The 57,671-nt window shown below is 64.3% G+C and carries 47 protein-coding genes and 2 pseudogenes (2 of these 49 running past the window's edge); 32 read left to right on the top strand and 17 right to left on the bottom strand.

Annotation, left to right across the window (positions count from 1 at the left end):
- Positions 1-1,004, bottom strand: partial view of a DNA topoisomerase IB gene (locus B0G69_RS26910; protein ID WP_241991479.1) — the 5' portion only. It extends 220 nt beyond the left edge of the window; only the first 1,004 of its 1,224 coding nucleotides appear in the window; its start codon is at positions 1,002-1,004; the stop codon falls past the left edge of the window.
- Positions 1,005-1,261: 257 nt separating this feature from the next.
- On the opposite strand from B0G69_RS26910, the gene B0G69_RS26905 reads away from it, so the two are divergent.
- The 5 genes from B0G69_RS26905 (at position 1,262) to B0G69_RS26885 (ending at position 3,948) form a co-directional block, all read left to right on the top strand.
- Positions 1,262-1,603, top strand: a complete 342-nt coding sequence (locus tag B0G69_RS26905) for a chemotaxis protein (RefSeq protein WP_121323908.1) — start codon at positions 1,262-1,264, stop codon at positions 1,601-1,603.
- A 162-nt stretch (positions 1,604-1,765) separates the two neighbouring features.
- Entirely contained in the window at positions 1,766-2,317 is a 552-nt protein-coding gene (locus B0G69_RS26900) for a type 1 glutamine amidotransferase domain-containing protein (protein ID WP_121322616.1), read from the top strand.
- A gap of 97 nt (positions 2,318-2,414) precedes the next feature.
- On the top strand, positions 2,415-2,978 hold the full coding sequence (locus B0G69_RS26895) for a DUF4142 domain-containing protein (protein ID WP_121322614.1): 564 nt from the start codon (positions 2,415-2,417) through the stop codon (positions 2,976-2,978).
- Complete coding sequence (locus B0G69_RS26890) at positions 2,975-3,319, top strand: DUF1488 domain-containing protein (RefSeq protein WP_121322612.1); 345 nt, start codon at positions 2,975-2,977, stop codon at positions 3,317-3,319. Before B0G69_RS26895 ends, B0G69_RS26890 begins: the two co-directional genes overlap by 4 nt.
- A gap of 47 nt (positions 3,320-3,366) precedes the next feature.
- Positions 3,367-3,948 carry a hypothetical protein gene (locus B0G69_RS26885; protein ID WP_121322610.1) on the top strand — a complete coding sequence of 194 codons (582 nt, stop codon included), beginning with the start codon at positions 3,367-3,369 and terminating at the stop codon, positions 3,946-3,948.
- A 162-nt stretch (positions 3,949-4,110) separates the two neighbouring features.
- On the opposite strand, the gene B0G69_RS26880 is transcribed toward B0G69_RS26885, so the two are convergent.
- Complete coding sequence (locus B0G69_RS26880) at positions 4,111-4,359, bottom strand: hypothetical protein (protein WP_121322607.1); 249 nt, start codon at positions 4,357-4,359, stop codon at positions 4,111-4,113.
- A gap of 394 nt (positions 4,360-4,753) precedes the next feature.
- Here B0G69_RS26880 and B0G69_RS26875 point away from each other — a divergent pair, with 394 nt between their 5' ends.
- Positions 4,754-5,203 (top strand): PA2169 family four-helix-bundle protein, encoded by a 450-nt coding sequence (locus tag B0G69_RS26875; RefSeq protein ID WP_121322605.1) that lies wholly within the window; start codon positions 4,754-4,756, stop codon positions 5,201-5,203.
- Between the two features lie 216 nt (positions 5,204-5,419).
- Here B0G69_RS26875 and B0G69_RS26870 read toward each other — a convergent pair whose 3' ends face one another.
- Entirely contained in the window at positions 5,420-5,758 is a 339-nt protein-coding gene (locus B0G69_RS26870; protein WP_121322603.1) for a BON domain-containing protein, read from the bottom strand.
- 498 nt (positions 5,759-6,256) lie between these two features.
- Here B0G69_RS26870 and B0G69_RS26865 point away from each other — a divergent pair, with 498 nt between their 5' ends.
- The 8 genes from B0G69_RS26865 to B0G69_RS26830 all read left to right on the top strand — a co-directional run bounded on the left by B0G69_RS26865 (position 6,257) and on the right by B0G69_RS26830 (position 17,209).
- Positions 6,257-7,738: an RNA polymerase factor sigma-54 gene (locus tag B0G69_RS26865; protein WP_121322601.1), complete on the top strand. Its 1,482-nt coding sequence runs from the start codon at positions 6,257-6,259 to the stop codon at positions 7,736-7,738.
- 141 nt (positions 7,739-7,879) lie between these two features.
- On the top strand, positions 7,880-9,058 hold the full coding sequence (locus B0G69_RS26860) for an aminotransferase class I/II-fold pyridoxal phosphate-dependent enzyme (protein ID WP_121322599.1): 1,179 nt from the start codon (positions 7,880-7,882) through the stop codon (positions 9,056-9,058).
- A 177-nt stretch (positions 9,059-9,235) separates the two neighbouring features.
- Positions 9,236-9,982, top strand: coding sequence for a FadR/GntR family transcriptional regulator (locus B0G69_RS26855; RefSeq protein ID WP_121322597.1), 747 nt, complete (start codon positions 9,236-9,238; stop codon positions 9,980-9,982).
- Between the two features lie 252 nt (positions 9,983-10,234).
- Positions 10,235-10,978 (top strand): (Fe-S)-binding protein, encoded by a 744-nt coding sequence (locus tag B0G69_RS26850; RefSeq protein WP_121322595.1) that lies wholly within the window; start codon positions 10,235-10,237, stop codon positions 10,976-10,978.
- Positions 10,975-12,366, top strand: a complete 1,392-nt coding sequence (locus tag B0G69_RS26845) for a lactate utilization protein B (protein WP_121322593.1) — start codon at positions 10,975-10,977, stop codon at positions 12,364-12,366. The genes B0G69_RS26850 and B0G69_RS26845 overlap by 4 nt, the downstream gene beginning before the upstream one ends.
- Positions 12,353-12,937: an LUD domain-containing protein gene (locus B0G69_RS26840; protein WP_121322591.1), complete on the top strand. Its 585-nt coding sequence runs from the start codon at positions 12,353-12,355 to the stop codon at positions 12,935-12,937. The genes B0G69_RS26845 and B0G69_RS26840 overlap by 14 nt, the downstream gene beginning before the upstream one ends.
- Positions 12,938-13,112: 175 nt before the next feature.
- Complete coding sequence (locus tag B0G69_RS26835; protein ID WP_121323907.1) at positions 13,113-14,900, top strand: VRR-NUC domain-containing protein; 1,788 nt, start codon at positions 13,113-13,115, stop codon at positions 14,898-14,900.
- Positions 14,897-17,209 (top strand): ATP-dependent DNA helicase, encoded by a 2,313-nt coding sequence (locus B0G69_RS26830; RefSeq protein WP_121322589.1) that lies wholly within the window; start codon positions 14,897-14,899, stop codon positions 17,207-17,209. Before B0G69_RS26835 ends, B0G69_RS26830 begins: the two co-directional genes overlap by 4 nt.
- A gap of 150 nt (positions 17,210-17,359) precedes the next feature.
- On the opposite strand, the gene B0G69_RS26825 is transcribed toward B0G69_RS26830, so the two are convergent.
- The 3 genes from B0G69_RS26825 to B0G69_RS26815 form a co-directional block, all read right to left on the bottom strand.
- The gene (locus B0G69_RS26825) at positions 17,360-20,035 is read right to left on the bottom strand and encodes a mechanosensitive ion channel domain-containing protein (RefSeq protein ID WP_121322587.1); all 2,676 of its coding nucleotides are present in this window, start codon (positions 20,033-20,035) and stop codon (positions 17,360-17,362) included.
- Between the two features lie 458 nt (positions 20,036-20,493).
- Positions 20,494-20,823, bottom strand: a complete 330-nt coding sequence (locus B0G69_RS26820; RefSeq protein ID WP_121322585.1) for an NIPSNAP family protein — start codon at positions 20,821-20,823, stop codon at positions 20,494-20,496.
- A 129-nt stretch (positions 20,824-20,952) separates the two neighbouring features.
- On the bottom strand, positions 20,953-22,389 hold the full coding sequence (locus B0G69_RS26815) for a sigma-54 dependent transcriptional regulator (RefSeq protein ID WP_121322583.1): 1,437 nt from the start codon (positions 22,387-22,389) through the stop codon (positions 20,953-20,955).
- A gap of 1,290 nt (positions 22,390-23,679) precedes the next feature.
- Here B0G69_RS26815 and B0G69_RS26810 point away from each other — a divergent pair.
- From B0G69_RS26810 to B0G69_RS26800, 3 genes are all read left to right on the top strand, one after another.
- Positions 23,680-24,009, top strand: coding sequence for a hypothetical protein (locus tag B0G69_RS26810; protein WP_241991478.1), 330 nt, complete (start codon positions 23,680-23,682; stop codon positions 24,007-24,009).
- A gap of 109 nt (positions 24,010-24,118) precedes the next feature.
- On the top strand, positions 24,119-25,321 hold the full coding sequence (locus tag B0G69_RS26805; protein WP_121322579.1) for an AAA family ATPase: 1,203 nt from the start codon (positions 24,119-24,121) through the stop codon (positions 25,319-25,321).
- Positions 25,322-25,409: 88 nt separating this feature from the next.
- Complete coding sequence (locus B0G69_RS26800) at positions 25,410-26,837, top strand: nicotinate phosphoribosyltransferase (RefSeq protein ID WP_121322577.1); 1,428 nt, start codon at positions 25,410-25,412, stop codon at positions 26,835-26,837.
- Here the strand turns inward: B0G69_RS26800 and B0G69_RS26795 are convergent.
- Together B0G69_RS26795 and B0G69_RS26790 are read right to left on the bottom strand one after the other, a co-directional pair.
- Positions 26,819-28,684 carry an ATP-binding cassette domain-containing protein gene (locus B0G69_RS26795; RefSeq protein WP_121322575.1) on the bottom strand — a complete coding sequence of 622 codons (1,866 nt, stop codon included), beginning with the start codon at positions 28,682-28,684 and terminating at the stop codon, positions 26,819-26,821. The genes B0G69_RS26800 and B0G69_RS26795 overlap by 19 nt on opposite strands.
- Before the next feature lie 4 nt (positions 28,685-28,688).
- Positions 28,689-29,576: an extracellular solute-binding protein gene (locus B0G69_RS26790; protein ID WP_121322573.1), complete on the bottom strand. Its 888-nt coding sequence runs from the start codon at positions 29,574-29,576 to the stop codon at positions 28,689-28,691.
- Positions 29,577-30,044: 468 nt separating this feature from the next.
- On the opposite strand from B0G69_RS26790, the gene B0G69_RS26780 reads away from it, so the two are divergent.
- Together B0G69_RS26780 and B0G69_RS26775 are read left to right on the top strand one after the other, a co-directional pair.
- On the top strand, positions 30,045-30,701 hold the full coding sequence (locus B0G69_RS26780) for a nitrogen fixation protein NifQ (protein WP_241991477.1): 657 nt from the start codon (positions 30,045-30,047) through the stop codon (positions 30,699-30,701).
- Positions 30,702-30,753: 52 nt separating this feature from the next.
- The gene (locus B0G69_RS26775) at positions 30,754-31,164 is read left to right on the top strand and encodes a LysR family transcriptional regulator (RefSeq protein WP_241991476.1); all 411 of its coding nucleotides are present in this window, start codon (positions 30,754-30,756) and stop codon (positions 31,162-31,164) included.
- Positions 31,165-31,275: 111 nt separating this feature from the next.
- On the opposite strand, the pseudogene B0G69_RS26770 reads toward B0G69_RS26775, so the two are convergent.
- Positions 31,276-31,464, bottom strand: a pseudogene (locus B0G69_RS26770) (LysR family transcriptional regulator); the annotation flags it as partial.
- A gap of 40 nt (positions 31,465-31,504) precedes the next feature.
- Between B0G69_RS26770 and B0G69_RS26765 the strand changes: the two are divergent.
- The 3 genes and pseudogenes from B0G69_RS26765 to B0G69_RS26755 form a co-directional block, all read left to right on the top strand.
- Positions 31,505-31,988: pseudogene (locus B0G69_RS26765) on the top strand (MFS transporter); the annotation flags it as partial.
- Between the two features lie 149 nt (positions 31,989-32,137).
- Positions 32,138-32,617 (top strand): nuclear transport factor 2 family protein, encoded by a 480-nt coding sequence (locus B0G69_RS26760; RefSeq protein ID WP_121322571.1) that lies wholly within the window; start codon positions 32,138-32,140, stop codon positions 32,615-32,617.
- Positions 32,618-32,715: 98 nt separating this feature from the next.
- Entirely contained in the window at positions 32,716-33,600 is an 885-nt protein-coding gene (locus B0G69_RS26755; RefSeq protein ID WP_121322569.1) for a 2OG-Fe(II) oxygenase, read from the top strand.
- A gap of 33 nt (positions 33,601-33,633) precedes the next feature.
- Here B0G69_RS26755 and B0G69_RS26750 read toward each other — a convergent pair whose 3' ends face one another.
- The 4 genes from B0G69_RS26750 to B0G69_RS26735 form a co-directional block, all read right to left on the bottom strand.
- The gene (locus B0G69_RS26750) at positions 33,634-34,302 is read right to left on the bottom strand and encodes a cation diffusion facilitator family transporter (protein WP_121322567.1); all 669 of its coding nucleotides are present in this window, start codon (positions 34,300-34,302) and stop codon (positions 33,634-33,636) included.
- Between the two features lie 259 nt (positions 34,303-34,561).
- On the bottom strand, positions 34,562-34,999 hold the full coding sequence (locus B0G69_RS26745) for a GNAT family N-acetyltransferase (RefSeq protein WP_121322565.1): 438 nt from the start codon (positions 34,997-34,999) through the stop codon (positions 34,562-34,564).
- Between the two features lie 69 nt (positions 35,000-35,068).
- On the bottom strand, positions 35,069-36,508 hold the full coding sequence (locus tag B0G69_RS26740; protein ID WP_121322563.1) for an MFS transporter: 1,440 nt from the start codon (positions 36,506-36,508) through the stop codon (positions 35,069-35,071).
- Between the two features lie 449 nt (positions 36,509-36,957).
- Positions 36,958-37,839 carry an oxaloacetate decarboxylase gene (locus tag B0G69_RS26735; protein ID WP_121322561.1) on the bottom strand — a complete coding sequence of 294 codons (882 nt, stop codon included), beginning with the start codon at positions 37,837-37,839 and terminating at the stop codon, positions 36,958-36,960.
- A 220-nt stretch (positions 37,840-38,059) separates the two neighbouring features.
- Between B0G69_RS26735 and prpR the strand changes: the two genes are divergently transcribed.
- From prpR to ahpF, 3 genes are all read left to right on the top strand, one after another.
- Complete coding sequence (prpR, locus tag B0G69_RS26730; protein ID WP_121323904.1) at positions 38,060-40,129, top strand: propionate catabolism operon regulatory protein PrpR; 2,070 nt, start codon at positions 38,060-38,062, stop codon at positions 40,127-40,129.
- A gap of 131 nt (positions 40,130-40,260) precedes the next feature.
- Complete coding sequence (ahpC, locus tag B0G69_RS26725; protein WP_121322559.1) at positions 40,261-40,824, top strand: alkyl hydroperoxide reductase subunit C; 564 nt, start codon at positions 40,261-40,263, stop codon at positions 40,822-40,824.
- Between the two features lie 172 nt (positions 40,825-40,996).
- Complete coding sequence (gene ahpF / locus B0G69_RS26720) at positions 40,997-42,589, top strand: alkyl hydroperoxide reductase subunit F (RefSeq protein ID WP_121322557.1); 1,593 nt, start codon at positions 40,997-40,999, stop codon at positions 42,587-42,589.
- Between the two features lie 167 nt (positions 42,590-42,756).
- Here ahpF and B0G69_RS26715 read toward each other — a convergent pair whose 3' ends face one another.
- Both B0G69_RS26715 and B0G69_RS26710 read right to left on the bottom strand, forming a co-directional pair.
- Positions 42,757-43,170: a DoxX family protein gene (locus B0G69_RS26715; protein ID WP_121322555.1), complete on the bottom strand. Its 414-nt coding sequence runs from the start codon at positions 43,168-43,170 to the stop codon at positions 42,757-42,759.
- A gap of 84 nt (positions 43,171-43,254) precedes the next feature.
- On the bottom strand, positions 43,255-43,980 hold the full coding sequence (locus B0G69_RS26710; protein WP_121322553.1) for a pirin family protein: 726 nt from the start codon (positions 43,978-43,980) through the stop codon (positions 43,255-43,257).
- A 132-nt stretch (positions 43,981-44,112) separates the two neighbouring features.
- Here B0G69_RS26710 and B0G69_RS26705 point away from each other — a divergent pair, with 132 nt between their 5' ends.
- Entirely contained in the window at positions 44,113-45,003 is an 891-nt protein-coding gene (locus B0G69_RS26705) for a LysR family transcriptional regulator (protein ID WP_121322551.1), read from the top strand.
- 77 nt (positions 45,004-45,080) lie between these two features.
- Here B0G69_RS26705 and B0G69_RS26700 read toward each other — a convergent pair whose 3' ends face one another.
- Positions 45,081-46,097, bottom strand: a complete 1,017-nt coding sequence (locus B0G69_RS26700) for a 1-aminocyclopropane-1-carboxylate deaminase (protein ID WP_121322549.1) — start codon at positions 46,095-46,097, stop codon at positions 45,081-45,083.
- Positions 46,098-46,260: 163 nt separating this feature from the next.
- Here B0G69_RS26700 and B0G69_RS26695 point away from each other — a divergent pair, with 163 nt between their 5' ends.
- The 3 genes from B0G69_RS26695 (at position 46,261) to katE (ending at position 50,347) form a co-directional block, all read left to right on the top strand.
- Positions 46,261-46,788, top strand: coding sequence for an Lrp/AsnC family transcriptional regulator (locus tag B0G69_RS26695; RefSeq protein ID WP_121322547.1), 528 nt, complete (start codon positions 46,261-46,263; stop codon positions 46,786-46,788).
- 376 nt (positions 46,789-47,164) lie between these two features.
- Entirely contained in the window at positions 47,165-48,061 is an 897-nt protein-coding gene (locus tag B0G69_RS26690) for a MipA/OmpV family protein (RefSeq protein ID WP_121322545.1), read from the top strand.
- A 174-nt stretch (positions 48,062-48,235) separates the two neighbouring features.
- Positions 48,236-50,347: a catalase HPII gene (katE, locus tag B0G69_RS26685; RefSeq protein ID WP_121322543.1), complete on the top strand. Its 2,112-nt coding sequence runs from the start codon at positions 48,236-48,238 to the stop codon at positions 50,345-50,347.
- A 148-nt stretch (positions 50,348-50,495) separates the two neighbouring features.
- On the opposite strand, the gene treF is transcribed toward katE, so the two are convergent.
- Positions 50,496-52,310 carry an alpha,alpha-trehalase TreF gene (gene treF, locus B0G69_RS26680; protein ID WP_121322541.1) on the bottom strand — a complete coding sequence of 605 codons (1,815 nt, stop codon included), beginning with the start codon at positions 52,308-52,310 and terminating at the stop codon, positions 50,496-50,498.
- A gap of 259 nt (positions 52,311-52,569) precedes the next feature.
- On the opposite strand from treF, the gene B0G69_RS26675 reads away from it, so the two are divergent.
- From B0G69_RS26675 to B0G69_RS26665, 3 genes are all read left to right on the top strand, one after another.
- On the top strand, positions 52,570-56,166 hold the full coding sequence (locus B0G69_RS26675; protein WP_121323903.1) for a response regulator: 3,597 nt from the start codon (positions 52,570-52,572) through the stop codon (positions 56,164-56,166).
- 67 nt (positions 56,167-56,233) lie between these two features.
- Complete coding sequence (locus tag B0G69_RS26670) at positions 56,234-57,046, top strand: CheR family methyltransferase (protein WP_121323902.1); 813 nt, start codon at positions 56,234-56,236, stop codon at positions 57,044-57,046.
- A 10-nt stretch (positions 57,047-57,056) separates the two neighbouring features.
- Positions 57,057-57,671: the 5' portion of a chemotaxis protein CheB gene (locus tag B0G69_RS26665; protein WP_121322539.1), read on the top strand. The gene runs 12 nt beyond the window's last position; the window shows 615 of its 627 coding nt (coding positions 1-615); it begins with the start codon at positions 57,057-57,059; its stop codon lies off the right edge, out of view.

Raw genomic sequence — 57,671 nt, 5'->3', positions numbered from 1 at the left:
CTGCCCGCACGTTTCTCGGCCTGAGCGAGCAACGCCGCGAACGCCGCTTCGTCTACTCTCAATCCGGGCCGCGAGCGTCCGGGCGGCAGGCTCTGCAATTCATCCGCCTCGAACGCGCTGATGACGCTCGGATGAATGTAGCAACGCCGGCACACGGCCGGCGTGTTGCGAAGCAACACCGCCACCTCCTTGACCGTCGCGACGAGATGATGGCGCGCTTCTGCCGCGCTACCGCAGATCAGCCGCCGCAACGTGGCGAGCGCATAGACGCTGCCAGCCCACGTCCGATAGTCCTTCGCGGTGAAGTCCGCATCGCTCGCGCGGCGCAGATAGTCGTTGATGTCCACCGAGCCGACGGTGCGGCGCGTGCCGTCCTCGTCGAGATACTGGAACAGGTCGTGGCCGGGCAGTTCGGCGCAGCGCCGGACGATGCGCTTGACGCGCGGGTTGTCGACCGTCACGTCGTGTTCGATGCCGCTCTTGCCACGAAATTTGAACCGCAACTGACCGGCTTCGATCTTCACGTGCTTCTTGCGCAGCGTCGTCAATCCGTACGACCGATTATCGCGCGCGTATTCGACGCTGCCGATGCGGATCAACGTCGTATCGAGCAGCTGCACGACCGCCGCGATGACTTTATCGCGCGGCATGCCCGGCAGTTTGAGATCGCGTGCGACGCGCGCGCGAATCTTCGGCAGCGCCCGGCCGAACTCCGCCATCCGCTCGTACTTGTCGGCGTCGCGCGTTTCGCGCCAGCGCGGGTGATAGCGGTACTGCTTGCGGCCGCGCGCGTCGCGTCCGGTCGCCTGAATGTGGCCGCGCGGATCGGGGCAGATCCACACGTCTTCATAGGCAGGCGGGATGGCCAGGGCGTTGATGCGCTTGATGTCGTCTTCGTCGTCGATGCGCTTGCCGTTTGCATCGAAGTAGACGAAGCCGTCTTTCTCGCGCTTGCGCGTGTAGCCGGGTTTGGCGTCGTCGGCATAGCGCAGCCCCGGCGGCATGCTCGCGGTTGCGGGCGGCTTCGCGCTCCCCTGCGCGGGTTTTATCGCTTCTGGACGGCGTGCGACTGGATTGTTTGGAGTGGCCATCGTTGCAGGTAGAAGTTTCAAGCGAGGGCGCGCGGGGCGCCGATGGTCTGCCACAAGCAAAGGCGATGCCCACGACAGAGCCGATATTCGTTGTTGTGCGCTGCGCGAAGGGCCCGCGGAACGGTCCTTGCGGAATGATCCTCGTGACGAATCTGACCAAGGAGAGCGCCATGAGCAGCACGCTGAACCCTGATGAAGAGCCGCAACATGTGGTGAAGGAAACCTCGGGCACGACCGGAGCGCTCGGTCCGAGCGATTCGTCCGATAGCGGCAGCGATGTCGCCGGTGCGAAGCGTCATGTATTCGACGTCGACTCGGAACTCGACAATCACGCGCTCGAAACGGGCGACGCCGAACTCGGCAGCGACACGGATCGCGCCGGCACTGGCGAGCGCGCCGCAGCCGATGGCGATTCGACGCTAAACGCGGATAGCGACATCGAACCCGATCGCATTATCGATCCGTTAGACGTGGACGACGACGGTCTCGACGAAGATCCCAATGGGCCGTGACGCGTTTCCAGCGGGCGAGCGGCGAGCGTTTGCGCGGTGGTCCGTCCGGCCCCCACGCATGGGCACGGCTTTTGCTGATGAATTAACGAAACAGAAATAGCGAGTGCCAGGACCACGTCGTACGACGCGCCTCGCTCGGCATTCGAACGAAGGAGAACACGCATGGCTAGCACGCTGAATGGTTGCAAGGTGGCAGTACTCGCAGTGGACGGCTTCGAACAGGCGGAACTGGCCGAGCCGAAACGCGCGCTCGCGCAAGCGGGCGCAACGGTGCATGTCATCTCGGTGAAACCCGGCAAGATTCAGGGTTTCAAGCACGTTGACAAGGGCGACGCAGTCGAGGTCGATACGACTTTCGATCAGGCGCGCGCCGACGACTACGACGCGGTGGTGCTACCCGGCGGCGTGGTGAACGGCGATGCGATCCGTCTGCTGCCTCAGGCACAGGCATTCGTCAAAGCGACCGACGACGCCGGAAGGCCCATCGCGGTGATTTGTCATGGCACGTGGCTGCCGGTGTCGGCGGGGATCATCAAAGGACGCACGGTGACCAGCTGGCCGAGCTTGCAGGACGACATCCGCAATGCAGGCGGTACATGGGTTGACCAGGAAGTGGTCGAGGACGGCAATCTGATTTCCAGCCGCAAACCCGACGACCTTCCCGCGTTCAACCGGACGCTGATCGCGCAACTCTCCAAGCGCAAAGGTGCCTAAAGTGGGAGTGAAGCGAAGCGTGAAAGAATGGACGCGCAACGCGAACACCTCATCGATCCAACGCGCTCCGATGTCTCGGCGCACAGGGAGAAAATGCATGAAATTCCGGTATTCCGTACAAGTGATGACCGTCGCGCTGGGGTTGAACGTGGCGTCCATCGGCGCGCTTCACGCCCAGGCTAGCGACGCGCCGGCGAGCGAGGCGCCCGTCGGCGGCACGAAGCTGTCGCCGGCGGACACACAGTTCGTGCAGGACGCCTCGACAGCCGACGCCACCGAAATTGCCGCAAGCAAGATCGCGTTGAAGAACTCGAACGATCCGCATGTGCGCAAGTTTGCGCAGCAGATGATTGCCGACCATACGAAGCTCTCGCACAGCATGGCCGCACTGGTGTCGAAGAAGGGCTTCAACACGCCGCCGTCCGCGGATTCCGCGCTGGTCGGCAAACTGCAGTCGCTCAAGGGCAAGGCGTTCGATCAGGCCTACGTCGAGCAGATCGGTGTGGAAGCGCATCAGCGGGCTGTCGATCTGTTCGAACGGCAAAGCCAGAGTGGCACCGATGCGCAGTTGAAAGCCGCCGCCGCGAAGGCGTTGCCGATCATCAAACATCACCTCGCGATGGCGCAGCAACTCGCCGGCGAAATGAAGGGTCAGTCATGAATGCGATCCTGCCGCGACCGGCCTATGAGGACTCCCTTATGCAGATCATTTTTCCGGACGACAAACCGGTTTTCGACGGCGCAAATCTGACAGTGCGCTTCATGGCGCAGGTGGACGGCGAGCCGGTGGTATGCGCGATCACCGCCGAAGCACTGGAAGATCATTTCGGCGCCGATTCCGCGTTGGAAGCCACCTTGATGACAGCATTCGACAAAGGTCTTCATCGCATCCGTTCGGTCTGCGCGGAAGCGCTCGACCAGAACCACGGTGAAGGCGTAGTGTTGCATAGCGGACTGTTCAGAGTCGAAGGCATGGAACCCGATCGCGGCGCCACGGCGTAGTGCCGGCATAGGCCGCGAACGCCATTTCAACGATGCAAGGAGGCCTCATGTCACTCATCGTCGCAGCGCGTTTTACGACTTTTCCCACCGCTGAAAACGCGGCGCAGAAGCTTTTCAACGCAGGTTTCGTCGAAGAAGACGTCACCCTGTTTTTCGTCAATCCGCGCGGCCAGCATGCCCGCTATCCGATTGGCGGCGACACCGGCACCGATCCCGGTGCGAAAGGCGCACCCAAAGGCGCGGGTATGGGTGTCACGATCGGCGCGGTGCTCGGGGCGGTGGTGGGCGTGGCGATTTTTGCGGCGTTCTCCGCACCGCTCATCGTGTCGCTGATCGCGGCCGGCGTCGGTGCGTATGTCGGATCGCTGGCCGGCGCGATGGCGCGCACGCGCGAGACCGGCAAATCGGGCCATCATCTGGCATTTCATGAAGAGGCGCGCGACTCAGGCGTGCTGGTCGCCGTCCACGTGTCGCCGGACAATCAGCTCGACGCCGCGCGGGTGTTGCGTGAAGCGGGAGGCGTGGCGATCGAGCGCGCGAGCGGGCGCTGGCAGCAAGGGCGCTGGGCTGACTTCGATCCGTTGAAGACGCCGGAGCCGCTGAACGAATACAGCGAGAAGCATGCGTGAGTTCGGTGAATTCGCCACGTAGTTTGTGACGCGGTGAAGCATAGAGGCGGAATGGCCCGGCATTTGCCGGGCCATTCCGCTTTGGTGGAGACCTCGGGAATTCAGCCGTACGGTTTGTGCGATGAGAGGTGGCCGGGGCGAAGCTTTTAAAGCCAGTTGCCGTCAAACCCAGAGTTGCCGCTGCGCATCGTGTTGCGGTTGAATGTCGCGTTCCAGCTTGCGCTCCCCACGCGTCGATTCACAGCGTGCGGGCATGAGCCCATCACGCGTTGCTCCGCATAAGGACAGCGTCGCCTGCGCATTCGTTGGCGACGTTGCGTGCGCGTGCAGGCCTTCACGAATCTGCAAGACGGTGGCCGACGAGACGATCGCGACGGCCGCGAAAAATCGCGCGCTTCTGATCTTCTTCATGGTGATACTCCCTGTCGTTATTGCCTGCCCATTGTTTTCAATGCCTTTGGCAAGTCTTGCCCGGCGTCAACGTGCATTGCGCGACGCAGGGGGAGTCCTGAAGAAGCAACCGTCATGCCATCGAGCAAAGCCCTGTCGTATGGGACTTTCGCGCTCGCGAGAGGGCAGTGTGCCGCGCAACATTTACGCGTGGCTGGCAAAGTTTGGCGACGTGTGATCGTGCATCGCGCCATGCGTCGCGTGAATGGAGGGCCGGGCACGGCGAATGCGAGCAGATGGATGAACGCCGTTGCCTGAGGGCTTCTGTGTCGCCGCGTGTGATCGATGCATCGCACGAGCGCCACATGGAAGGCCGGCAGCGGATTCTGCGTTTAACGAAACCCGGAGGTATTGAATGGCTACGAACGTTGTTTCCGTGCTGAACGATCTGGTCGAAACGTCGAAGGATGGCGAGAAGGGCTTTCGCAAGGCGGCCGAGGATGCGCACGACGCGCAACTGAAGACGATGTTCCTGGCGCGTGCCGACGACTGCGCGCGCGGCGCGCGCGAGTTGCAGGACGCGGTGCAAAGCCTGGGCGGCAAGCCCGAGACGGGGGGCAGCATGAGCGGTGCGCTGCATCGCGGCTGGGTCGATGTCAAATCGGCAGTCACTCATCGCAGCGATTACGAAATCCTGGCCGAGTGCGAAAAGGGCGAGGACGTTGCGAAGAAGCGTTATCACGACGCGCTCGAAAAGGATTTGCCGGTGGACGTGCGTGCGATCGTCGAACGACAGTACCAAGGCGTGTTGCAGAACCATGATCGGGTGCGCGATTTGCGCGATCAATATGCGGCCCGTCGTTAAAAGCCAGTAGTTGGCCGGCGCCTGCGAGGGCGCCGGTCACTGTTCCTGTGCCTGAGGTAAGAGTGCAAAAAAACTGGCGAACGAGGGCAAACGGAGCCGGCCAATAATTAAGCCGTCTGCGATCTGAATCGCGGACGGCTTTTTTCATGCTGCGTGCTGAAGTCCTGCAAGCAGATGCCGGCCGCAACCGGCATGCTCCTCGCCTCGCGACCGATCTTATTCGGCAGCGACCTTCAGGTGGTTCTTCACGCTCGACACGCCCTTCACGGCTTGCACGACTTCTTCGGCGGCGGCCTTGTCCTCGGCCGAAGGCACCGAACCCGTCAGCGACACCACGCCTTTGCGGGTCTTCACATGGATATGGGTCGACTTGACGTTTTTCGCGGCCAGCAGATCAGCCTTGGCCTTGGTGGTGATGGCCGTATCGTCGATGTGCTGGCCCATGGATTCGGACGCGGCAGCCGGTGCCGACGCGGGAGTTTGCGCGGTAGCGTTCAGGGCGAATGCAACACAAGCGATGCTGCCGGCGGTCTTCAGAAACTGGATCGTCTTCATGGTTTCTCCTTCGGGTGTTGATGAAAATTGCGGTCTTGTTGCCTGCGGTCGATCGCGGCCGGAACCGCCGATGACTCGCGTGGGGTCGTTGCCGCTACGGTTCCGTCAGGGCCCGTTATCGACACCGGGCGAAGGTCCATGCATGCGTTGCGAGAGCGTGCTTGCATGCAAAGAGCCAACGTCCGTCCACAGAGGCTGATTCGCAAGTGGTGTGCCCGGGGCGCGATGCACACGGCTCCCGAGCGGGAAAGCCGTTGCCGCACATGCATTTAGGCTGATGAATAGGGAAGATGACAGGCGTAGTCCGTGCTTCGGCGGGGCCACAGGAGGGGAACCGGAATTTGCCGGGTATTTGTAAAAAGGGTGCGCGACGAGTGCGCAATTGGCGGGCCTGAAAAAGCAAAGCGTATAAGAAACAGGGTGTTGGGCGACCTGGTACGACAGTTGCTCTGTTGAGGCGACAGTCATTTTCCAGCTCAATTACGGGATCTCACTACAATGCCTTCAATTGAACTACGCACAAGGCAGTCTCTCGCACTCACGCCGCGTCTGCAGCAATCGGTGCGTCTGTTGCAGTTGTCGTCTCTGGAGTTTCAACAGGAGTTGCGCACCGCGCTCGACACCAATCCCTTTCTCGAATATGACTCGTCGGAAACGGAGGATGTCGCACTCGCAACCGCATCGACGGGCGAGGAACCCGGCGCCCCGGCCGCGACGGACACGGTCGCCGCCGCGGAGCCCGAGGCGCTGCAGTCGGAAACCGCCGGCAACGACACGCTGGAAAGCGCGGGCCAGGACGACATGCCCGGCGACTTTTCGGGCGACTACAGCACCCGCAGTTCGGCGCGCCAGAACGGCGACTCCGACAGCAGCGATCCCGCCGAATGGGCTCGTTCGCAACCGACTTTGCGCGAGCAGTTGCACGACTCGCTGCGCCTTTACCGTCTCGACGATCGCGACCGCGCGGTGGCCCGCTTCATCATCGAGGCACTCGACGATGACGGCTATCTGCGCCAGGAACTCTGCGATCTCGCGGATAGTGTCGATCTCGAACCGGAACTGACCGAAGAAGAACTGCTGGTGGCGTTGCGCCTCGTGCAGTCGCTCGATCGTCCGGGGCTCGGTGCGCGGTCGTTGTCGGAATGCTTGTCGCTGCAGGTGCATGCATTGCCCGCCGATACGCCGGGGCGCGACGTCGCTCAGCAGATCGTCGAACATCATCTGGAACGTCTCGCGCGCCGCGAGCAGGCGGAATTGCAAAAGCAGATCGGCTGCAGCGCCGAGGAATTGCGCGTTGCCTGCGCGCTCGTGCGCAAGCTCGATCCGAAGCCGGGCAATTGCTACGGCCGCACGGAAGACAACTACGTCGTGCCGGACGTGATCGTGCGTCAGGTGCGCAACAAGTGGACGGTGTCGATCAATCCGGCGGTGCAGCCGCGCGCGCGGATTCATCGCATGTACGCGGAGCTGTTCGCACAGTCGGCCGGCGCGAGCCGTTCGCCGCTCGCCCAGCAGTTGCAGGAAGCGCGCTGGCTGATCCGCAACGCGCAACAACGCTTCGACACGATTCAACGCGTCGCCGAGTGCATCGTCGCGCATCAGAAGGCGTTCTTCCAGTACGGCGAAATCGCACTGAAGCCGATGGTGCTGCGCGATGTGGCCGAAGAACTCGGCCTGCATGAATCGACGATTTCGCGCGCGACCGGCAACAAATATATGGCGACGCCGCGCGGCATCTTCGAGTTCAAACACTTCTTCCCGCGCGAGCTTGGCACTGAAAGCGGCGGCACGTGTTCGGCCGCGGCGGTGCGCGCGCTGCTCAAGGAAATGATCGCCGCCGAAAACACGCGTGATCCGCTCTCCGACGTGACGCTCGCGAAGATGCTCGCGGATCAGGGTGTGCTCGTGGCGCGGCGCACCGTCGCGAAGTACCGGCATCTGATGAAGGTGCCGCCGGCGGAATTGCGCCGCCAGATTTAAGCGTTAAGCGCGCCGCTTCTGTCGAAAAGGGCTGCGCACGAGGGCCACGCGAGGCTGTCCGCGCGCGTGGCCCTTTTCGTATCTGGACGTTTCGTGCGCGCGCCATTACATTGGCGGGTCGAATCGAAACGGGTGAGCGCAATGAAGTACTCGAATCTGGTCGGGCGCCTGCAAGGCAGACGCACGTCGGCCTGGGAAATCCATCGTGTCGCGCAACTGGCCGCCGCCGCGGGCGAAGACGTCATCGTGCTGAGCGTGGGCGACCCGGACTTCGCGACACCCGCGCCGATCGTCGAGCGCGCGATCGACGCATTGCGCGGCGGCGATACGCACTACAGCGCGGTGTCGGGCCGCGAGCCGCTGCGCGAGGCGATTGCCGTCGAACATGCGCGCACGACCGGAAGCGCCGCGGGCGCCGCCAACGTGATCCTGACCGCGGGCGCGCAAAACGGTGTGTTTGCCGTGTCGTTGTGCCTGCTCGAAGCGGGCGACGAAGTGATCGTCCCCGAGCCGATGTATCTCACCTACGAGGCTTGCGTGCGTGCGGCGGGCGCCACGCTCGTGCCGGTGCCGGTCGATCCGGCGCGGGCGTTTCACGTCGACTGCGATGCGCTCGAAGCGGCGCTCACGCCGCGCACCAAGGCGATTTTCTTCGCCACGCCATGCAATCCGACTGGCGTGGTGATGCCGCGTGCCGATCTCGAACGCATTGCGCGGCTCGCCTGTCAGCACGATTTGTGGGTGTTGTCCGACGAGGTCTATGCGGAGCTCACATTCGAGCGCGAACACGTGAGCATCGTGTCGCTGCCCGGCATGGCGGAGCGCACGGTGACGCTCGGCAGTCTGTCGAAGTCGCATGCGATGGCGGGTTGGCGCGTCGGCTGGGCGGTCGGGCCCACGGAGCTGATCGAGCATATGGGGCGCCTCGCGCTGGCGATGCTCTACGGTCTGCCAGGCTTCATCCAGCAGGCTGCGTTGACGGCCGTGCAGAACAAGGCGGCAATCGTCGCCGAAATGCGCGAAATCTACCGGCGCCGCCGCAACGTCGTATTCGAGCGGCTACATCGCGTGCCGGGCTTGCGCTGCCTGTTGCCCGAGGCGGGCATGTTCATGATGGTCGACGTCAGCGGCACGGGGCTCGACACGGTGGATTTCACCTGGCAGCTGTTTCGCGCGAAGGGCGTGTCGGTGCTCGACGCGAGCGCTTTCGGCGAGACCGCGAACGGGTTCGTGCGCCTCGGTTTCGTGGTGGATGAAGCGCGGCTGATCGATGCGTGCGAGCGGATCGCCGCGTTCGTGGACGGGTTGCGGGCGCGGTGAGAGTGCGTTGAGGTCGCAACATGTGCTGCGCGGCGTCCTCGCCACGCACATTCGGCGCAAACCGTTGAACGGTATAATTCACGCACAGCGAGGCGGCGGTTCGACGTTGTGTGTAGAACGTTGTGGGTCTGCCGCCTGCCAGGCTGTCTTTCGAACCGGCTTCCTTCATCGCTGCCCATGCCATTCCTCCCGATCCAGTCTTTCACGCGCAAACGACTCTCCGACGTGGTGTCCGACCAGATCAAGCAACTGATCTCCGAGGGCACCTTGATGCCGGGCGACCGGCTGCCGGCCGAGCGTGATCTGGCAACGCAGCTCGGCGTGTCGCGCCCTTCGCTGCGGGAAGCGCTGATTCGGCTCGAAGCGGACGGGTATATCGAAACCTCGGGGCGCGGCGGTTTTACCGTGGTCGACGTGACCGCGCCGATCATCTCCAGGCCGCTCGCCGAGCTGTTGCTGCAAAATCCGCGCACCAGTGCCGATATTCTCGAGTTGCGCCAGGGACTCGAATCGATTTCGACGGTGTATGCCGCGCAACGCGCCACCGCCGCGGACCTCAAGAAGATCAGCGCAGCGTTCGACGCATTGAAAGCGGGCTCCTTGTCAGGAGATCGCGTGAATCTCGCTGAACTGGACGCTGCGTTTCACCTCGCGATTGCCGACTCCACGCACAACGTCGCGCTCGCGCACGTGATGCACGGCATCCATACGCTGATTCGTGAGGGGATGCGCCAGTATCATCGGTTGATCGACTACGATGACGCGATGGAAAAGCAGTTGATGAACCAGCATCAGGCTATCTACGACGCCGTGATGGCGCGCGACGCGCAGAAGGCGCGCAAGGCGGCCGAACGTCACCTCACATACGTGCGCGAGATGTATAAGGACGATGCGGCGAAACCTCCGGCCAGCGCGATCTCGTGAGTGCCTGATTCAGTGAGCGCGCGGCACGCGCAGTCAGCTCACTCGCGCTTTTCCCGGTCCTGTTCCCCGCTTTCCCCCGATTGACACCCTTCGGCGTCTTCCTTATATTCTTGGTCAGACCAACATGACCAGTCTTACAAATCACCCTACTACCGCTCCACCGGACGCAGACCGGGCCGCCATGGCTTCCCAGCCCGATTTCGCAGTAGAGTAGGCGAGTCCCCGCCGTCGCTTCGTCATTCCAAAGAGCTTATGAAAGTCGCCCTGTTTGTCCCGTGCTTCATCGACGCGTTCTATCCCGAAGTGGGGATCGCCACGCTCGAACTGCTCGAACGCTTCGGCATCGAGGTCGACTATCCGCAGGAGCAAACCTGCTGCGGCCAGCCGATGGCCAACAGTGGCGCGCACGCCGAGGCAGCCGGCGCCGAGCGTGTGTTCGCGCGCAACTTCGCGGGCTACGACTACATCGTCGGGCCGTCGGCGAGCTGCATTCATCATGTGCGCGAGCATCTGAGCGCGATCGAGCAGACCGGCGACGTGAAGAAGGTCCGCGCGAATGCCTATGAACTGGTGGAGTTTCTGCATGACGTGGTCGGCGCGCGTGAATTTCCGTGGGCCGAGTTTCCGCATCGCGTCGGCTTACACAACAGTTGCAGCGCGCTGCGCCATCTCAAGGAAGCGTCGGTGTCGGAAATCGCGGCCGCGCCGTTTTCAAAGCCGCGCGCGTTGCTCGAACGCGTGAAGGGCATCGAGTTCGTCAAGCCGGCAAGGCCCGACGAATGTTGCGGGTTCGGCGGCACGTTCTCCGTTACCGAGGAACCGGTGTCGGTGCGCATGGGGCAGGACAAGGTGCGCGATCATCTGCAGGCGGGCGCCGAATACATCGTGTCCGGCGACATGTCATGTCTGATGCACCAGCAAGGCTGCGCGGAACGCATGAAAGCCGATGCGCGCTTTATCCATATCGCGCAGGTTCTTAATGGAGCACGCGCATGAGCAGGATCGATCACGCGAAAGCGGCAGGTGCCTTCATCAAGAAGACCGAGCACGTCGCGTTTCATGACAAGCGTCTGTGGGATTTACGTGAGAAGCGCGACGCGCAGGCGCACGGCATCGCCGAATGGGAGACGTTGCGCGAACTGGCCTCGGGCATCAAGGAACACACGTTGTCGCATCTGTCCGACTATCTCGAACAGTTTGCGGCGGCGGCCGAGGCCAATGGCGTGGTGGTGCATTGGGCCGCCACTGCCGAAGAGCACAACGCGCTGGTGCACAAGATCATGTCGGAGCGCGGCATGACCACGCTCGTCAAAAGCAAGTCGATGCTCACCGACGAATGCAAGATGCGCGAGTATCTCGAACCGCGCGGCATCACGGTGATGGAGACGGATCTCGGCGAACGCATCCAGCAGCTCGATCATCAGGACCCGAGTCATATGGTGGTGCCCGCGGTTCATAAACTGCGCGCCGACGTCGCCGAACTGTTCGGCCGTACCATCGGCACCGATCCGCAGAACAGCGACATTCACTACCTCGCGGAAAGCCAGCGGATGAATACGCGCCCTTACTTCGTGCGCGAGAAAACCGCCGGCATGACCGGCTGCAATTTCGCGGTGGCGGAGACAGGCACGGTCGTCGTGTGTACTAACGAAGGCAATGCGGATCTGTCGGCGAATGTCCCGCCGCTGCACATCGCGTCGATCGGTATCGAGAAGATCATTCCCAGGGTGTCGGACCTCGGCGTGTTCGTGCGCATGCTGTCGCGCAGTGCGCTCGGTTCGCCGATCACGCAATACACGTCGCATTTCCGTGCACCGCGACCGGGTACCGAGATGCACTACATCCTCGTCGATCACGGCCGCTCGGAGCGCCTCGCGATGGAGGACTTCTGGTACTCGCTCAAATGCATCCGCTGCGGCGCGTGCATGAACACCTGTCCGGTATATCGGCGCAGTGGCGGGCTGTCGTATGGTGGCACTTACTCCGGGCCGATCGGCGCGATCATCAATCCGACGTTCGATCTGAAGCGCTACAGCGCACTGCCGTTCGCGTCGACGCTCAACGGCAGTTGCACGAACGTGTGTCCCGTGAAGATCAACATTCACGAGCAGATTTACAAATGGCGCACGGTGATCGCCGAGCGTCATGAAGTGCCGTTCGTGAAGCAGGAAGTATTGAAGATGGCAGGGCGTCTGCTCGCGAGTCCGACTCTGTATCGCGCGACGGTGTCGTCGATGGGCGGCGCATTGCGGCATCTGCCGAATTTCATGCTGTACAACCCGCTCAATATCTGGGGCAAGCAGCGTGAGTTGCCGGAGGCGCCGAAGCTGACCTTCCATGCCTGGTACAAAAAGAATCGTGGAGGCGGCGATGGCAACCCGTGAGGCTTTTCTGGCGAAGGTGCGGCAGGCGCAACCAGCGGCGCGGCCTCGTCCCGACGTGCCGCTGTTCGACGCGGCGGGCGGCGATCTGCGCGCGCGTTTTACGGCGGCGTTGCAGATGATGGGCGGCACCTGTGTCGACGCGGCAGCTGCCAGCGACGTGAGCATGCTGATTCGCGAGCGCTTCGGCGCCGAGGCGTCGATTGCATCGGCAACGCCCGAAGTGCCGGGGACGCGCGTGCTCACGGCGGACACGGAGCCCGCTTCATTGCAGGACATCGACGTCGGTGTGGTGCGGGCACGTTTCGGGGTCGCCGAAACCGGCTCCGTGTGGTTCAGCGAACGCGAGTATGTCGTCAACGCGCTGGGCTATATCGTCCAGCATCTGGTCGTGCTGCTCGATCCGGCGCAATTGATCGACGGTCTGCAGGACGTCTACCGGCGCGACGACTTCCGTGCCGCGCGTTATGCGGCACTCGTCACGGGACCGTCGGCGACGGCCGACATCGAAGGGGTACTGATTCGCGGCGCGCAGGGCGTGCGCTCGCTGACGGTGGTGTGGATCGCGCCATGACGCGATGATTCACTCGACGCAATCGAATCGGCTGCGTCGAATACTCGTTGGCCAAGGGGCGTGCAGCCCAGGCGGGGCGGCGTGCGTGTTTCATTGATCAGTCACGCCGACACGCGGAACCCGCCACGGACTTTGCTATCATCACTGTATAAACATACAGGTTATGCAAAAAGCCGTGGCAACCGATGCTCGATCAGAACTCCGCTCTGACGTCCCTTACTACCTGCTGAACTTCGAGCGCGCGCTGGCGTGGCTCGCCACGCGTTACGACGATCTGATGGACGCGCACGAACTCGCGTTCCTCGACGCTTTCGCCGGTTTGCCGCAAGCGTCGCGCGCGCTGCTGGTGCGTATGCTGATGCGCAAAGGCGCGCTGTTTCGCGCGAGCCGTCTGGCGTATGACGAGATTGGCTGCCCGTTGCAGGCGGTCGCGCCGATGGCGGCGCTCGGCTGGGTCGACACCGAGCCGCAGCTTTCACTCGACGATCTGTTCGCGCTCAGCACGCGCCCTCAGTTGCTGGAGATATTCGCCGAAGCCATCGCCCTGATTCCCGGCGCGAAGAGCTTGCGCAAATCGGATCTGCTGGACACGCTGCGGCCGTTTCATGAAACCGGCGGCGACGCGGAAAATCCCGCACGTCGCCCGCTTGCCGCGTGGCACAGCGGCGCCACGGACCACGTTTTTCACGTCGCGATTGCGCCGCTCTGCGAGCGGCTGCGTCTGATGTTCTTCGGCAATTTGCAGCAGGACTGGTCGGAGTTCGTGCTGGCCGATCTCGGCGTGTTCCAGTACGAAAAGGTGGCGTTCGCCCCCTCATCGCGCGCATTCCGGCAACGCGCCGACGTCGATGTTTATCTGGCGCTGCATGCATGCCGTGAAGCGCTGGAGTGGCTACCCATTGTCGATGGCGCGAGCGCGATCGACGAACTCGTTGCTACGGTCGTCTCGATCGAAACGGGAAACCCGTGGCTCGACATGCGTCGTTCGAAATTGCTGTTCCGTATCGGCTACGAGTGCGAACGGCGACAGAACTGGACCGCGGCGCTTGCGGTGTATGAGCGTTGCGCGTGGCCTGGCGCGCGTCATCGGCGTATGCGCGTGCTCGAACGCAGCGAGCGTTTCGACGAAGCGTTCGCGTTGGCCTCGCATGCCGCGGCCGCGCCTGAAAGCGAAGAGGAGGCGCAGCGCATCGCGCGCATGTTGCCGCGTTTGCGGCGCAAGCGTGGCGAGCCGGCGCTGCGCACGCCGGCAGCGCGCCCGATCGAGCGCAGGACGCTGGTGTTGCCGAAGCCCGAGACGCCGCAAGCAGTCGAATACGTCGCGCGCGATCATCTGACGTGCGATACCGCGCCGGTGCACTATGTCGAGAACGCACTGATCAATTCGCTATTCGGTTTGCTGTGCTGGGAGCCAGTGTTCGCGGCGCTGCCCGGCGCGTTTTTTCATCCGTTCCAGCGCGGCCCGGCCGATCTGTATGCGCCGGATTTCCATGCGCGCCGCGCGGACCAGTTTGCCGCGTGCCTCGCGCAACTCGATAGCGATGCCTATCGCGAGACGATTCTGCGGCATCTGCACAGCAAGGCGGGGCTGCAGTCGCCGTTCGTGTTCTGGGGGCTGCTGTCGCAGGAGCTTGTCGCGCTCGCGCTAGACTGTCTGCCCGCCGCGCATCTGAAGTTGTGGTTCGAGCGCCTGCTGCGCGATATTCGCGGCAACCGTTCGGGCCTGCCGGACTTGATCCGCTTCTGGCCAGCCGAGCGCCGCTATGAACTGATCGAGGTGAAAGGGCCCGGCGATCGCTTGCAGGACAACCAGATTCGCTGGCTCGCGTATTGCACGCTGCACGGCATGCCAGTGCGCGTGCTCGATGTGCGTTGGGCCGAGGATTGGCATGATGATGCGCTGACGCAGAGCGCAGCCGCGTCTGAGGCCGTCGCGAAGTTCGACAACGGAGCCGCTACATGAGCTACGTAGTGGCTGTGCGCGCAATGTGCGAATTCACCGCGCGGCGCGGCGATCTGGATCTGCGCTTCACACCTGCGCCCACGTCGCTGGAAGGCATGGCCGGTCACGCGACGGTGGCAGGGCGGCGCGCAAGCGGCTACGAAACCGAGATCACGCTGACCGGTACGCATCGCAGTCTCACCGTGCGCGGCCGCGCCGACGGTTACGATCCGGCGGCGAATCGTCTCGAGGAGGTGAAGACGCATCGCGGCGATCTGGAGCGGATGCCCGCCAATCACCGCACCCTGCATTGGGCGCAGGCGCTTGTGTACGGTCATCTGCTGTGCCGTGCACGCGGGCTGGCCGAGTTGGCGGTCGCGCTGGTCTACTTCGACATCGGCAGTCAGAAGGAGACGCTGCTGACGCAAACGCATACGGCGCGCGAGCTGGAAATTTTCTTCGTCGAGCAGTGCGAGTGTTTTCTCGATTGGGCCGTGCAGGAAGAGGCGCATCGCGCGGCACGCAACGCCGCGCTCGGCGCCTTGCAGTTTCCTCATGGGCAGTTTCGCAGCGGGCAGCGCGAGCTGGCGGTGTCGGTATATCGCGCGGCGCGAGACGGCAAGCCCTTGATGGCGCAGGCGCCTACCGGCATCGGCAAGACGCTGGCGACGATTTTCCCGTTGCTCAAGGCGTGTGCCTCGGAGCAGATCGATCGCGTTTTCTTTCTGACCGCGAAGACGCCGGGCCGTGCGCTCGCGCTCGATGCAATCGACACGTTGCAGCAGAGCGCCGCGTCGCCCGGTGCGCGATTGCCGTTGAGAACGCTCGAACTGGTCGCGCGCGACAAAGCCTGCGAGCATCCCGACAAAGCGTGCAATGGCGAATCGTGTCCGCTCGCGCGCGGCTTCTACGACCGGCTCGACGCGGCCCGCGATGCCGCACTCAACCCCGCACTCAACACCGCACTCGACCCGGCACTCGCAGGCCCGCGCCTCGACCGCGCGGCGGTGCGCGCAGCCGCGCTCGCGCACGAGGTTTGCCCGTACTATCTGGCGCAGGAACTGGCGCGCTGGGCCGACGTCGTGGTCGGCGATTACAACTACTACTACGACAGCAATGCGATGCTGTATGCGCTCACGCAGATCAATCAGTGGCGCGTCGGCGTGCTGGTGGACGAGGCGCACAATCTGCTCGACCGCGCGCGGCGCATGTACACGGCATCGCTCGACCAGGCGGCGTTCCGGATCGCGCGCAAGACCGCGCCGGCCAGCTTGCGCAAGCCGCTCGAACGCTTGCAGCGCGAGTGGAACGCCGTCAAGCGGGCGCAGACCGGCACGTATCAGGTCTATGCCGGGGTTCCGGGCAAACTGCTGTCGGCCGCGCAGAATCTGATCGGCGCGGTCACGGATCAGCTCGCCGAAGCGCCGCTTTCAATCGACGACACCGCGCTGCGTTTTTTCTTCGATGCGATGCATTTCGTCGCGCTGGCCGAGCAATTCGGCGAGCACTCGATTTTCGACGTCACGCTCAGCACGGACCGTTACGCCCCGCGCGACAAAACCGGCGCCACGCTCTGCGTGCGCAACGTGATTCCCGCGCCGTTTCTCGCGCCGCGCTACGCGGCCGCGCGCACGACCGTGATGTTCTCCGGCACGCTCAACCCGCAGCATTTCTATCGCGACACGCTGGGATTGCCGCAGCAGACGCAATGGCTCGACGTCGAAGGGCCGTTTCGCGCGGAGCAATTGCAGGTGCATGTGGCGGGTAATGTGTCGACGCGCTGGCGCGACCGCGAGCGCTCGCTCGTGCCAATCGTCGATCTGATCGCGCGGCAGTATGCGGCGCAGCCGGGCAATTACCTGGGCTTCCTGAGCAGTTTCGAGTACCTGCAGCGGGTGGTCGAATTGATGCGCGAACGGCATCCGGCCTTGCCGGTCTGGGCGCAGGAACCGGGCATGGACGAAGCCGCCCGCGACGCGTTTCTCGCGCGCTTTCGCACCATGAATCAGGGGGTGGGTTTCGCGGTGCTCGGCGGGGCGTTTTCAGAAGGCGTCGATCTGACCGGTCAGCAGTTGATCGGCGCATTCATCGCGACGCTCGGCTTGCCGCAGATGAACGAGGTCAACGAGCAGATGCGCCGCACCATGGACGCGAGGTTCGGCAACGGCTACGACTACATGTATCTGTATCCGGGCTTGCGCAAGGTGGTGCAGGCGGCCGGTCGCGTGATCCGCACGGAACAGGACCAGGGCGTGGTGCACCTGATCGATGACCGGTATCGGCGGCCCGAAGTGCGCCGCCTGTTGCCGCGTTGGTGGCAAGTACAGTAGGGGCGATCGGGCGTCACGGCTCGCGGTGTTGTGTGAGCCGCGTGGCTGGTTGGCGTCGCGCAGCGGGCCGCGCACGACACATCACGGCGGCCTGGCGCCGGGGCGAACCCGCGTTAGCCCAAACACCAGGCGCCGTTCGCACGCGCCGCATCATGCATGCGGTGACGGCGTCCCCGGATTGCCGGGCGTTCCCGGACCACCTGCCGGCTTCGGATCGACGGGAATCTGGTCTTCGACCGGCGCATCGCCTTGTCGGCTCGCCGCGCTCGACGCAGCATCGTCAACTGGCGCATCCCTCAACGCCGGCCCGGACGACCCACCCCCTTCAACTTTGGCCACCACGCTCCCGGCATCCCACGTCAGCAGATTGCGCTGCGGATTCGCGATCTCGATGCCAAGCTCGCGGAAACGGTCGACGATGCGCCGGTTGAATTCGCGCTGCACCCCCCAGCGCGCGGTGTCGCGGCACTGCATCTGACCGGCCAGCGTGACCGCGGAACCGTCCACCGCATCGACGCCCCAGAACGCGAAGTCCGACAGGATACCGGCCTGGAATTTCTCGTCCTCGCGCAGCGCTGCGCCGATTTCCTTGAGCGTGTTGATCGCCAGATCGACGTCCTGGCCGAACACGATGTTCACGCGCACCGCCGCATTGCCGAGCCCTCGATTCGTGTTGTTCACCGTCGAGACCGAACTGAACGGCACGGTGAACAGCGATCCGTCGCTGCCGCGCAGCCGCACGGTGCGGATCGACAGATATTCGACCGTGCCGGACACCCCCGCGAGCGTGACCCAGTCGCCGACCTGCATCGCGTTTTCCATCAACAGGAAAATGCCGGTGATGAAATCCTGCACCAGCTTTTGCGAACCGAAGCCGAGCGCGACGCCGAAGATGCTCGCGCCCGCGAGCAGCGGCCCGATGTTCACGCCGAGTTCGCTCAGGCCGGTCAGCACCACCACCAGCGCGATCACGCAGAACAGCGCGCTGCGCAGCATCGGCAGCAGCGTGCGCAAGCGCGCGGCGCGCACGAGGTCGCCGCTGGTGGTCCAGCGGTCCAGCCGCCGTTCGACCGAGACGTTGACGATTTCCCACACGATCAGTGCAATGATCGCGGCCACGCCGATGGTGGCGAGCGCCGACGCGAACCGATGGCCGATCGTGCCGGCGCTGAACAGGTCGACGACGTCGGCGCCCCACGCCTGCAACAGCCCCAGCGCGGTGACGACGCCGATGACCCAGCCGATTACCCGCCGCAGCAGCGGGTAATAGCGGTAAGCATGCTGGTGCACGAGCGATTTCTCTGACTCGTCCTGCGCCTGGAAGAGCCGTGCCAGCGCCCCGAAGATCACGATCGACGCGAGCCGCGCGCCGACCAGAATCGCCACGGTCCAGCCGCCGACGTGAAGCAGCGCGTGATAGCCGTTCTGCACGTCGAACGCCCACACGAACCACAGCGCCATCACGATGGCGGCCGTGAACCACGCCCAGGCGTCCGCGAGCGCGTTGGTGAACATTTCCAGCGAGTCGTGCTTCGCGAAGCGCTGGCGGATCAGATCGCCGACCGGTCTTGCGCATTGCAGGATCAGGATCGAGATCATCACGTGGCCGGCGAGCGCCACCACTTTCAACAGCGCGAGATGCGCGGCGTCGTTCAGGCCGAGCGACTGCGCGACCTCGGCGAGGGCGACGCCCGCGCCAACCACGCCGACAATCCGCACGATCCAGCGTTGCACGAAGACGGCCCAGGCGTCGCCCATGCGCAGCAGACGCAGTCGCGGCGCGGTGGGTTGCAGAAAGAAGTCGCCGATGATCACGATTACGCGGCACAGCACGTAGATGTCGATCAGCGAATCGAGCGCGCGGTCCTGCGGGGTGCCATTGGTGGTGAACACCGAGATCAGCGCGCTCGCCGCGCCGACGAACACCGCGAGCGGCAGCAGGCGCAGCGCGGTGATCAACAGCGCGCGTGGCAGACGCTGCAGCAGCGTCCAGTGGTGAGTGGCTTTGCGCTTGCCCTGGGCTTCGATGACGCGGTCTTCGGCGGAAGCCGGATCGGCCACCGCAGCAGTACTGACCGCTTGCACTTCGGCTTCGAGCACCGGCGGCACCGGTCCCGTGGGCAGCGGCAATGGCAGGGTCGGCGCGGCACCGGGCGTTTGTGCTGCATGCGGCGCGGTGTCGGCGGGCGTCGTGGCTTGTGTGGCTTGTGCGTCGTCGCCGTTGAATTCGTCCTGATCGTTGCGTTCGCGACGCGCGGCGATGGCCAGGTACGCGCGGCGCAGCAAACGCCGCGCGAGCCATTCGACCACAAGTGCGGGCACCAGCGCGGCCAGCAGCGTCCACAGGACGTTGATCAGCAAGGCGCGCGCATGCGGGCTCGTCAACTGCCAGTTCCACCACGCGCGTACCGACGTGACGTCGAGCAGCGCGGCGAGCGAGCCGCGCAGGGACTTGCCGAGGTGCATCGCCCAATGGGCGCCCTGACGGGCCATTTGCGACGCGAGTCCGTTGGATTTGAACGCGTCGGGCACAAGCGCGGCGGGACCGCTGGCCGCTGCGGGGGCCGACGCGGCAGCCGCCGCGGAGGCGGCCACGGGCGGTGCGCTCAGCGCGCCGGCGGCGGCGATCGCTTGCAGCGTATCGGCGACTTGCGCGCGGCGTTTCGGGTCGTTGAGCACGGCGAGGGCGTCGCGTGCCTGCTGGGGCGTCAGGCTCGCGCTGCCGGAGACCGGCGTCGCGGGTGCGGCTGGCGCGGCGGCGGCAACGGTCGGCGCCGCGCCGATGACGAAGAAAAGCAGAAGCCAGACGTGAAATAGTTTGCGCATAGGGTGTAAGGCGGGATACCGGGGGCGGACATTGTGCCGAAACACGGGATGGTTCGGCGGCGTGACCATGAACCGACACTGGTCGGGGCGTACAAGTTCCGCAGGTGAATCGTCGTTGGGTGAAGGCTGTCGGCTGGGCCGGGGACGCAACGCGCGCCCTGCGTGAGCCGCATGCCAGGCGTAACGATAGCCGATGACGACGTCCATGCCAGGCGGACAGGGGCGAACGGCCCGGCCGAGGCCCGGCGAATACGCGTAGCACGAAGCTTGCCCGCTGGTCGGTCCGGTGTCTTCAGAGGGGGCTTGCGTCGCGATGTGGCGGGGGTTTCCGCGTGTGCGGCGAGGGGGAGGCGGGGCAGATGGGGCAAATGGGACCCACGCGGCGGCAAGCACCGATTGGCGAGCTAGTGCCTGAACCCGAGGCAGCCGTGTCATCGTAATTACACGGCGCTGCTCGCTCAAACCGGCGCGATGCCGAACGTCCCGTCGACCACTTCGGTGAAACTACGCTCCTCACGCAGAATGAAGCGCCTCGTCTGCGCGAAGCGGAAGTTCTCGAGCGCTTCGGCGTCGCTGCGCAGTCGCGCGCGATAGGTTTCGTAGGCCGCGAGGCTGTCGAACGTGACGAGACCCCACGCGATGTCGTTGGTGCCTTCGTGCGGCAGAAAGTAGCCAGTCAGATGACCGCCGCAGCGCGGAATAATACGCCCCCAGTTGCGGGCGTATTCGTCGAAAGCGGCGCGCTGGAAAGGGTCGATCTGATAGCGGATGAAGCAGGTGATCGCCATAGTGAAGCTCCGGGTGGTGTGCGGCCGGACGAAACCGCATGGAGATCAGTATGACGGGCGCCGGCCCGCGATGTTTCACGGCCGGATGAAGTGTCGAGCGCAAAGGTCCAGCGCCGCGAACGCCCTGGCTCAAGCCACCGAGGACGTTTGCCGCTGCGCCTCGTCGTCGGCGTCCGGGCCGCCTGTCGCGTTCGACGCCCGGGCCGCGGCGGGTTCCTGATGCAACCGGTTCGCATGCATCAGCCGGTACAGTGTCGCGCGCGAAATGCCTAGCTCGGCCGCCGCTTCGGACAGCTTGTAGCCATGCCGCTGCAGCGCGTGCTCGACCGCGTCCTTTTCGGCCTTGCTGCGGATTTCCGCAAGCGTCACCGCCGGGCCGTTGTCCGCTTCCGGCAGACCGAGGTCGCTCGCGGTGATGAAGCGGCCCTCGCTCATCACCACCGCGCGCCGCACGCAGTTGATCAGCTCGCGCACATTGCCCGGCCACGGATAGTTCGACATCGCGACGATCGCGTCGCTCGACAGCCCGCGCAGTTTGCGCGCGCCGTCCTGCCGGTACATGCTGAGCGCGTAGTTGGCGAGCAGCTTGATGTCGCCGCCGCGCTCGCGCAATGGCGGCTCGACGAGGCGCAGCACGCACAGCCGGTGATACAGGTCGGAGCGGAAGCGCCCGTCTTCGACCGCCTTGTCCAGATCGACGTGGGTCGCCGAAATGACCCGCGCGTCGACCTTGATTGACCCATTGCCGCCGAGCCGCTCGATCGTGCCTTCCTGCAGAAAGCGCAGCAGGACTGCCTGGCATTCGTGCGGCATGTCGCCGATTTCGTCGAGAAAAAGCGTGCCCTCGTGCGCGCTTTCGATCCGGCCGATCTTGCGTTGCAGCGCGCCGGTGAACGCGCCGCGCTCGTGGCCGAACAGTTCGGCTTGCAGCAGGCTCGGCGCAATCGCGGCGCAATTGATTGCGACGAACGCGCGGCCGGCGCGCGGCGAGCGCTCGTGAATCGCACGAGCGGTCAATTCCTTGCCGGTGCCCGATTCGCCGGCGACGAACACCGGCGCGTCGGTCACGCCGCATTTGTCGATGCGTCGATAAAGCTGCTGCATGGGCTCGCATTGTCCGACCATGCCGTGCCGCCCGAGCGAAGGCTCCGGCGCGTCGGGCGCGTGACGCAGGCTCGACAGCCCGTGCGCATGGCCGAGCGCGAACACGAGCCGGTCGTTCAGCCACGGCCGCGTGACGAAGTCGAAGCAGTAATCGAGGATGAAGCGGCTGACCAGTTCGTCTTCCGCCTGGCCGGGGACGATCTGCGCGACCCAGTTGGTCTCGACGCGCCGCATGCACGACGCGAGCGCTGACAGATGCTGCGACGTGCACTCGTCGGGCAGTTGCACGAGGCCGACCTTGATATTGCCGCGCTCGATCATGCGTTCGGCGATGGCCGTGCTTTTGGCGTGCACGGCTTGCCAGCCAGACGTGGCCAGAAAATCGACGAGCTTCTGATCGGGCGAGTTCGACACGTACAGAACGGTGCGTTCCGCGTCGACGGGCGTGCAAGTCGTAGTCATGTTACCCCCGGGTTCGATGCCGCTCTCAGGACTGCTGTTCGACACATTGGAAACGCCGGTGGGCGGCGCCGGCCTTCAGTCAACTGAACCAGCCCGGTCCGCTCGCGCGGATCGGGCTGGTTTGTGTTCAACGTTCAGGACCGGCTGCAGCAGTCCGGCGACGACGCATACGGCGGTTGCAATGATGGGGCATGGAGCGGGCGGCATAAACCGCGAAATGCTGCATGGTGGACCAATAGCGTAAGCGTTCATTGCTGAAACCGCCGCACGCCTTCATCCCCGAATCACAAAACCGTTTCTTGCCTCGATGACCTGAAAACGGCGCTCTAATTGGCGCGTGGCTTAAAGATAAGCGAAAGCGCCTGATAGCGCCATACAAACAAATCGGGATTAAGAAATGATTTTTGTGCAATTGGCGCGCTGAGGACGATTAAAAAAAACCGGTCAAGCCGGGTTATGAGAGGCTTCCCACATAACCATGCAATCGCGCCGCGCTAAATCGCGATGCGAATGGCATGTTGGCAATTTGGTTCGTCTCATGCCTGCTACATATCGGGCAGGCCCGTGCCAGCGTGACGTGATGCTTCGGACGGTCAGCATCGCTAACTGGGCGCGTTGCGCAAACCATGGCCCGTCATGGCCCGCGCGGGATTGGCGGGTCGCCGGCGAGCGCCGGGTTTCTCCGCGGCGCGGCGCACCTTGGCGCATGGGCGTGTCAAGAACGAATCAACTTCCGGCACGGACGATTCCGGACACGGCTGCCACGCCGCATGATTCACGGCGGCATAAGGCTTCCGGTCCGCATGGCATGGCCATTGCAATAAGCACTGCACGATAAATCTGAATGCGTTGCCGACCCGGTCCACAGCACGGGGAAAGCTGAGATTGGAAAAAAGCCGGCGGCAACACGGATTTCACAAGCACGGCCGGGGAAGCCGGGTTTGTGAGGTGGCGGCGGGGCCAACGGAACGGGCGTCGATCAAAAAAACGGCTGAATGACCGATACACGGATTATCGGCATTCCGTACCGGATGACGTGAAATTGACTCGCGATCAGGTAGGTCCCTTTTAGCGATCGACCTGAAGTGGGATGTCAATAACGACGAGTGCCGCATTCGCCCAGTTTGGCGAGTGACGCACCACCGAACAAGGGCAGGGGTAGCGCCGGGCAGGACCAGCCGGTGCGAAGAAGCGGGGAGAGGCCACAGTCTCCAGAGAGAGACATGTTACGAGGTGGACTGGGTGCCGTGTCCGTGCTGTCGCACGGACACGGACATCTGGACAAAAAACGTGGGCAAAGAGGCTCATCTTTCGGGGGCTGTTATGAAAAAACTGATTCGCGAGCCGGACGCTGTCGTGCGGACGGACCCTTTGCCCAGCGCGGGCGCAACCGGGCTTTCCTATCGCCGGGGTGTCGCGGCGCGACGGCGCGCGCTGTTCGCCGAGGCACCGGTCGATGTCATGACGCTGGTGGTTGCCGAGGCGCTCAGGCGCAAGGCCCAGGCCGAGATCCGGCGCGACGCGTTGCGCGACGCGCTCTATGAAATGCCGGTGTCGCCCGAGCGGCATGCCGATCACGAGCGTGACGCGCAGATCCGGCCAACGGAGTTCGACGAATAACGACGCATAACAAAGCACAACAACGAATAACGGCGAATGAGTCCGCACGCCGACGGGGAGGTCGGCGTGGCCTCCCCAACCGGCGGCCTCAGACCGATGGAGACCTGACATGATCGACATCTTCCTGATTGCCGCCAGCATCGACCACGCGCAGCAGATCGTCGCGCGGCTCGAGGGAAGCGGCGTGCGTTACCGGTTGCGCACGGCCTACGGCTCGGCCCGGCAACTGCGCGCGCACGCGCGCCTGATCCGCAATGCCGATCTGCTGATCGTCGACGACGCCAATCTGAACGCGCGTGAAATGGACGGTATCGAGGAGGCGCTCGCCTGCTGGCCGATGCTCGATTGCATGCTGGTGGTGCGCTCGCCGGCCACTGCATTGCTCGGCGCGGCGATGCGCGTCGGCGTGCAGCACGTGCTGTCATGGCCGCTCAATCCGCCCGCGATCGCCGCCGCGCTCACCCAGATCGACGCGAGGAAAACCGCGGCCGGGCGGCGCGCGGGCCGCGTGGTGTCGCTGGCATCGAGCAAGGGCGGCAGCGGCACGACGCTGATCGCGGTCAATCTCGCCTGTTCGCTCGCCGCGCAGCGCGAGCGGCGCGTGCTGCTGATCGACCTCAGCCAGCAATTCGCCGATGCGAGCCTGCTGATGGCCGACAGGCCCCCGCCGACCACGCTCGCCGATCTATGTTCGCAGATCGATCACCTCGACGCCGCGCTGTTCGACTCGTGCGTGATGCGCGTGCATGCGAACCTCGACGTGCTGGCCGGCGCGGGCGACCCGCTCAAGGCCGCCGAGTTGCGGCCCGCGCAACTGCAGCGGATTCTCGCGCTGGTGCGCGAGCGCTACGATGACGTGCTGATCGACATCGGCCAGAGCCTGAACCCGTTGACGATCCATGCGCTCGATCATAGCGACGCGATCTGCATGGTGGTGCGGCAGACGCCGCTGTACCTGCACGGCGGGCGCCGCATGCTCGACATCTTCCGGGAACTTGGTTATCCGGCCGCAAAGGTGCGAGTGGTGGTCAATCAATACGACAAGAACGCGCAGATCAATCTGCCGACGCTCGAAAAGACCCTCGGCGCGAAAGTCGCGCATCAGCTTCCGCGCGACGACCGCCACGTCAACGAGGCGCTGTGCCGCGGCGTGCCGCTCGTCACGCTGGCGCGCGACAGCGCGCTCGCCCACGGCATCGGCCTGCTCGCCAACATGCTGTTGCCGGTCATCGCCGAACGCCGGAAGAGCATGATCGGGCGGCTGCTAGCCACGTGGCCGAATCTGCCGCCGCAACTGAAGCCGGGGCTTTGAACCGGTCCGTTGAGCGGCACGTTGCACGGCTATTTTGACGGTGTATGGTAAAAGAACCGCATCCGTTCGATTACCCTGGGGAACTCACGTGAGCGCTGGCGACATCGCGTCGATCCTGTCCAATCCGATTCTCAACACGGATTCGTACAAGGCCTCGCACTATCTGCAATATCCGCCCCAGGCGTCGGCGATGTTCTCGTACATCGAGTCGCGTGGCGGGCGCTATGAGCGCACGCTGTTCTTCGGTCTGCAAATGCTGCTGAAGGAATACCTGTGCCGGCCGGTCAGGCCGGCCATGATCGAGCAGGCCAAAGCGTTTTTCGGTACGCATGGCGAGCCGTTCAACGAAGCGGGTTGGCGCTACGTGGTCGAGCAGTGCGGCGGCTATCTGCCGGTGCGGATTCGCGCGGTGCCGGAGGGCTCGGTGGTGCCGACGCACAACGTGCTGGTGACGGTCGAATGCGACGACCCGCAGGTGTTCTGGCTCGCTTCGTATCTGGAAACGATGCTGTTGCGCGTGTGGTATCCGATCACGGTGGCGACGCAAAGCTGGCATCTGCGAAAAACGATCCGCGCCTACCTGCAAAAAAGCAGCGACGATCTCGCGCAATTGCCGTTCAAGCTGCACGATTTCGGCGCGCGCGGGGTGTCGAGCGCGGAGTCGGCGGCGATCGGCGGCGCCGCGCATCTGGTCAGTTTCATGGGTTCGGACACGGTGTTCGGCGTGGCGGCGGCGAACCACTACTACAACGAAACGATGGCGGCGTTTTCCGTGCCGGCCGCCGAACACAGCACCATCACGTCATGGGGCCGCGAGCGCGAGACCGACGCGTTCCGCAACATGATCGCGCGCTTCGGCAAGCCGGGCGCGATCGTCTCGGTGGTGTCCGATTCCTACGATCTGTTTGCCGCGCTCGACGTATGGGGCACTCAGTTGAAACAGGCCGTGCTCGATTCAGGCGCCACTCTCGTGATCCGGCCCGACTCCGGCGATCCGCGCACGATCGTATTGCAGACGCTGCGCGCGCTCGACGCATCGTTCGGCTCGGTGGTGAATGGCAAGGGCCGGCGCGTGCTCAACAACGTGCGCGTGATTCAGGGCGATGGCGTGAACCCCGATTCCATCGCGACGATCCTCGCCGCGATGGACGAGGCCGGCTTCGCGGCCGATAACATCGTATTCGGCATGGGCGGCGCGCTGTTGCAGCAGATCAACCGCGACACGCAGCGCTTCGCGATGAAGTGTTCCGCGATCCGCCTTGGCGACGAGTGGCACGACGTGCGCAAAGACCCCGTCACGGATGCCGCGAAGCGTTCGATGAAAGGGCGTCTGACGTTGCTGAAGCATCGCCGCACCGGTGAGTACCGGACCGTCACGCTGCCCGTCACGTGGGATGAACACACCGTCGCGGGCGAGTGGGACGAAGCACTCGTGACGGTATTCGAGTCCGGCAAGCTACTGGTCGATGCGTCGCTCGCCGAAATCAGGAACCGGGCTCACGCGGACGAAGCCTGACGTGCGCCGCACGCCGCGGCCCAGATGTTCACGCCCGCCGCGCGGATGTCGAGCCGGCACGGCGCACCCTCGCGCAAACCGGCGTCTTCGCTGGCAAGGTCGAAGCGCACTCCGGCGATATTCACGCGAACATAGCGCTCGCCGCGCCGCAGTTCGACCGACTCGACGACCCCCGCGTGCGCGCCTTGTGGCGTCACGGTCAACGCATGCGACGACACGCGCCACATGACGCGTTGGCCCGCGGCGGGAAGGGATACACGGTTAGCCGTCGTCACCATCAAGCCCGGAGCGATCTGCACCTGACCCGCCGCGCTCATCGAACCTCCGCCGACGTTATGCAAGCCGAGCAGGGCGGCCACCCGCATCGAAGCGGGCCGCTCGAACACGTCGGCGATCGCGCCCGCCTGCAGCACGCGCCCCTGTTCGACCACCAGCACCTCGTCGGCGAGCAGCGCGGCTTCATCCGGATCGTGCGTGACGATGATCGTCACCGCGGCGATCTCGCGCTGCAATGCCCGCAGCGATTGCTGCAAGCGGCGCCGCCGCGGCGTGTCCAGCGCGGCGAACGGCTCGTCGAACAGCAGCAGCTCGCTATGTCGCGTGAGCGCGCGCGCGAGCGCCACCCGTTGCCGCTGACCGAACGACAGCTGATGCGGCAACCGTCCAACCAGCGGCGCGAGGCCCAGATGATCGAGCCAGTAACGTGCGCTGGCGGCGTCGGCATCGACGGGAAAGCTGAGCTGGCGCACCACGCTCATGTGCGGAAACAGGCCGTAGTCCTGCGGCATGTAGCCGATCTGGCGGCGCTCGGGCGGCAGCGTGTGCAACTCGGTCGCGCCGAGCCGTACCGTGCTCGACGCGTTCGATTCGAGCCCCGCGATCAGACGCAGCGCTAGCGATTTGCCCGAACCCGACGGCCCGATAATCGCCAGACGCCGGGTAGCCGGCGTCCACGCGATGTCGAGATCGAAGGCGCCCAACTGACGTTGCAGATGGAACGTGAGGCGGCGATTGTCGGCGTCGCCGCGGCTCGCGGTGAGATCTGTGCCGGGTTCGAGCGTGTCGTCGCCGTTTTCGGTCTGGTCGGGCGCGGGTTTTTGCCGAAGACTGTAGATGGACAGCGCGGCGCAGAGTATCGCGATCGCGAGCGTCGGCAGCAGCAATGGCATCATTGCCGGCAGCCCCTGGCCGCCGAATACCACGTACGTGTAGACCGGCAACGAATACGGGTGATAGGCGACCATCACGGTCGCGCCGAATTCGCCGAATGCACGCAGCCAGGCGAGCGCGAGTCCTGCGCGAATTGCCGGCCACGCCACCGGCAGCATCACGCGGAAAAAGCGGCTGCTGGCATGATGGCCGAGCGTGGCGGCGACGTCGTCGAGCACCGGATCGACCGCGGCGAACGCGGACTTCGCGGCGATGATCAGAAACGGCGCGGCCACGAAGATTTCCGCCAGCACGATGCCGGCGAACGAATCCGTCAGGCCGCCGCCGGTGAGGCGGCCGATTCCGCTATACGGCCCAAGCAGAAACAGCAGCAGCACGCCGCTCGTAAGCGGCGGCAGCGCCAGCGGCAACTGCACGACGAAGCCGAGCAGCGCCATCTTGCGCGTATTCGACCGCGCGAGGAAATAGCCGAGCGGCACGCCGCCCAACAGGATCACGAACGAGGCCACCGTGGCGCTCGCCGTCGATACGCCGACCGCCGACCACGTCGCGCGCCAGTCGACGTTCGCCCAATCCGCGGCGCCGAGTTGCGGCACGCTCGCGACGAACGGAGCACACAGATAGACAGCCAACAGTGCCGCCAGCCACAGCAGCGGTCGTGCAGCGGCGCGCTTCACCGCGTCAGTGCGTGGCGGCGTCGATGACCGCTTGCACCGAAGGCGGTATCGACTGCACGCTGCCGCTCACGACGGGTTTGACAACGTCCACGCCATGCTGCTTGAGCAGGGCGCGGCCTTGCTCGCTCAGCAGGAAGTCGACGAAGCTGACCGCGCCGGGGCGGTTCGGCGCGTCGTTGAGGATCGTCAGGGTATAGCTGGCCTTGGCCTGCAATTCAGGTGCCGGGTGGATCGCCGGAATCTTCAGGTCGGACGTCTCGGTCGAATAGAAAAAGCCTGCATCGAGCTGGCCTGATTGCAGGCGGCCCACCAGCGTTTCCTCGGGCAGCACCTGCGCGGGATTTTCCGGCGTGCCGAGCGTCTTCTCAACCAGGTCCGGCTGATGGTAGAGCTCGGCCGCTTTCGTCATCATTTCGACGCTGAATGCGCCTTTCGGATCGAGCTTCGGATCGGTGCGGCCGATGCGAATACCCGGCTGCTGCAGCACCTGGTCCCAGCGCTTGCTTCTGAACTGCGACGCGAATTTGCTCTGCGGGTTATAACCGATCATCAACGGCGACTCGGCGAAATTCACATACCACGTGACGTGATCGCCGTTCGCGTCGCCCATCAGGCTGCTGTTCACCTTCGGGCTCGCGCTGATGAACACGTCGCCACGCCGCAGCTTGCCCTTGATTTCGTTGGCGATCTTGTTGGAACCCGCCGCGTAGCCGCGGAACTGCTGGCCGGTGGCTTTCTCGAATGCGGGGCCGATGCTGCGCTCCATCAGATTGACGAGCGAACCGGCGTACAGGACGTTGACCGTGTTGTTGCCCGAGTCCTGCGCGAAGGTGGGCGCGGCCGTCATGATGCCGGTGACGACCACGAGAGAAGCGAGCAGCTTGCGAATCATGCGATAACCCCGATGCGTTATTTGAGAGCGTCACATTACGACGCCATTACGTTGCTTTGCGTTGCCTCGCGTTGTGCGGTGACATGGCCGGTTTAGCGGACCGTGCGCCGTCGTTTGCCACGAACGCCAAGCGTCACGCCGACGGCGGCGAAACGGCCGATATGCGCGGCGGTTTACCGCGTATTGACGCGTTGATGCACAACGCTGCCGCCATCGCAGCGTAATATACACACGGACATAGCGAATGAACAGGCCGCCAGGTCGAAGCGGTTCGTCGTATAGCAACGCAGATCGAAAGGCGTGGCCGTCACGCTGTCGTAACGCCGAAGCGCTTCGAGGCTGTGCGACTGCGGACGCTGAAACCGTCCGCTCAGCACGAGCGCACCGTCGACGACTGATATTGGCACTGATGCGTGGGTTCGGAAGGCTGGCGTAACATGGTGGGCTCTTCATCATCGCTCTGCCGCCATGTCTGACGATCCGCTTGCACGCGCTGCTCCTGCCGTATCGGCTGCCGGAGTTGGCGCGTGCGACGTCGAACCGCTGTCGTTGCCGCTCGACCCGCAAGTCGCCGCGTGCATGAATCAATGGCTGCATGCAACGACGAATGCGGCCAGTGCCGACACGCGGCTTTTCGCCAAGCTGATCGCCGCGCGCGACGCGCATGACGAACTCGCATTGCTCGGGCTGCGGCCGCGCGAGTGGCATGCGCTGTTGGCGCGGCATTTCACGCATGCGGCCGAAGTGGCATTGCCGCGCAACGTCGGCATGAATGCCAACACCGACGAGCACATCTCCTTCGTCCACTCGCTCCACGCACTCCTGCTCGCCCTCGCAAGCCTCACCGTCCACGCCGACGATGCGCACTGCCTCGCCACGATCATCGCCCACGCATGCTTGCGCCCCGACCACCTGTGGCGCGACCTCGGCCTCGCCGGACGCACCGAAGTCACGTGGATGCTGACGCGCTATTTCCCCACGCTCGTCACGCTGAATGTCGCCAACCTGCGCTGGAAAAAATTCCTCGCCGCACAGCGCGCGCTTTCGTTGGGCTTGCTGCCCGGCCCCGCGCCCGGTTGCCCCGGCTGCGAAGACTACGGATATTGCTTCCCGCCACAACGTTGAAGGCCGTTCGGCCAGGGTGGCAGCGCGAAGCGGTTCGTGTATGCTTTCGCGCATGGCTGACACCGCAAAAACCAAACCCGCGGCGACGAAGAAATCCGCGCAGAAATCCGCGAAGCCGCGCCCCGAAGTGCGCTTCCGGATGCGCATTCGCAGTGCGGATGCCGTCGCGCTCGGGCCGGGCAAAGTCGCTCTGCTCGAAGCGGTGCGCGAGTACGGTTCGATCTCGGCGGCGGCGCGCAGCCTCGACATGTCGTACCGGCGCGCCTGGCTGCTGATCGACGAATTGAACCGGTCGCTCAAGTCGCCGGCCACGCATTCGGAGCAGGGCGGTCAAAGCGGCGGCGGCTGCACGCTCACTCCGGTTGGCGAAACCATCATTCGCCTGTATCGCGACGTCGAAGAAGAGGCGCAACGAAGTTGCGCGAAGCAGATCGCCGAGCTGACGCGGCTGATCCGTTCCTGAACGGGGTCCCCGTGGCCCTCGCGATCCCTGGCTCAGCGAGCCTCGCGCTCAGCCGTGCCGCAGGCAAAACGCCGACGGTGGCGGGTTGCCGAGTTGAGCGCGACGTCCTCTCGCCGCGCTCAACGCCACCGAACGCGTCGTGCGATGAAAGAGCCGCACGTCGAGCAACCGTTCGGCATCCTGAATCAACTTGGTGAGCGTCGGCGCGGCGATGCCGTGTTGGTCGACGGCGCGTGAGAAGTGGAGCTGCCTCGCGACACAGACGAAGGCGTGAATATGACGGAGTTCGAGCTGCCTCATATTTTTCCGTCTTGCCAATAACGTCAATTATTTTGTGACGCTGGCGATGGCGGTAGGGCCGTACATCGGCGCCGCCCTCGGCGGGCTTGCTGCCGATCGCGCTCGGCAACCTGCTGACGGCATCGGTGGCGAGCAGCGAACGTTATGCATGGGTCGCGCTAGGGATGATCGTCACAGGGCTCGGCGCCGGCATGCTGAACGGCGACACGCAGAAGGCCATCATGGCGTGCGTGCCGCAGGAGCGCACCGGCATGGCGTCGGGCATCAGCACGACCACGCGTTTTACGGCGATTGTCGCCTCGGTCGGCGTGCTCGGCGCGGTGCTTGCGGCGCGCACGCACGCGGCTTTCATGTCGCGTGTGCTGGCCGGCGACACCGCACAGGCCACCGCGGATCTGCCGCCCAGCCTGCGGGCCGCGCTGATTTCAGCCGCGCACGCGAGCTTCGCCGACGGTTTCGCGGCCGCGCTGTGCGTGGCGGGTCTGCTTGCCGCGGCGGTCGCCACGGGCGTCTGGCTGCTGGCGAGCGGGCGCAAACGGTGCGGCCAGCGAAGTGGCGTCGAACGGCTAGGGAAATACCGTCGCCCCATTCGCGCTGTTTTCCGCTATCGTGTGCGGCACGCTCGCCGAGGCATCCTCGCGGGCGCTTTTTCGAACGCACGACACGTAAAACAATGAGCCATCCGAACACCGAACTGATCGAACGTTTCTACACCGCGTTTCAGCGACGCGACGCCGAAACGATGATCGCCTGCTATGCCGATGACGTCGTCTTCAGCGATCCCGCCTTCGGCGAGCTGTATGGCGACGAAGTCCGCGACATGTGGCGCATGTTGGTGGTGGGCGCGCAGGAATTCTCGCTGACGTTCGGCAGCATCGAGGCGGACGATCATAAAGGCGGCGCGCATTGGGAGGCCGGCTATCTGTTCACTCAGACGGGCCGCCCGGTGGTCAACCGGATCGACGCGCGCTTCGTGTTCCGCGACGGGCTCATCACCGAACACCGCGACAGTTTCGATCTGTGGCTATGGATGCGTCAGGCAATGGGCGTGCGGGGCACGCTGCTCGGCTGGTCGCCGCTCGTGCGGCGCATGCTCAGGGCACAAGCGCGCCGTGGCCTCACCGCCTATCGGAACCACCATAGCCGCTCCTGAAGCCCGCTCGGGTGCAATGCGCCGCACGGCACCCTTGCTATGATTTGGCCGGTTGAGTCCGTATTTCGTCAGGCCGAAGAACAGTGAGAGGGAATGCTATGCCAGTAGTGGATGCCGCATGGGAAGAGTGGCTGAGCAGCAATGTGGCGCGCGGTTGCGCTCCGGATGCGATGATCGACGCGATGGTGCAGGCCGGGTTCGCCAGCGAAGCGGCGCACGTCGCCGTGCATCACGCGTTCGGGCGGAAGCAGACGGATTTCACTTCCGTCTCCCTATCCGCAGCCGCAACCGAGGCCCCGCTCGCCAAAACCGAACCGCACACGTACCTGTACGACGCGTCGCCGGTCGCGCGCGGCAATGTGATCCGCGCGTACGATCGCGACGTTCGCGTGCTGATGCGCTGTGAACGGCCGCAGGTGATCGTGTTCGCCGACGTACTCTCGCCCGATGAGTGCGGCGAGATGATCGAGCGCTCGCGTCATCGGCTGAAGCGCTCCACCACGGTCAATCCCGACACCGGCAAGGAAGACGTGATTCGCAACCGCACCAGCGAAGGCATCTGGTATCAGCGGGCCGAAGATCCGTTCATCGAAAAGCTCGACCGGCGCATCGCGAGCCTGATGAACTGGCCGGTCGAAAACGGCGAGGGTCTGCAGATCCTGCACTACGGCACGACCGGCGAATACCGCGCACATTTCGACTACTTCCCGCCCGATCACGCGGGCAGCGCGGTGCATACCGCACAGGGCGGCCAACGCGTGGCGACGCTGGTGGTCTATCTGAATGACGTCCCGGACGGCGGCGAGACGACGTTTCCCGAAGCGGGCCTGGCGGTCGCGGCAAGGCAAGGTGGTGCGGTGTATTTCCGCTATATGAACGCCCAGCGGCAACTCGATCCGCTGACGCTGCACGCCGGCGCGCCAGTGCTCGATGGCGACAAATGGATCATGACGAAATGGATGCGCGAGCGGGCTTACTGCTGACGCCGCATCAGCAGGCCAATTCGGTCGATCGATTCAGTCGGCCGCCTGACGGGCGGGCGCATTGCCGCTCGAGCCGGCGAACAGTTGCCTGAACGCGTCGCGGCCGGATGCGTAGCCCATGCGCAGGATCATCAGGCCGATCACCGCGCCGGCGATGTGATCCAGCATCGGCAGACCGGCCAGGCTGCCTGCTAGACCCAGCGTCGCGACGAGCGCCGACACCGCGTCGACGCGAGCATGCCATGCGCTCGCCTGCAGAAGCGCCGAGCCGGTGCGCCGGCTTTGCGCGCGCAGGTAGCGGAACAGCGTTTCCTTGGCGACCATCACGAAGCCGCTGACGGCGAGCGCGCCGACATTCATTGCATCGTTGCCGCTCAGTGTCGAGGTCTGCGCGACGCTGTCCCAGAGCATTTGCGCCGCGGTGAAGATCAGGATGACGGCGATGAAAAGGGAGGCCAGCGCCTGCTCGGTGTTGCTGTCGGCGTTGTGAGCGTGTGCGTGACCTGCGTGGCGCGCCCGGGCGCCGAGGTGTTTCGCGCTGAGATACAGCACCAGCAGCACGACGGCGTCGGCGGCAAGGTCACTCAGTGTGTGGATGCCGTCGGCGAAGAGACCGTCCGAATGCGCGGTGATGCCGAGGGTGATCTGCATCGTCGAGAGGAACGCATTGAGCAGCGCGCTCGCGGAGGCGGCCTTAAACAAGGCGACCGCCGTTCAGGATGGAATCGCGATCGTGGCTGTTGCGCTCGATGGGGTGCATGGGCTGTGACGGTTTCTGTTCGTCGCAGCAAAGTAACCGTCGGGCGTGGCACGCACATGACAGTGTGCGTAATCCCGGGATGAATACGCGAGGCGAGGCGAGCGTGTGATGGCGTTGCGTTGCGCATCGGCAATGCGATGGGGCGGCGAGGCGTGCTTGCCTGCGCCCGCTCAAGCCGTCTACAGACCCGCTCGGCTTGTCTCAAGCGCTCGTCTTGTAGACATCCGGGTGATGCAACTCCATATAGCGCTCCGGATTCGCCAGTGGCGTGAAGCCGTGGGGCTCGTAGACATGATGCGCGTCGGACGTCACCAGCACGATTCTTCGCAGACCCTTCAGCGACGGACTCGCGAACACGTGTGCCATCAACGCGGACGCATAGCCGTTACCGCGATACGCGGGCAAGACGAACACATCACACAGGTACGCGAACGTCGCTTCGTCGGTGATCAGGCGCGCGAACGCGACCTGCTTGCCGTCGATATAGCCGCCGAAACATAGCGAGCCCGCGACGGCCCGCTTGAACGTCTCGCGCGGCATCCCCTGGGCCCACGCTGTTTCCTGCGAGAGGAACGCATAGACCATTTCGATGTCGAGCTCGGCCTTGTTGCTGGATATCGTCAGTTCGTCTGCTTGCACCGCATGTCTCCTTGTGGGATTGCGCGAGAGGTCAAACAAAGTGGCCCGAACCCGCCATTAGCCAAGCCGTCAGCCTTTCGCCGGCCCCTCGCTGCCGCGCGAGCCGCCGCCGATGCTCTGCCCGGCGTTGCGTGCCAAACCCATATAACCGGGCACGGACACCAGCGTCAGCACACCCGCAAACAGAAACGCGAGACGGAAGTCGTCGAGCGTGAAGACGTGGCCGCTCGTCTCGCCGCTCAAGTGCGCCGCCACCCGCAGCGAGACCGCGCCGAACGCGATGCCCAGACCAATCGTCATCTGCGCCGCCGCGCTCCATAGCGTGCTCGCCGCGCTCATCTGCGGCTGCGCGACGTCGGCGTAGGCCAGTGTGGCGAGCGTCGAGAATTGCATCGAGCGCGCGACGCCGTACACGAACACGACGAACAGCACCAGCGCGAGCGGCACGTCCGGCGTCAACAGTCCGCACGCGATGATGAACACGCCGGCCACGGTGACGTCGATGATCGACACCATGCGGAAACCGTAACGCCGCAAGATCCGCGTGGTGAGCGCCTTCATGCCGAGGTTGCCGAGCGCGCTCGCGAGCAGCAGAAGCCCGGATCTGAACGCGGACAAGCCGAAGCCCACCTGGAACAGCAGCGGCATCAAATACGGCACCGCGCCGATGCCGATGCGCGTGAACGAGCCCGTCACCACCGTCACGGAGAAGGTCGGGATTTTCAGCGTCGATACGTCGATCAGCGGGTAGGGGTGGCGCTTCGCATGCTGGAACGCGACCACGCCCATCAGCAAGCCGCCGAGCACCACCGCCCCGGCGAGCCACGGATTGGTGCCGGGCTGGCTCGCCAGCTCCGCGCCGTACAGAACCGCCGTCAGCGTGAGGCCGCTCAGCAGCAGGCCGACCACGTCGAGCGGTTTGCGTTCGGCGCCGCGCAGGTTGGGCACCAGCGCGAGCGCGATGGCCATCGCCGCCAGACCGAACGGCACATTCAGCAGGAAGATCCAGCGCCACGACGCGTAGGTCGTGATGAAGCCGCCCACCGGCGGCCCGACCACCGGCGCGGCGATCGCCGGCCACGTGATGGTGGAGATGGCCTGCATCATGCGGCTCTTCTCGGTGCTGCGGACCACGATGAGGCGGCCCACCGGCACCATCATCGCGCCGCCCATGCCTTGCAACACGCGCGCCGCGGTGAACTCGACGACGTTCTGCGACAGCCCGCACAACACCGAGGCCCCCGTGAACACGGCGATCGCGCTGAAGAACACCGTGCGCGCGCCGCAGCGATCGGCGACCCAGCCGCTCGCCGGGATGAAGATCGCCAGCGCGAGCATGTACGCCGTCATGCCGAGACTGAGGCTGTTCGGACCGACGCCGAACGAGTGCGCCATCTGCGGCAGCGCGGTGGCGATCACCGTGGTGTCGAGATACTCCATGAAGAAGGTGGCCGCGACGAGGTACGGCAGCCAGCCGACGTGCGCATTGCGAGTGCTGGCGCCGCTCATTGCGCGGCCCTCGCGGCAAGGCGTGGGCGGGCGTCGATGCCGCGGGCGGGCTGGCGCATGGCGCGCGAGGGTATGGCCTTCATGGTTGTTGCGACTACCTTTCGATTGCGTGTTTCCGACGGCGGCGGATGTCCGGGCGTCGGGGGCCGGCCGTCTGCAAGAGGCGGACGAGCGGCCGGATAGCGAGGGTCGGCGGCGCGCGTGTGAAGCCATGATGGATCGCGCGCGCGTCGCCAGCCCTGAATCCTAACGCAATAAATGGCGCCATACCGTTGCGGAGCGCAGCGGCCGGCGCGTGCGGCGCGTGGTGTTGCGGTCTGCCGGTCTGCCGATCAGCGGGCGTTGGGCGCATGCGCCGGTGTCACGCAAGACCGGCGCGGGCGCCACCAGTCTGCCAATCAGAGCGGCGCTGGGCGCTGCCGCCGGCGCGGCGCCCGGGCGCTCGCCGTTCAGCCTTTCGCGGCGTACTCGCGATCGAGCTTGTCGTACAGCGGCTTGTTGACGAGCCGCTGGCGCTCGCCGAACGGCGCGACGAGCGTCGCGTCCTCGTCGAGACGGCCGTTGCTCTTCAGGCTGCCGAGCGCGCGCTGCATGCCGAGCACCGCCCCCTGCAGCGCCGCGTTCGCATACAGCACGATGCCATAGCCGAGTGTCGCGAGCGCCTCGCGCGATTGCACCGGCGTCTTGCCGCCGATCACGATGTTGATCAGTTGTGGCTTGTCGAACAGCCCCGGCAGACGTTCGATGTCGGCGAGCGATTCGGTCGCTTCGATAAAGAGGATGTCGGCGCCGGCTTCGATGAAGCGATGGCCGCGCTCGATCGCATCCTCGATGCCATGGACCGCCGCCGAGTCGGTGCGCGCCATGATCTGCAGATTGCCGTCTTCGCGAGCATCGACGGCCGCGCGGATCTTGCCGACCATCTCGCTCGTCGCGACCACTTCCTTGCCCGAAAAGTGGCCGCATTTCTTTGGCATCACCTGGTCTTCGAACTGGATCACGTCGGCGCCGCTGCGCTCCAGCACGCGCACGGTCTGGCGTACGTTCAGCGCGTTGCCGAAGCCCGTGTCAGCGTCGACGATCAGCGGCAGCGCGACCGCGTCGCGGATCCGCGCCGTGTGTTCGGCGACTTCGGCAAGGCCGATGAAGCCCAGATCGGGCAGCCCGAGCGACATATTGGTGACGCCCGCGCCTGTGATGTAGAGCGCTTCGAAGCCGGCGTCCTCGATCACGCGGGCGCTCATCGCGTTGAAGGCGCCGGGCACGAGCAGGCCCTGACGCTGGTTGACTTTGGCGCGGAAGGCGGCGCGGCGGGTGGCGGAAGTGGTCATGTGAGTGTCTCCGGGAGCAATGCGGTGGTGGGATGGATGTCGGCGCTATTTTGCAGGAAGCGTGCCATGGGCGGTGGCGTACGGGTTGTCCTGAGTAATCAATGAGTTGGACGGGGCGGTGGTTTCGGTTGTTCGTGGCAGAATACGGTGGCGGTTTCCTGAAACGTTTCATGGAACGTTTCATGAGGCCAGTATTCCAATGCCGAGCAGGAGCGCCGCCGTGTCCACTTTCACCTCATCCCTCGTGAATGCCAATCCCGCCCGCCCGGGCGTCGCACTCGTCAGTATCAGCCGGCTGCAGTCGCTTTGCGAGGCAGTCGTGCCGCGCTACGTCGAACGCGCGCGATTCTTCCCGGTTCGTGAAGGCTACGGCGAGGCGGTCACCGCGTTGCAGGCGTACGTGGAAGCCGGCTCGGTCGACGTCGTGCTGGCCGCCGGATCGAACGGCGCGTATCTGCGCGAACACCTGAGCGTGCCGGTCGTGATGGTCAAGGTGAACGGTTTCGACGTGCTCAGCGCGATCACCCGCGCCGCCGCCACGTGGCCTGGCGCGCGGATCGGGCTCGTGCTGCATGAAACGATCTCGCACGAACTCGCCGACCTGAGCCCATGGCTGAACGTCGGCCTGAAACAGCGAGCGTACCGCTCGGTCGATGAAGTGCGGTTCGCCGTCGACACGCTCGCCGCTGAAGGTTGCAGCGTGATCATCGGCCCCGGCATGGCTTGCGATCTGGCGCAGCGGGCCGGGATGGAGAGCGTTTTCCTGTACTCGCTCGGCGCGGTCGAAGAGGCGTTCGAGCGCTCCGTCGAGCTGGCTCGCGTGAGCCGTCAGAAGGAGTCGAAGCGCGTGCGGCTGAACACGATCGTCGCGCATCTGCGCGACGGCGTGGCCGCCTTCGACGAAGCGGGCCAGCTCGAAGCCGTCAACCCGGCGATGCTCGAATTGCTCGGCCTTGGTGCGACGAAGGACGTCTCCTTGGGGGACGCCTTGAAGCAAGTTTCGCGGGGAGGCGCCCCGACTAGCGCAAGAGGCCTCCGCGGCGAAGACATCCTTCCCGGCGCCCATGTCCACGACCTTCCCGCGCAGATAGCCCGCGCCGTCGGGCCGCTGCTGCGCGAAACGCTCGCACACGACCGGCCGATCGAAGAACGTATCGAGCAGATCGGCGGCCGCGCGCTGATCGTCAACTGTGTGCCGATCGTCGAGCACGGCGTGCGCTCCGGCTCCGTGGTGACGGTGCAGGACGCGCTGGTCGCACAGCGGATCGATCGATCGCTGCGCACCAGCCAGCGGCCGAGCCATCTGGTCGCGCGGCATCAGCTGGACGATCTGATCGGCGGCTCGCCGGCGCTCGAGCGGGTGCGCCGGCTCGCCCGCGCCGGCGCGGCGCACGACGCGACTGTACTGCTCACCGGCGCAAGCGGCACCGGCAAGGAACTGGTCGCCCAGGGTATCCACAATGCCAGCCGGCGGCGCGGCAATCCGTTCGTCGCGTTCAATTGCGCAGCGCTGCCCGAAGGGCTGATAGAGAGCGAACTGTTCGGCCACGAAGAGGGCGCGTTCACCGGCGCGCGCCGCGGCGGCAAGCCGGGGCTGTTCGAAATCGCCCATACCGGCACGATTTTCCTCGACGAGATCGGCGAAATGCCGGCCGCGCTGCAGAGCAGGCTGCTGCGCGTGCTGCAGGAGCGCGAGGTGATGAAGCTCGGCTCAGGCCGCGCCACGCCGGTAGACGTGCGGGTCATTGCCGCGACCCACCGTGACCTGCACGCGTTGGTCGAGCAGGGCCTGTTTCGGGCGGATTTGTATTTTCGGCTGAACCTGCTTCAGATAGAATTGCCGCCGCTGCGCGAACGGCGCGCCGACATCGCGCCACTGGCGCGGCACTTGTTGAGGCGCAGCGCGCTCCAGTATGGTTTGCCGGAGGCGGCGCAGGAGCGGGTGCTGGCGTTTCTCGCCCCGCTTTTCGAGCACTACGCATGGCCGGGCAATGTGCGGGAGCTGGAGAACCTGCTGGCGCGTGCGGCAATCTATTCCGGCGATGCAAGCGCGGGCGCGTCGCAGGATTGGCAGGCGGTGTTCCCCGAGTTTGGTAGGATGAAGCAGGTGCCGACGGTCGATGCGCCTCTGGCTGCGCCCAATGTCACTGTCGGAAACCATTCGCCCCGCGTCACGCCCACTCGCGAGGACGCTTTGAACGCCCTCGAACGGTCCGGCGGCAATCGCGCCGCGGCAAGCCGGGCGCTCGGAATCGGCCGCACTACCCTCTGGCGACTACTGAAAAATTAGCCCGATAGTCGGTGGTAGAAAAATAAATAGCGACAGACTATCAACATCATTAAAACAATCCGCTTTACCTATTAAGCGTCGTCTGACATACTGACTCCACTTTCCAACCACCCAGAAAGAGGACTCAGCAAATGCCGATCATCAACAGTCAAGTCAAACCGTTCAAGGCTCAGGCTTATCACAATGGCGATTTCAAGACCGTCACTGAAGAAAGCCTGAAGGGCAAGTGGTCGGTTTTCGTTTTCTATCCGGCCGACTTCACGTTTGTTTGCCCGACCGAACTGGGTGACCTGGCCGATCGCTACGCCGAATTCCAGAAGCTCGGCGTCGAAATCTACAGCGTGTCGACCGATACGCACTTCACGCACAAGGCATGGCACGACACGTCGGACACGATCCAGAAGATCAAGTACCCGATGCTCGCTGACCCGACCCTGGCTATCTCGCGCAACTTCGACGTGCTGATCGAAGAAGAAGGTCTGGCACTGCGTGGTACGTTCGTGGTCAACCCGGAAGGCGAGATCAAGCTGTGCGAAATCCACGACAACGGTATCGGCCGTGACGCAGGCGAACTGCTGCGCAAGGTGCAGGCTGCGCAATACATCGCGGCTCACCCGGGTGAAGTTTGCCCCGCCAAGTGGACGCCGGGCGCAGACACGCTGACCCCGTCGCTCGACCTGATCGGCAAGATCTAAGCAGGTCGCGAGACTTTCGCAGTCGGCGCCTCGCGGCGCCCAGGCAGCAGTTCAGCAGTACCGTGCGGGCCGTTTCATAAAGCGGCTCGCGCGTCCCCGGTCCGCACCGGTCCTATCCGGACGGCGTGCGGCGCCGGGACACCAACACCCCTCGTCACGGAATCGAATCGCCATGCTTGATGCCAATCTCAAGACTCAGTTGAAAACGTACCTCGAAAAGGTTAGCAGGCCTATCGAGATCGTCGCCTCTCTGGACGACAGCGCAAAATCGCAAGAGCTGCTGGCATTGCTGAACGATATCGCGACGTTGTCGGAGCGCGTGAGCGTGGTCGAGCGCCGCGGCGACAGCGAACGCAAGCCGTCGTTTTCGATCGGCGAACCGGGCAAGGAAACGGGTATCCGTTTCGCCGGTATTCCGATGGGGCATGAATTCACGTCGCTCGTCCTTGCACTGCTGCAGGTCGGCGGCCATCCCGTCAAACTCGACGACGCGGTGATCGAACAGATCCGCAACCTCGACGGCGACTATCAATTCGAAACGTATTTCTCGCTGTCATGCCAGAACTGCCCGGAAGTCGTCCAGGCGCTGAACGTGATGGCGCTGATCAACCCGCGCATTCGCCACGTGGCGATCGACGGCGCGTTGTTCCAGAACGAAGTCGAAGCGCGCCAGATCATGGCGGTACCGACGATGTTCATGAACGGTGAAGTGTTCGGCCAGGGCCGTAGCGGCGTGAAGGAAATCCTCGCGAAGCTCGACACCAACGCCGGCGCCCGCGCCGCGAAGGAACTGGAAAAGAAGCCGGTGTTCGACACGCTGATCGTCGGCGGCGGCCCGGCGGGCGCGGCGGCGGCGATTTACTCGGCGCGCAAGGGCATTGCGACGGGTGTCGTGGCGGAGCGCTTCGGCGGCCAGGTGCTCGACACGCTCGCGATCGAAAACTTCGTCTCGGTGACGGAAACCGAAGGACCGAAGTTCGCGATGGCGCTCGAACAGCACGTGAAAGCGTATGAAGTGGACATCATGGACGTGCAGCGCGCCGAAGCGCTGATTCCGGGACGCATCAACGAAGTGCGTCTGGCCAATGGCGCGGTGCTGAAGGCCAGGACCATCATTCTGGCGACCGGTGCGCGCTGGCGCGAAATCAACGTGCCGGGCGAGCGCGAGTATCGCAATCACGGCGTGGCGTACTGCCCGCACTGCGATGGCCCGCTGTTCAAGGGCAAGCGCGTTGCGGTGATCGGCGGCGGCAATTCGGGCGTCGAAGCGGCAATCGACCTCGCGGGCATCGTGCGCGAAGTGACGCTGTTCGAATTCGGCGCGACGCTGCGTGCCGATGAAGTGCTGCAACGCAAGCTGCGCAGCCTCGCCAACGTGACCGTCGTCACGCAGGCACAGACGACCGAAATCACCGGCGACGGCAAGAAGGTCAACGGTCTCGTCTACAAGGACCTGAAATCGGGCGAAGTGAAGACGGTCGAACTGGAAGGCGTGTTCGTGCAGATCGGCCTCGTGCCGAACACAGAGTGGCTCAAGGGCACGGTCGAGTTGTCGAAGCACGGCGAGATTGTTGTCGATGCACGCGGTGCGACGTCGGTGCCGGGCGTGTTCGCCGCGGGCGACGTGACCACGGTGCCGTTCAAGCAGATCGTGATCGCGGTAGGCGAGGGCGCGAAGGCATCGCTGTCCGCATTCGATCACCTGATCCGCAACAGCGAAGAAGTCGAAGCGGTCAGCGAGGCGGAAGCCGAAGCAGCGGTTTGATGCAGTCAGTGTGAGTAGTGAGCGGCGGCCTGCGGGCCGCCGTTTTGTTTGTGCAAGCGGCGTGGCTCGCGCGAACACGCAGCTTGCTTCGAAAGAGTTGCAAAGAAAAGCCGCCCGACGTTTCGTCGGGCGGCTTTTTTTGTGGCGTACAGGAAGGTGTCGCGTTGCTATCGCCGGTCGACCGAATACTTGCCGGCGCCGGTCACGCACAATAAAAGCAGCCCGCCGATGATGCTGATGTTCTTATAGAAGTGGATCATGTTGTCGTACTGCACCGCGCCGGTCATGTTCCAGTAGTGGTGGCCGATGATCGCGGTGCCCAGGGTATAAACCGCGAGCAGCAGAGCGAGCGGCCGCGTGAAAAATCCGACTAGCAGGGCGATGCCAACGCCAAGCTCCATTATCACCGCGATGATCGCGGACAACTCGGGCACGGGCGCGCCGCTCGACGTCATATAGGCGACGGTGCCGGAGAAGCCCGTGAGCTTCGACCAGCCGAACATCACGAACAGCACCATCAACACGATGCGGGCGACGAGAATGATCGCGTCTTTCTGGTTTTCAAAAAGGGTATAGCGCATGATTTTTCCGGTAGGGTAGAGCGGTATGGTTCGCCGCCTGTCGCGTGCGGCGAACCACGTTTAAACGGCGAAGCAGCCGATGCTTCAGGCCCACAACGCCGAGGTTTCAATGTTACGCAGATCGAACACCAGCACTTCCGCGTCATGACCTTGCGCGAAGGTCAGCGCTTCTTCGCCGCGCACTCGCGCGCCATCGCCTTCGCCGAGTTCGACTCCGTTCACCGTGACACCGCCGCGCGCCACGTGAATGTACGCATAACGATCGCTGGCCAGTTCGAGCCGCGCCGTTTCCGCGCCGTCGAACAGTCCGGCGTACACCCGCGCATCCTGCTGCAGCGCCAGCGAACCATCGGTGCCGTCGGGCGACATCACGAGGCGCAACACGCCGCGCTTTTCGTCCGCACTGAAATGCCGTTGCTGATAACGCGGCGTCGTGCCCTTTTCGGCGGGGGCGATCCAGATCTGCAGGAAGTGCACCGGCTCGCTCTTCGAATGGTTGTATTCGCTGTGCGCCACGCCGGTTCCCGCGCTCATCAACTGGACGTCGCCAGGGACGATCACCGAGCCGGTGCCCATCGTGTCCTTATGCTCGAGTGCTCCTTCCAGCACGTACGAAAAGATCTCCATGTCGCGGTGCGGATGCTTGCCGAAACCTTGCGCCGGGGCGACGCGGTCATCGTTGATCACGAGCAGGTCGGAGAAGCCGTTCTGCTTCGGGTCGTGATAGTGCGCAAAGGAAAACGTATGACGCGAGCTGAGCCAGCCATGTTCAGCACGGCCACGTTGATTGGCTTGTCTGATGTCGAGCATTTTTTTCTCCTTTGGGTTGTGCGATCCGGACCAGTTATTTGTCCGCGATCCATGAATGAGAGTGTAGGTCAATCCAGATGGTTATAATCGACGCAGAATCAGAAACACTGTCACCATGGAGTGGACGATAGAATGCAACTCGACGACATGCGGATCTTCGTCGCCACGGTCGACGCGCGTAACTTCACCGCCGCTGCCCGCCGGCTGTCGCTGTCGAAGCAGTTCGTGAGCCGCCGGGTAATGGCGCTGGAAGAGGCGCTCGGCGTGCCCTTGCTGATCCGCAATACGCGCAAGCTGGCCGTGACCGAACTAGGTCAGGAGTTTTACGAGCGCGCGAGACGCATCCTCGGCGAGGTTGAAGACGCCGAGCAGGCAATGTCGCTGCGCCGCGCCGGGCCGCGCGGGCTGCTGCGCGTCAGCGCGCCGATGTCGTTCGGCATGGTGCATCTGTCGCCGCTGGTGGCGATGTTCCTGCGCGAGCACGGCGAGGTGCGCTTCGACATGGAACTGAGCGACCGCACCGTCGACGTGGTGGGCGAGGGCTTCGACATGGCGATCCGCATTGGCACGCTGGCCGATTCCACGCTGGTCGCGCAAAAGCTCGTCGACGTCAGGCTGGTCGCGTGTTGCAGTCCGGGGTACGTGCGCCGGCGCGGCGCGCCCGCCGTGCCGGCCGATCTGCAACGTCATTCATGCCTGTTATACGGTCATGGCGGCGTGGTTAGCTGGGACTTCGTAGTCGACGGCGTGGTGAAGGGCGTCGAAGTGCGTGGCCCATTGCGGGCCAACAATGGCGATCTGATTCGCGACGCGGCCGTGGCCGGTCTGGGGATCGTTCGGCTTCCTGATTTTATCGTCGCCGATGCGCTCAGGAGCGGTCAGCTTGTGCCGGTCCTCGAGGCGTTTCTGCCTGGCGCGACCAGCGTGTATGCGGTGTATCCGCAACATCGGCAAAGCTCAGTCACGATTCGGGCTTTTGTGGACTTCCTGCGCAAGCATTTGCAGAAGACGCTGGCGGCGTGACGGGGCGAGGGCTTGCGTGCCCCCGTGTGCACCGAGACGGTGGGCGGGACCGCCTACCGCCCCGCGCTCCAACTCGCTCACCCATTGCGGAAAATAAAGCTGTACCCATTCAACGCAGGCACACCGCCCAAATGCGCGTACAACACGCGCGAGCCTTCCGGAAATTCTCCATTGCGCACCATGTCGATCATGCCGTGCATCGACTTGCCCTCATACACCGGGTCGGTCAGCACGCCTTCGAGCCGTGCGCACAAGCGAATCGCCTCCAGCGTGCCTTCGTTCGGCAGTCCGTACTCCGGACCGCCGAAGCGCTCGTCGAGCACCACGTCTTTCGCGATGATGTCCCGGCCGAGGTCGACCTGTTCCGCTGTCTGTTTCGCGATCCGCATGATCTGTTCGCGGGTCTGAGCGGGTTTCGCCGACGCATCGATGCCGATCACGCGCTCGGCGCGCCCGTCGGCGGCAAAACCCACCACCATGCCGGCCTGCGTGCTGCCCGTCACCGAGCACACGACGATGTAGTCGAACCTGAAGCCCAGTTCGGCTTCCTGCTGCCGCACTTCTTCCGCGAAGCCGACGAACCCGAGGCCGCCCAGCGGATGATCGGAGCAGCCGGCCGGAATCGCATACGGCTTCCCGCCGGCGGCGCGTACGCTTTCCAGCGCGTCCTCCCAGCTTTTGCGAAAGCCGATGTCGAAGCCGTCGCTCACCAGTCGGACGTCGGCGCCCAGAATGCGCGACATCTGGATGTTGCCGACGCGGTCATAGACAGCATCCGAGTAGTTGACCCAGTTCTCCTGCACGAGTACGCACTTCATGCCCAGATGCGCGGCGACCGCGGCCACCTGGCGGGTCTGGTTCGACTGGATCCCGCCGATCGACACCAGCGTGTCGCAACCTTGCGCCAGCGCTTCGGGAATCAGGTACTCGAGCTTGCGCGTCTTGTTGCCGCCGAACGCGAATCCACTGTTGCAGTCCTCGCGCTTCGCATACAGATGCACCTTGCCGCCGAGGTGTTCGCTCAGGCGCTTGAGCGGCTGGATCGGCGTCGGTCCAAAGGTGAGCGGGTAGCGGGGGAATCGTTGCAGGTTCATGGCAGCTCCGTGGTCATTGGGTTGTCGACGCGATCGGTAAGCCGTCGCGTTGAATCAATGGTAGGGAAAAGCGGATGAAATGAGCTTGCGAAAAAATTCACTTCGACATACTTTTGAAAATGTCGAGCCAGAAACTGATTAATAAAAATTCGTCCTGAAAACCATGAGCGCAACAAAAATTCGCACGACAAAGAAGCCGGCCCCTGCCTCCGCCGTGAACACCGACCCGCTTCAGGCGCTCGACCGGATCGATCGGGCGATCCTGCGGCAGTTGCAGACCGACGCATCCATTTCCAACGTCGCGCTGGCCGCGAAGGTCAAGCTGAGTGCGCCGGCCTGCTTGCGGCGCGTCGAACGGCTGAAGGAGTCGGGGCTGATTCGCGGAGTGGTCGCGTTGATCGACCCGAAGGCCGCCGGTGCGGGGATGCTGGTGATCATCGGCGTGGTGCTGGACCGTTCCACGCCGGAGTCGTTTGCCGAGTTCGAGAAAGCCGCGCAGAAGGTGCCCGGCTGCATGGAGTGCCACGTCGTAACCGGCGAGTTCGACTATTTCATGACGGTCCGCACGCGCGACAGCGACAGCTTCAATCGCCTGCACGCGGAGCAATTGCTTTATCTGCCGGGCGTGAGGCAAATCCGCTCTTTCATGGTGCTCAAGGAAATCCTCTCGACGACGCGCTTTCCGCTGTGACGCGAGCCGTTGCGTCCACGCCTCCGGCTTTCAACCGAGGCGGCGGCCGCTGCGGGAACGTTTTCCGTTGGGGCGGCCGCCCACCTCACCGCCGACCCGGCTTTCAGCCGAATCGAGCCCGCTCCCTACCGATGTGGCGCATATTTTGCACGTCTGCGTCGGTCGGCATATCTTTCTCATGAACCGGTTCATACACAGCCCGCGTGGCCGGCCTTTTGGCCGCAGGGGCAGTGAAGCCTGGCCGGTAGTGTGTGTCGATCTCTGAAAAAATTACATGCCGTAAAGTAACTGCGCGGCAGTCGCCCGGTTTTTTAGCCGTTGCGGACCTCGGGCGAGAACATAACCCCTTCGCTATACGCGAGATCGGAGGCTTCTGGTGTTGAACAGCCGTAGAAAGCGGAGCGACGAGCTTCGCAATAAACACATAAGCATCGCGGCAACGTCTGTGGTCGCCGTGACACTTGGCGGCGTTGCCTTCCTGCCGGGCTCGGCGTCGGCGCAGACGCCCTCACCGCTGGGCGAGTGGCAATACTCGGCCGGCATTCCATTGCAGAAGATGTACCAGCCGAACATTCCCGACTGGCAGGTGCGTGTCGGTCTGGCGACGTCGTTCCAGCCGCGCTTCGAGGGCTCGGCCCGTTATCACGTCGTGGCCGGACCGAGCATCGACGTGCGCTACAAGGACCTGTTCTTCCTGTCGAGCGGTGAAGGGTTCGGGGTCAACGTCGCGCAGGGCGAGAACTGGCGCGTGAGCCTGGCCGCCGTCTACGACCTCGGGCGTCGCGAGCGCGACGATCCCCAGGAGCTGAACGGACTCGGCAACATCAACTTCGCGCCCGGCCTCAAACTGGCGGGCGAATACGTGGTGTCGAAGGACTTCCCGCTGGTGTTGCGCGCGGACATCCGGCGTTACTTCGGCGGCTCGAATGGCTGGATCGGCGACCTGGGCGCCTATATGCCGATGCCGGGCAGTTCGAAGACGTTCTTCTGGTTCGCCGGTCCGAACGTGTCGTTCGCGGACTCCACGTACATGAACAGCTGGTTCGGGGTCAACCAGCAGCAGGCGGCCAACTCGCAGTTTTCGCAGTACCACGCGAGCGCGGGGGTCAAGTCGGTGGGATTCGGTGTGAGCGCGGTGTGGCTGTTCAACAAGCACTGGTTCGCGACGGCCGACGGCGCATTCCAGCAACTGGTCGGCAGCGCCGGCAACAGCCCGATCACGCGCAGCAGGGCCAATGGCGTGGCCGACATTTCGATCAACTACCGCTTCTGACGAAACGTTTCGACATTCGCAGGAAGGGGCGGCGGCGTGGATTCGCCGTCCCCCGGTTCTTTCCCTCGCCGCGAAAGCGTGCCGGCGCTTGTGGGTACATCGATTGCTGCTTCCTTGTTTTGCGCGTGAGACCGGCCTTCCACCGGCGCGCCCGAATACAAGGAGCCCCTCCCCATGGCAGGTAAAACGAGCACCCGGACGCCAGCGGCGGCAAGCGCACAGGCGAACGATCCAAAATCGAAAGACCTCGAACAGTTTCGAGTGAGTCCAGATGGCCAGGCCCTGCGAACCAATCAGGGCGTCAAGATCTCCGATAATCAGAACACGCTGCGAGCCGGCCCGCGCGGCCCCTCGCTGCTCGAAGACTTCATCATGCGTGAGAAGATCACGCACTTCGACCACGAACGCATTCCCGAGCGCATCGTGCATGCGCGCGGCTCGGCCGCGCACGGTGTATTTCAGGTGTACGAGTCGCTGAGCGAGTACACCAAGGCCGCGTTCCTTCAGGACCCGTCCGTGCAAACGCCGGTCTATGTGCGTTTTTCGACGGTGCAGGGCCCGCGCGGCTCGGCCGACACCGTGCGAGACGTGCGCGGCTTCGCGGTGAAGTTCTACACGCAGGAAGGTAACTACGATCTGGTCGGCAACAACATGCCGGTGTTCTTCATCCAGGATGCGATCAAGTTTCCGGACTTCGTGCACGCGGTGAAACCGGAAGCACCGAACGAGATGCCGACTGGCGGTTCCGCGCACGATACCTTCTGGGACTTCGTGTCGCTCGTGCCCGAGTCCGCGCACATGGTGCTGTGGACCATGTCGGATCGTGCGATCCCGCGCAGCCTGCGCACGATGGAGGGCTTCGGCATCCACACGTTCCGCTTCGTCAACGCGCAAGGCAAGGGCCGCTTCGTCAAATTCCACTGGCGCCCGGTGCTGGGCTCGTACTCGCTGCTCTGGGACGAGGCGCAGAAACTCGCGGGCAAAGACCCGGATTTTCATCGGCGTGATTTGTGGGAGGCGATCGAACGGGGCGACTTCCCCGAGTTCGAGCTTGGCGTGCAGATCATCGAGGAAGAGGACGAGCACAAGTTCGACTTCGATCTGCTCGATCCGACCAAGCTGATTCCGGAAGAACTGGTGCCGGTGAAGATCGTCGGCAAGCTGACGCTCAATCGCAATCCCGACAACTTCTTCGCCGAGACCGAACAGGTCGCGTTCCATCCGGGCCACGTCGTGCCGGGTATCGATTTCTCCAACGATCCGCTGCTGCAAGGCCGTCTGTTCTCGTACACGGATACGCAGATCAGCCGCCTCGGCGGCCCGAACTTTCACGAGATTCCGATCAACCGGCCGGTGTGCCCGTTCAACAACAACCAGCGCGATGCGATGCACCGCCAGGCGATCCACGTGGGACAGGCTTCGTACGAGCCGAACTCGGTGAGCGGCGGCTGGCCGAAGGAAACCGACCCGGCACCGTCGGACGGCGGCTTCGAAAGCTATCAGGAGCGCGTGGAAGGCACCAAGATCCGCGTGCGCAGCGAGTCGTTCGCCGATCATTTCTCGCAGGCCGCGCTGTTTTACAACAGCATGTCTCAGCCCGAGAAAGACCACATCGCCGCCGCGTATCAGTTCGAACTTGGCAAGGTGACGAAGCCGGAGATTCGCGCGCGCGTGGTCAACGAGATTCTCGCCAACTTCGATGCTGGACTGGCGGCGAGCGTCGCCGAAGGTCTGGGTCTGCCCGCGCCGAAGAAGGGCACGGCGAAGCTTTCCGGTCCTAAGGAGTCGCCGGCGCTGAGTCTGCTCAATCGCGTGAAGCCCGGCATCAAGACGCGCAAGATCGCGTTGCTGGCCGCGCCGGGTTCCGATGGCGGCGCGATCGGGAAGCTTCAGCAGGCGCTGCAGGGCGAGGGGGCGGCGCCGATGTTGATCGCGCCGACGCTGGCCGCGATCGACGGTCTCGCGCCAGACGCGACGATTGCCGGTTTGCCGTCGATCATGTTCGATGCGGTGATCGTCGTGGGTGGCGACGCGGGCGCGAAGGCGCTGGCGCAATCGGGTGACGCGCGGCATTTCGTACTCGAAGCGTTCAAACACCTGAAGGCGATCGCGGCGCTCGGCGCGGGGCGTGAGGTGCTGGCCGCGGCGCATTTGCCGGACCACGCGGACGGCGTCGTGACCGGCGAGGACAAGCAGCTCGCCGACGTGCTGAAGGCTTTCATCAAGGCGGCCGAACAGCATCGCGTGTGGTCGCGTGCGGCGCAGGCGGAGACCGTGCCTGCCTAGGCGGTGCGGCGAGCGATCATCCGAGGCCCGCGTGAGCGGGCTGCTCATCGAGGTATCAGCAGAACTGGCCGGCGAACACCGGCCAGTTTTTTTGCGCGTGCAGTAACGCGCGTGCAGCGAGTGCAGTGCCGGGACAGCGGCGCGAAGTCTACGGGTTCGCCCGCGTGCCATGCAACCGATGCGTATTCTTCGGCGCCGTCGCAGCGGAGGCGGCCGCCGCGGACACACCCGCCGGTCCTTCCGGAATATCGCTCGGGCGGGAGGCCTGAACGGTCTGCGGATACAGCACGAGCAACGCGCGCAACACACCGTTGGTCCAGCCGAAACCATCCTGCAGCGGATATTCGCCACCACCCGCGGCGACGCCCGGCGTGGCCGCATCGACATCGTATTTCTCGACGAGCTTGCCGGTGTGCTGGTAATACGCAACGTTGGTTCTGATCCAGCGCGTCGCGATGGCCTGCGCGAGCGCCGGTTCGCTATAGCGCCGCAAGCCGATTACCGCCAGATACTGCAGTGGCGCCCAGCCGTTGGGCGCGTCCCATTGCTGGCCGCTGTTCACCTCGGTGGTCGCGAGGCCGCCCGGCCGCAGCAGTTCGCGCCGCACGGTCGCGGCGACGGTCTTCGCCTGCTGGCGGCTGGCTACGCCCGTATACAACGGATACACCGTCGCGGCGGTGAGCCTGTGCGTCAGCGTGCGATGCTCGAAGTCGTAATCGCCGAAGGCCTGCAACTGCGGGTCCCACAACACGCGGCGAATCGTGTCGGCGCGTGTCGCGGCGCGCCGCTCCATATTTTCCGCATGCGTGATGTCGCCGCGCAGTCGGTATGCCTTCGCGAGCGTGCGCTCCAGATCGACCAGCAGACAGTTCAGATCGACCGGCACGAGCGACGTCACGTCCACCGTGGCGAGCGTTTTGCCGTCGGCGAACCAGCGCGAGCTGAAATCCCAGCCTGTTTCGCCGCCCGCGCGCAGATTGCGCCACAACTGCGCAGAGTCGCGCTGCGGCGTCTGCTGCGCGCTAAGCACGTCTTCACGATACGATTCGTCGCGCGGCGCCGCGCGTTCGTCCCAATAGCGGTTGAGCAGCGTGCCATCCACCAGCCGCACCACGTGCCGGTTAGCCTGACCCGCGGGCAGGCCGTCGCTGCCATTCATCCAGTACGCGTATTCACGCTGCAACTCGGGCAGGTATTGCGCATAGACGCCGTCGCCGTCCTTGTCCGCGACGAGCCGCACCATCTGCGCGAAGAACGGCGGTTGCGAGCGGCTCAGGTAATACGTGCGGTTACCGTTCGGGATATGCCCATACCGGTCGATCAGGGTCGCGAAGTTCTTCAGTTCGTCGACAACCAGTTCATGCTGGCCGCTCTGTTCGAGGCCGAGCATGATGAAGTACGAGTCCCAGTAATAGATCTCGTCGAAGCGGTCGCCCGGCACGATGTACGCATGCGGCAGCGGCAGCAGCGACGACCACGGACTCGCGGTCGCATCGGGTTCGCGGCGCAGCACGTTCCACAGCGTATCGATATGGCCGACCACATCCTGATTCGGATCGGAGACGTACACCTTCGCGGTGCGGGAAGGCAGCGTGAAGTTGCGCTTCACGAAATCGGCGAGACTGAAGTTGGGCTGCTGCCTCGCGGTGTCGTAAGCGGCGGCGATCTGCGCGGGCGCCACGAGCGGCACCATGTCCGCGAAAGTCTTGCTGTCGGGAAAGAGATGCGCGAGTTGCACGTCGCGATACAACGCGGCGTACTGCTCGGAGGGCGGCACAGGAACCACTGGCGACGCCTGGGTAGGCGGCTCGACATGCACGGCGACCGTGGCCACGCTCACGGGTGCCGCTTCTGCGGAAGTCGGGGTTGGAGCCGACGCGGCGAGCGACGCATGCCACACGAGCGACGCGGCGAGAGCGCAACGCAGCGCAGCGAGGGGAAGAACGAGGGGGGAAGAGGGCATCGGCGAATGAATGGAAGAGTGGCAGGCCTTGAACGGTCGGGATGAAACGGCATCCATCGCACGATGGACCCGCGTGCGTCACGCAAAGTTGCGTTCGTCGTCAGAGCCCCGTCCAGCAGGCCTGAGCGAGACTATGAGCATCTCAAAAACAGCCGTCATCCTGTATGATGACGGCCGTTGTAGCGCGACCAAATCACTGCGCGAAAAACCCGAAAAATATTCCGGATCACGTCGATTCGTTATGCCGAAGACAGAAAAAATGACCGCATCGCAGGCCGTCGACCAGAACCGTTTTCGTAGCATCATCCGCCGCAATATCGCACTGCCTTTGGGTGTCGGCCTCGTCACGATGGCGGTCTTCGCCGGGCTGATCGCCTATCTGGTCTCGACGATGAACTGGGTCGAGCACTCCGAGCGTGTGATCGGCCAGGCCAACGACATGTTGCGCCTCGCGGTCGATCGCGAATCGTCGATGCGCGGCTTCCTGATCACGGGCGACGAGAGCTTTCTCTCGCCCTACGAAACCGGCGGTCCCAAGTTCAAGACGCAGGTCGAAGCGCTGCAGGAAAGGGTGGCCGACAATCCTGCGCAAGTCGAAAGACTCAAGCAGATCCAGGCGATCCAGCAGCGCTGGGCGCGCTTCGCCGAAGAGATGATCGATGCGCGCCGGCGCAATCAGGATTATGAAGCCGCTGTGGCGAGCGGGCGCGGCAAGATCGAGTTCGACGAAACGCGCCGTGAATTCAGCGATTTTCTCGATGTCGAATTGCGTCTGCGCCAGGAGCGCGCCGACGCGACGCGCCGCGTCACGACCACACTGGTGAGCGTGTTCCTTCTGTTCAGTCTGAGCGTGAGCGCGCTGCTCGCCTGGATGGGCCGACGCGAACTGATGGGCCTGTCCGCCACTTACGACGGCGCGTTGCGTCAGCAGGCCGAGCAAACCGAAGCGTTGCAGGAACAGGTGTGGCTGCGCTCCGGACAGCGTCTACTGGCGGAAAAAGTGGTCGGCCAGGCGAGCCCGCCGCTGGTGGGTCGCGCGGTGCTCGACTTCCTCGCACAGTATCTGGACGCCGTCGTCGGTGCGCTCTACGTGCGCGACAAACAGCACGGCACGCTGCGCCGCATCGCCGCGTACGGCTTCAGCCGCGAAAGCGAGCAGGGCGCCGCGCGTCATTTCGAGGAAGGCGAAACGCTGGTCGGGCAGGCGTCGCTCGCGCGCCGCACGCTCATTCTGCGCGACGTGCCTGCGAATTATGTGCAGGTGATGTCCGCCACCGGCAAGAGCGCGCCGAAGAACCTGCTGATCATGCCGGTCGTCAACGACGGCCAGGTCAACGGCGTCATCGAACTGGGCTTCATCCGCGAACTGACCTCGCGCGACGAGACCTTCATGGACCTGGTCGGCAACAGCATCGGCGACTTCGTCGAAGCCGCGTTGTATCGCGAGCGGCTGCAGGATGCGCTCGTCGAAACGCAGCAGTTGAACGAAGAGTTGCAGGTGCAGCAGGAAGAACTGCGCGTCTCCAACGAAGGACTCGAAGAGCGCGGCCGCGCGTTGATGGAATCGCAAACACGCCTCGAAGCGCAGCAGGCCGAACTCGAGCAGACCAATGTGCAGCTCGAGGAATATGCGCAGCGTCTGGAGCGGCAGAAATCGGACCTGCTGCGCGCGCAGGACGATCTCGCGGCCAATGCGGAGCGCCTCGAACAGTCGAGCCGCTACAAGTCCGAGTTTCTCGCCAACATGTCGCACGAACTGCGCACGCCGCTAAACAGTTCGCTGATCCTCGCCAAGCTGCTGCAGCAGAACCGCACCGGCAATCTGACCGAGGAGCAGGTGCGTTACGCAGAGACGATTCATGCGTCCAACAGTGATCTGCTGGTGCTGATCAATGACATCCTCGATCTGTCCAAGGTCGAAGCGGGTCAGGTGACGGTCGAACTCGAAACGGTCTCGATCGACGCGACGCTGCAGGCGCTCGAAGAGATGTTCAAGCCGCTGGCCGGCGCGAAGCATCTGCATCTCGTGTTCGACCGCTTGCCGGGCACGCCAGACACGTTCATAACCGACGGCCAGCGCGTCACGCAGATTCTGCGTAACCTGCTGTCGAACGCGGTGAAGTTCACCGAGCGCGGCGAGGTGGCGCTGTCGGTGGCGCCGGCCGAAGGCGATCAGTTGCGCATCGACGTGCGCGATTCCGGCATCGGCATTGCGGGAGACAAGCTCGAGATGATCTTCGAAGCGTTCCAGCAGGCCGACGGATCGACCAGCCGTCAATACGGTGGCAGCGGCCTGGGCCTGTCGATCTCGCGCGAGTTTGCGCAGTTGCTCGGTGGCCGGATCACCGTCGCGAGCGAAGCGGGCAAGGGCAGTGTGTTTACGCTGTGGCTGCCGCTCGATGCGCAGGCGGCGTTGGCGGAAAGCCACGGGACAGCGGCGCTCGCTTCGGCTCAGACGCATGGACATGCATCCACACGTCCGGCCGAACCGGTAAGCACCACAGCCACGGCAACCACGGCAGCCACGGCAGCCACCGCAGCGGAGCCGCTACTCGTTCGCACGCCATCGAGCAGCGTTCAAACCGCGGTGATCTCGCCGGCCAACGGCCCGCTCGCAGGCAACCCGCCGCAGGCCGCCGGCGGCTCGATCGCCGACGATCGCGACAATCGCACGCGCCCCGGCCGTCTGATCGTCGGCGTCGAGGACGATCTCGCGTTCGCCGAAATCCTGCGCGATCTCACGCATGAACTCGACTTCGATTTCGTCCACGCAAGTGACGCGGCCAGCGGTCTCACGGTGGTGCGCGACATGCTCCCGGCGGCGGTGCTGCTCGACGTCGGCCTGCCGGATCGTTCCGGGCTGACCGTGCTGGAGTGGCTCAAGAACGATCCGCTCACGCGCCATATTCCGATTCACATCGTCTCGGCCACCGACCATGCCGACAAGGCGCTGCACCTCGGCGCGATCGGCTATACGCTCAAGCCGACCGCGCGCACCACGATGGAAGCCGCGATCCGCCGTCTCGAAGCGCGTTTGCAGCAGCGCCTCAAACGCGTGTTGGTGATCGAAGACGACGCGCCGATGCGCGAGAGCATCCGCGCACTGCTGCAAAGCGAGAACACCGAAATCGTCGCGGTTGCGACGCTCGCGGAGGCGCTCGACTATCTGGCGAAGTTCACGTTCGATTGCGTCGTGACCGACCTTGCGCTGCCCGACGGCACCGGCTACGACCTGCTCGAACGGCTCGCCGCGAACACCGCGCATGCGGCGCTGCCGGTCATCGTCTACACGGGCCGCATGCTGTCCGACGACGAAGAGCACCGTCTGCGCCGCTATTCGAAGTCGATCATCATCAAGGGTGCGAAGTCGCCCGAACGTTTGCTCGATGAAGTCACGCTGTTCCTGCACAGCGTGGAGTCCTCGCTCGCACCCGAGCAGCAGCGCATGCTGCGTACGGTGCGTCAGCGCGATAACGCGTTCGAAGGCCGCACGATCCTGCTGGCCGAAGACGACGTGCGCAATATCTTCGCGCTGTCGCACGTGCTGGAGCCGCTCGGCGCGAAGCTGCAGATCGCGCGCAACGGACGCGAAGCGCTCGACGCGCTTGAAAACGGTTCCGAAGTGCATCTGATCCTGATGGATGTCATGATGCCCGAGATGGATGGTTTGACCGCGATGGGCGAGATTCGCCGCAATCCGCGTTTCGCGCATCTGCCGATCATCGCGCTGACCGCAAAGGCGATGGCCAACGACCGCACGCGCTGCCTCGAAGCCGGCGCCGACGACTACGTGTCCAAGCCGATCGACGTCGACAAGCTGGTCGCGCTATGCCGCGTCTGGTTGCGGCAACGGTAGTGAAGGAGAACCAGTGGACAGCAGGATCACGATAAACAGCCAGGCGGAATTCGACACGCCGCACCGCATGAGCGACTTCGACATCGAGTTGAAGCTGCTGCTGGAGGCGATTTATCTGAAGTACCAGCATGACTTCCGGCACTATGCGATCTCGTCGCTGCGGCGCCGTCTGTCGCAGGCGCTGGAAGAGTTCGGCCTGAGGACGCTCTCGCAGTTGCAGGACCGCATCATGCGTGACGGCGACGAATTCTCGCGGCTGTTCCAGTATCTGACGGTGCAGGTCAGCGACATGTTTCGCGATCCTGCCTATTTTCTCGCGCTGCGCGAGCACGTGCTCCCGCGGCTGCGCACGTATCCGTCGATCAAGGTGTGGGTGGCGGGTTGCAGCACGGGCGAGGAACTCTGGTCGCTGAAAATCCTGTTCGACGAGGAAGGCCTGACCGAGCGCACGCTGTTCTACGCGACCGACATCAACCCGGATGCGCTCGCGCGCGCCGAGTCCGGCATCTACGCGCTCGACCGGATTCAGGGCTTCACGCAGAACTACCTGGCAGCGGGCGGCAAGCGTTCGCTGTCGGACTACTATCATGCTGCGTACAACGGCGCGCGCTTCGCCGGTTCGCTCAAGGAGCGCGTGGTGTTCGCCGACCACAGCCTGTCCACCGACGAGGTCTTTCTCGAAGCGCACCTGGTCTCGTGCCGCAACGTGCTGATCTATTTCGACCGCGGCCTGCAGGATCGCGCACTGGGTCTGTTCGAAAACGCGCTGGTGCGGCGCGGGTTCCTCGGTCTGGGCAGCAAGGAAAGCCTGCGTTTTTCCAGTCATTACGAAGCGTTCGACGAATTCCGTCCCGGCGAACGCATTTATCAGAAGCGCTAGCACGCTCATCATGCCACGCTCAACTGTCAAGCCGGCCGTCGATTCCCAAGCCGATGCCGCCACCGCGCGCGGCTACGATCTCGTCGTGATCGGCGGCTCGGCGGGCGGCATCGAAGTGCTGAACATCCTGCTCGGCGCACTGCCTGCGGGCTTTGCGCCGGCCGTGATGATCGTCACGCATTTGCCACCCGGTTCGCCGAGCTATCTGGTGCACGCGTTTGCGCATCGCTGCGCATTGCCGGTGCTGGAACCCGATGCGGGCGAGCGGATCATGCCGGGGCGCGTGCATGTCGCGCCGCCGGGTTATCACATGCTGGTGGAAGTGGACCGCACCGTTGCCTTGTCGACCGATGCCGCCGTGCGCTTTTCGCGCCCGTCGATCGACGTGCTGTTCGAGTCGGCGGCCACGGTGTATGGCGAGCGTTTGCTGGCGATCCTGCTCTCCGGCGCCAACGATGACGGCGCGCAAGGACTCGCGCAGGTGCGTGCGCAGGGCGGCACTGCCTGGGTGCAGGCGCCCGACACCGCCGTCTCGCCCGAAATGCCGCGCGCCGCGATCGAACGCGGCGCCGCCGACTCTATCTACAATCCTGCAACTATGGCCCGGCGGCTTGCCGCATTGCCG

The sequence above is a fragment of the Paraburkholderia sp. RAU2J genome, assembly GCF_003634845.1.
Lineage (GTDB): Bacteria > Pseudomonadota > Gammaproteobacteria > Burkholderiales > Burkholderiaceae > Paraburkholderia > Paraburkholderia fynbosensis.
Note: the sequence above shows the minus strand (reverse complement) of the source record. Positions and strands in the feature narration are given on the sequence as shown.

Excerpts from the sequence above, each read along its gene's own strand:
- ahpC (WP_121322559.1), top strand. The coding sequence starts at position 40,261 with ATGCCGATCATCAACAGTCAAGTCAAACCGTTCAAGGCTCAGGCTTAT.
- ahpF (WP_121322557.1), top strand. The coding sequence starts at position 40,997 with ATGCTTGATGCCAATCTCAAGACTCAGTTGAAAACGTACCTCGAAAAG.
- B0G69_RS26845 (WP_121322593.1), top strand. The coding sequence starts at position 10,975 with ATGAGCAGGATCGATCACGCGAAAGCGGCAGGTGCCTTCATCAAGAAG.
- B0G69_RS26855 (WP_121322597.1), top strand. The coding sequence starts at position 9,236 with ATGCCATTCCTCCCGATCCAGTCTTTCACGCGCAAACGACTCTCCGAC.
- B0G69_RS26850 (WP_121322595.1), top strand. The coding sequence starts at position 10,235 with ATGAAAGTCGCCCTGTTTGTCCCGTGCTTCATCGACGCGTTCTATCCC.
- B0G69_RS26895 (WP_121322614.1), top strand. The coding sequence starts at position 2,415 with ATGAAATTCCGGTATTCCGTACAAGTGATGACCGTCGCGCTGGGGTTG.
- B0G69_RS26710 (WP_121322553.1), bottom strand. The coding sequence starts at position 43,980 with ATGCTCGACATCAGACAAGCCAATCAACGTGGCCGTGCTGAACATGGC.
- B0G69_RS26805 (WP_121322579.1), top strand. The coding sequence starts at position 24,119 with ATGATCGACATCTTCCTGATTGCCGCCAGCATCGACCACGCGCAGCAG.
- B0G69_RS26830 (WP_121322589.1), top strand. The coding sequence starts at position 14,897 with ATGAGCTACGTAGTGGCTGTGCGCGCAATGTGCGAATTCACCGCGCGG.
- katE (WP_121322543.1), top strand. The coding sequence starts at position 48,236 with ATGGCAGGTAAAACGAGCACCCGGACGCCAGCGGCGGCAAGCGCACAG.
- B0G69_RS26875 (WP_121322605.1), top strand. The coding sequence starts at position 4,754 with ATGGCTACGAACGTTGTTTCCGTGCTGAACGATCTGGTCGAAACGTCG.
- B0G69_RS26815 (WP_121322583.1), bottom strand. The coding sequence starts at position 22,389 with ATGACTACGACTTGCACGCCCGTCGACGCGGAACGCACCGTTCTGTAC.
- B0G69_RS26755 (WP_121322569.1), top strand. The coding sequence starts at position 32,716 with ATGCCAGTAGTGGATGCCGCATGGGAAGAGTGGCTGAGCAGCAATGTG.
- B0G69_RS26860 (WP_121322599.1), top strand. The coding sequence starts at position 7,880 with ATGAAGTACTCGAATCTGGTCGGGCGCCTGCAAGGCAGACGCACGTCG.
- B0G69_RS26705 (WP_121322551.1), top strand. The coding sequence starts at position 44,113 with ATGCAACTCGACGACATGCGGATCTTCGTCGCCACGGTCGACGCGCGT.
- B0G69_RS26880 (WP_121322607.1), bottom strand. The coding sequence starts at position 4,359 with ATGAAGAAGATCAGAAGCGCGCGATTTTTCGCGGCCGTCGCGATCGTC.
- B0G69_RS26905 (WP_121323908.1), top strand. The coding sequence starts at position 1,262 with ATGAGCAGCACGCTGAACCCTGATGAAGAGCCGCAACATGTGGTGAAG.
- B0G69_RS26885 (WP_121322610.1), top strand. The coding sequence starts at position 3,367 with ATGTCACTCATCGTCGCAGCGCGTTTTACGACTTTTCCCACCGCTGAA.
- B0G69_RS26670 (WP_121323902.1), top strand. The coding sequence starts at position 56,234 with ATGAGCGACTTCGACATCGAGTTGAAGCTGCTGCTGGAGGCGATTTAT.
- B0G69_RS26735 (WP_121322561.1), bottom strand. The coding sequence starts at position 37,839 with ATGACCACTTCCGCCACCCGCCGCGCCGCCTTCCGCGCCAAAGTCAAC.
- B0G69_RS26675 (WP_121323903.1), top strand. The coding sequence starts at position 52,570 with ATGACCGCATCGCAGGCCGTCGACCAGAACCGTTTTCGTAGCATCATC.
- B0G69_RS26825 (WP_121322587.1), bottom strand. The coding sequence starts at position 20,035 with ATGCGCAAACTATTTCACGTCTGGCTTCTGCTTTTCTTCGTCATCGGC.
- B0G69_RS26865 (WP_121322601.1), top strand. The coding sequence starts at position 6,257 with ATGCCTTCAATTGAACTACGCACAAGGCAGTCTCTCGCACTCACGCCG.
- B0G69_RS26900 (WP_121322616.1), top strand. The coding sequence starts at position 1,766 with ATGGCTAGCACGCTGAATGGTTGCAAGGTGGCAGTACTCGCAGTGGAC.
- B0G69_RS26715 (WP_121322555.1), bottom strand. The coding sequence starts at position 43,170 with ATGCGCTATACCCTTTTTGAAAACCAGAAAGACGCGATCATTCTCGTC.
- B0G69_RS26780 (WP_241991477.1), top strand. The coding sequence starts at position 30,045 with ATGTCTGACGATCCGCTTGCACGCGCTGCTCCTGCCGTATCGGCTGCC.
- B0G69_RS26820 (WP_121322585.1), bottom strand. The coding sequence starts at position 20,823 with ATGGCGATCACCTGCTTCATCCGCTATCAGATCGACCCTTTCCAGCGC.
- treF (WP_121322541.1), bottom strand. The coding sequence starts at position 52,310 with ATGCCCTCTTCCCCCCTCGTTCTTCCCCTCGCTGCGCTGCGTTGCGCT.
- B0G69_RS26890 (WP_121322612.1), top strand. The coding sequence starts at position 2,975 with ATGAATGCGATCCTGCCGCGACCGGCCTATGAGGACTCCCTTATGCAG.
- B0G69_RS26790 (WP_121322573.1), bottom strand. The coding sequence starts at position 29,576 with ATGATTCGCAAGCTGCTCGCTTCTCTCGTGGTCGTCACCGGCATCATG.
- B0G69_RS26700 (WP_121322549.1), bottom strand. The coding sequence starts at position 46,097 with ATGAACCTGCAACGATTCCCCCGCTACCCGCTCACCTTTGGACCGACG.
- B0G69_RS26760 (WP_121322571.1), top strand. The coding sequence starts at position 32,138 with ATGAGCCATCCGAACACCGAACTGATCGAACGTTTCTACACCGCGTTT.
- B0G69_RS26695 (WP_121322547.1), top strand. The coding sequence starts at position 46,261 with ATGAGCGCAACAAAAATTCGCACGACAAAGAAGCCGGCCCCTGCCTCC.
- B0G69_RS26870 (WP_121322603.1), bottom strand. The coding sequence starts at position 5,758 with ATGAAGACGATCCAGTTTCTGAAGACCGCCGGCAGCATCGCTTGTGTT.
- B0G69_RS26840 (WP_121322591.1), top strand. The coding sequence starts at position 12,353 with ATGGCAACCCGTGAGGCTTTTCTGGCGAAGGTGCGGCAGGCGCAACCA.
- B0G69_RS26775 (WP_241991476.1), top strand. The coding sequence starts at position 30,754 with ATGGCTGACACCGCAAAAACCAAACCCGCGGCGACGAAGAAATCCGCG.
- B0G69_RS26740 (WP_121322563.1), bottom strand. The coding sequence starts at position 36,508 with ATGAGCGGCGCCAGCACTCGCAATGCGCACGTCGGCTGGCTGCCGTAC.